The following is a 57671-nucleotide window of genomic DNA, read 5'->3' on the forward strand; positions in this document are numbered from 1 at the left end:
CATGTTGTGTTTAGCGCTTTTTGATATTTTCATAACTAACGGGCGGTGTAACCACCGCTTGTTCAAGCAATCTATAAAATAGTAAACCACGTGAATTAGATGCTCGACGATTAAAACGAAAGGCATATTCGTCGAGATAACTATCTAAATGTTCATGCCCTACTGAGCCTTGATGAGTTCCTAATATCCATCTTTTCAATAGTGAAGCGACTCTATGCACACCGACTAGCGTCTCATGAGCAGGCTCTTTAGACCCAAGTTGAACCAACTTATTACGCTCATAACCAAGCTCATAAATTCTATGATAGGCACTTGAACCATCTGTTTGGACGACTGAACCGGGCTCTATCGTTTCTTGTATAAACGAATGCAATTGAACTTGCGTTGCCGCTTCAATACGTTTTAACCTTATTCTGCCAAATCCCTTGGGCTTTTTAATTTCAACCGCTATCGCCACAATTGATTTCTTACTTTGGGCACAAGGAGCACGGGTTTTGGCTTTATCAGCGCCACCCACGTAGGTTTCATCTACTTCGACAATACCTGATAATTTTCCGCGACTGGGGTTGACCATCGCCCGCCGGTAACGATGTAACATTGTCCATGCAGTTTGATAACTACCTAACCCAAGTAACCTTTGCAGACCTAACGCACTCACTCCGTGCTTTTCATTAGTGATATACCAAGCTGCGGCAAACCAATTAGTTAAGGGAGTTCGGCTTTTTTCAAATAGTGTTCCTGCTGTCACCGTGCCTTGATATCGACATATAGAACACATCATTCGACCGCGAGTTAAGTGATAAGGTTTGGATAATTTGAGACAACGTGGGCATACAAAACCAGAGGGCCAACGTAAGTGCTCCAGAAACTGAAGGCATGCATTATCATCCGGAAACCATTGTAAAAACTGAGTCCAATTTCCGGGATAATCTCTACCTGATTTTAGTGAATTTGATGAAATAGCCACCACTACATATTGACATAGGTGGAGCTAAGTGGATACCCCTTATATAAAGTCAGTATTCTGCCGGAATATAATACCAATTACCATAAGTAATTGCCCACTCAGAAAGCACCAGCCGGTTTTGGAAAAGTCGTCGCTCCTAAGGAAAGGTGTTGTTTTTTCAAGTAGCGAGAACGCAGCACAAAATCGGCTGGTGCTTTCCCAAAAGGTCCGTAACGGATGTTAGAGGTTAAAACTGCTTATACCATTTAGTAATGATTTGTGATCTAATGCATTGATGAATTAGTCACTATTATTATTCACTTGAAACTTGATACATCATAGCCCCATTTTAGCACACCTCGTCCTCGACTCAGAGCAATGGTTGACCCTCACCACAGAGTTCGAACAGCACTTTCATACAGCAGTAGGCAGTGAACATATGCTGCAACAATTCAAACATCACAAAGATCATCAACGTATACGAGAGATGGCAAAGACTAGAGTCTTACTTCAACACGTCTGAACAGTTCAGCCTTACACACATTCAAAGCTACCTTCACAATCTGTGCTCAATGGCGTTGCCTGAAATTTGAGCCGGAGGAATGATTTAGTTGCTTTCAACACGCCACATCCTCCAAAAGCTCAGATTTCGAAATTTAAAACCAAGGAATCAGAACATACCCATCACTTTATGCTTGTTGATTAGGCTGCGATTGGGTACTTTATTACTTTGGGTGTCTAGTTTAGGTCCTTTGACTATATTGAAAATCTAAAAAAATTTTGAAGAGAGCTTTGCAGGTTATCTTAAGCGTTATGTTGCAAAAAAAAAAAAAAAGGAAATGAAATATTGAGTGCTAAAGAAGTTTTTACGCGCGTTGTATTAATGGCTCGCTCTAGGATTGTTTATTGATGCGATAGGTCTTGAAATGTTTGTAATGCTTCTTCAAGCACAAGTCATCACAATTGTGAGCTACTACTTTCACGTATGGTTTAAACCAGTATTCAAACCTTTTTATAGGTTTATAGATCAGCATGATCCTTATTTTTTCGTCCCAAGTAAGGCAGCAGTAAAAGAATATCCAGCATTGTTGTGTCATGCAATGCCTTTCTTAGTTGTAATAGTTGTCGGTACGTCTTTAGCTAAATACCCTGTAGAGATAACATAAGTAATAATATCCGAGTCAGAATAATATCCGAGTCAGAGTTAAATTAAAATCGTAACATATTGATTTTAATTGATAAGATATAATTTCTTACATTTATATCTGCGGGACAGGTTCGTTGAAAAATGAATGTTAGACCTGCAAGGTCAAAGTAGATGCTTTTATTTGGTGGCTTCGCCACTGCTTTTGATTTCATTCCTATGTACTGCGGCCTATAAAAAGGTAAAAAATGCGGTTACTTTTCAGGGAAAGAAAATTAAATTTTGTTTCGCCGAGAGCGAATGAAGGTGATCTGGCTTTTTTACCTTTTTATAGGATCTTTTGAATTTAACAAGCAACCCATGATAAGTGAAATTTAAATTAAACATAATAAAATCAATGCATTATAAAATTTACTGTTTGTATTCATGTCGGGTAACAGTCAAAAACAACTCAGATATTAGTACATAAGCAAACGCCAATACAGCCTACTAAAATCAAAAATTCCCAATAAATTTTCTGTTTAGTCGAGATTAATGTCGCTGGTAGATGACTTGGCTTACTCGCTCAATATGCTCAAGTAAGCTTATATTCTCAGCTTGTTTGTTTAAGGCCTTTTTCAACTGGATAAACTGAGGATAATAATGCTGGCATACATCATTGAATACTGCTTCTGCGATCTCAAGATTGTAGGCTTGGGTACTTAGTTGTCGACTTTTTATCATTTGCATCCAGATATCGCCGTTTTCGATCAAGCCGCGTCCAAAGGCTGTATGAAAAGCATCACGACTACCTTGAAGCGTATCTTCCCCTTGATATTGATAAAAATCCTTAATCACATTCCATGCTAATTCATAAGTAAATTCAAAGGCTTGGATTAACCCTTGTTTTTCTAAGTCAGATAAGGGACAAGTAGCAGCCAGTTCGACTGCAAAGGTTAATCTGGATAATGCCAAACCGTAATTTTGCAATCGTTGTAACCAGCGAATATCTTGCTCAGCCATTACAATATTCTTATATATAAGTGTGTCTACAGTGTATGTTGGATAAGATAACGAATCAAACCACTTGCCCAGCGACCCAACCACTGCTCCAAGCCCACTGAAAGTTATACCCTCCTAACCAACCCGTTACATCGACAACCTCACCAATAAAATATAATCCCTCAACATCCTTCGCCATCATAGTTTTAGATGAGAGTTGATCGGTGTCTACGCCGCCTAATGTGACTTCTGCTGTGCGATAACCTTCGGTGCCATTGGGTTTAAGTCGCCATTGGTGAAAGGCCTGGACAGCTTGTTCTAGTTGTTTGCCTTGGTATTGTTTAAGCGGTTTATTTTCAATACCTAAATAGGGTAACGCGGCTTGTACATAACGTTTCGGGTAATGATTAGCCAGTGCTGTACTGAGTTGTACATCTGGCTGGTTTTGTAGCGTTTGTTGTAAATCAGCTAATAGGTCACCATTAGGGAATAAGTCGAATTCAACTGCTTGGCCCGGCTCCCAGAATGAAGATATTTGTAATACTGCTGGGCCACTTAAACCGCGATGTGTAAATAGAATACTTTCGTTAAAGCTAGTGTTGTTGCAACTGGCGTTCGCATCTAAGGAAATACCACTTAACTCCGCTAACACTTTTTTATCTTGTTCGTGCAAAGTGAAGGGCACCAATCCTGCCCGTGTAGGTTTAACATGTAAGCCAAACTGTTCTGCCACTTTGTATCCAAAAGGGCTGGCTCCGAGTTTTGGCATAGACAAGCCGCCTGTGGCTATGACGAGGGATTCACATTGATACTCACCTTTTGCTGTATCCAGTAAATATCCTGAGTCTGTTTTTTTGATTGACAGTATTTCGCACTGATTGGTCACAGTGACACCTGACTTATCGCACTCGGATAACAACATCTTTAAGATATCTTTGGCGCTGTCGTCACAGAATAATTGGCCTAGGGTTTTTTCGTGGTAAGCAATGCCGTATTCGGCCACTAAACCAATAAAGTCCCACTGGGTATAACGGCTTAATGCTGACTTACAGAAATGTGGATTGTCGCATAGAAAATTTTCATGACTGGCGTACATGTTAGTGAAGTTACAGCGACCTCCACCAGACATCAGGATCTTACCCCCTAAACGTTTTGCGTGGTCGAGTACCACCACATTACGGCCACGTTTTCCTGCTTGGGCTGCGCAAAACAAGCCAGCGGCGCCGGCGCCTAATACAATGACATCTACTTTTTTCAATTTATCGCCCGTTAGCTACCACACCCTATTTTGAGCGCTGAATTATAGGGCATAAACGCATGCTTAATAAGTGCCAGAGTCTAATGCCCTTAAAATATTGTCGTGTTTTACTCAAAATATATGAGATTTAGACAAAATTAGGCAGCATAAACTTAAACAGTGAAAGGCGTTGAGGGAGTATTCTTTAGTTTGTATATCCACCAGGCCACATTCACCGCATTCACCGCATTCACCGCATTCACCGCATTCACCTCAGTGGCATTCGATACAGAGAGTAGGAATAACATGCGGCTGAATTGTTTAGCTTGTCTTGAGCGTGATTGAATTTGTCCATAACGAATGAATATTCCTATTGCTGTTAAAGCGTTTAGGCCATAGGGCTGCAGGACAGTTTCATCCGTTAAAGACAATTTTTGAAGTATTATTTGTTACAAGGATGCAAACCGTGTTGTATGCATATCAGTACTGCCAAACAAAAATTGAATAGTGGTCAAACGTTTGAATATATGACCCACATCAAGTTCATCAGTCATACCTATACCACCGTGAATTTGTATGGCTTCGCGACCTACTAAACTCGCCGCTTTACCAATACGACTTTTCGCTGCTGATAATGCTTTGCCATCACGTCCATTATTACTATCCATTTTTAATGCTGCCATTAACAGGATAGATTTAGCTTGTTGATGTTCTATAAACATATTCACCATTCGGTGTTGAAGTGCTTGAAAAGAACCAATAGTACGACCAAATTGTTTACGTGTTTTAGCATATTCTAAGGTACGCTCATGGGCAATTTGCATCGCACCCACGGCTTCGGCGCAGACTGCTAACGTGGCTTTGTCGATAATATTGTCAATGGCAGGTAAGGCCTTATCTTGCTCGCCTAACAATCCAAGGGTTGGGGTGTTATCAAACCATATGTCTGCAGCTTGGTGACCATCTACATTCGCATAACCTTCACGTTTAACGCTTGGGTGATGAGCATCAACCAGAAATAAGCTGATGCCATTGTTGTCATTGGTTTCACCAGAAGTGCGCGCCGCAACGATTAATGTCTCTGCATGATTGCCATTTAATACTACTGATTTTTCACCTGTAATAAAAAATTCATCATTGGTTTTAACCGCACTACATTTTACGTTGTTTAAACGATAACGACTTTGTGGCTCTGCATAGGCAAACGCCATTTGTAATTCACCTGCCATGATTTTGGGTAAGTAATCGTCTTTTTGTGCTTGATTGCCTGCTAAGGCAATTAACCCACCGGCCATAACGGCAGTGGCAATAAAAGGTTCCACTACCATGCCTTTGCCAAACTCTTCCATAACCAGTGCCAAGTCGACCATAGACCCTCCTAAGCCGCCGTCTTCTTCGGTAAAGGGCAGCATTAACCAGCCCAGCTCAGCAAATACACTCCAATTTTCTTGACTATAACCTGCTGTTGATCCAAGTATTTTGCGACGGGTATCAAAATCGTAATCGTTGAGGATAAACCTCGATACACTATCTTGAATCATTTGTTGTTCGCTGCTTAACGAAAAGTCCATAATAAACTCCTAATGCTAATCTAAAGGCCTAAAACGGCTTTGCTGATGATGTTAGTTTGAATTTCGTTACTGCCACCATAAATGGATGTTTTTCGATTATTAAAGTAGCGTAATGAACTGTTAGTCGCCATATCAGGGCCAATGTGTTGTCCGTCATAGTCATCATGGAATTGCTCAGGAACAAATGGCATGGAGTAATAACCGGCAGCTTCGACATATAACTCATCGATTGCTTGGATAATTTGGGTGCCGACAATTTTTAAGATTGAAGATTCTGGCCCTGGCGCTTGACCTGTACTTAAAGCAGAGAGGGTGCGTAATTCGGTATATTCTAGTGCTAATAAATCAATTTCTACATTCGCTATTTTTTGCGCAAAAATAGCGTCGTCAATTAATTTGTTATCTCCGTCTGGGGATGTCTCAACCAATTCTTTTAATTGTACTAGACGATCTTTAGATATTGCCACGCGTGCGATACCAGTTCGCTCATGGGTTAACAATACTTTGGCATAGGTCCAGCCTTTGCCTTCTGCTCCGATAAGATTCTCTGCTGGTACCCGCACACCATCAAAATGTACTTCATTCACCTCATGTCGCCCATCGATGGTAATAATCGGTGATACAGATATTTTAGGGTTGTGCATGTTAATTAATAAGAAACTGATCGCCTCTTGGTTTTTAGCGCTGGGCTCACCTGTTCGCACTAGGCAGAATATCCAGTCGGCATATTGTCCTAACGTGGTCCATGTTTTTGTGCCGTTAACCACATATTCATCGCCATCCTTCACCGCAGTTGTTCTAACGGCTGCAAGGTCAGAACCTGCTCCTGTTTCTGAATATCCCTGACACCACCATACGTTACTGGCCAATATATCCGGTAAAAAACGTTGTTTTTGCTCTTGTGTACCAAAAGTATAAATAATAGGGGCCACCATTTTTAAGCCAAATGGGATCACATCGGGGCCACCCGCTTTGGCACATTCATTGGCAAAAATATATTTTTGGGTGGGTGTCCAACCGGTTCCTCCATGTTCGATTGGCCAATTGGTTGCAGCCCAGCCTTGTTTATGGAGAATTTTTTGCCACTGAATATATTCATCTTTGGATAGATGTAAGGCTTTTTTGGTTTTTGTAGCGATGTCTTTTGGCAATTTTTGTTGTAAAAACTGCTGCACTTCTTGTTGAAAGTTTTTTTCTTCAGCGGTGAAATTTAAATTCATTGTGCAAACCCTTTGTTTATACTTACTTTATTAAATGTACTTAATCTATTGAATGTCTTTAATCATATTTCTGGCGATTATCATTTGTTGAATTTGGGTTGTACCTTCGTACAATCTAAATAATCTGACGTCACGATAAAGTCTTTCTACTGCGTAGTCTGAAATGTAGCCAGCACCACCGTGTATTTGTACGGCTTTGTCAGCAACTCGGCCTACCATTTCTGTGGCAAATAATTTACAGCAAGATGCCTCTGTGGTTATTTTATTGCCTAAGTCTTTTTGTCTTGCCGCATCAATAACCATACATTTTGCTGCGTAAGCTTCGGCTTTACTATCGGCTAACATGACTTGGATCATTTGGTGTTCTGCAATGGGTTTACCAAATTGGGTTCTGTCTATTGCGTACCTTAATGCATCGTTAATGAGGCGTTCGGCAATACCTACACTCAAGGCTGAAATATGTAGGCGACCTCTATCTAATACTTTCATTGACGTGATAAAGCCTTTACCTGGAACACCCCCAATAATACTGTGGGCAGGAACATGACAATTCTCAAAAATCACATCACAGGTATGCGAGCCCTGTTGACCCATTTTTTTATCTTTAGGTCCAAGTGAAATGCCAGGAGTAGAAGCGTCGACTATAAAAGCAGATATACCCTTGGCTCCTTTGATGGATGGGTCTGTTCTAGCCATCACTGTAAAGGTGCCTGCTCTTGGCGCATTAGTAATATAACGTTTAGTGCCATTGATAATGTATTCGTCGCCTTTCTTTACTGCGGTCGTTTTTACTGCAGCGGCGTCAGAGCCAACATCTGGCTCGGTTAAACAAAAAGAGCCGATAAGCTCACCTGAAGCATATTTAGGTAAGTAGGTTTGTTTTTGTGTTTCTGTACCGTCAAATACAATAGCGGCAGATCCGATACCATTGTTAGTGCCAATCAGTGAACGAAAAGCAGGGGATGTTCTGCCTAACTCCATGGCCACCAGTACTTCTTCTTCCATGGTCAGACCTAGGCCTCCATATTCTTCTGGGATTGTCATACCAAACAAGCCCATATCTTTCATTTCTTGAACGATATCATCTGGAATGGCATCGTTTTCAGCCACTTCATTTTCGGCAGGGACTAAACGCTCTCTAACGAATTTTGAAATACTGTCTAGAAATTGATTCAACATTTCTGTGTCTCGAATCATTTTAATCCTCATTCAATATGGATTCTATTCCGCACAGTGGAACAGAAAACTCGCAAGGTATCAAGGCGTAATTTTAATTAATCCCACTAGACTCGCCGCTTGGCTGATCTGGCTCGGTCTCATTGTTTTACCTTGGATTATGTTAACTAACCTAAGTCCTGAAAATTCAATGGAACTAATGCATCAAAAATAGCTTGAATATTCCGCTAGGCAGAACTAGTATCCTTCCAATTGTTGTAATGATGTGTTTATTTGTTAACTGTGTTTGAAATTTGTAATTTATATGTAAATGCAGGTTTTTTGCGGAATATGAAGTCAAGATAATAAATCACAATGGGTTGTGGCTTATATGGATGAGTAACCTGTGGATTAGGTCATTTCATGCTTTTTTTTGACCAAATATCTGGCTCTAGATACAACCAAAACGTTGCAGCAGATTTAGCACAGCCACCTAATCATTAGTTGTGCGAATGGGTTTTCAAACATCCGTTAATCGAAAGTATTTTAAACATAATAAAAAAATGCCAAAAAAGAGGAAACACATGAGACATACAGATTTAAAACGAAATTCCATCAACATTGCGATTAGCGCGGTGCTTGGATTAATGGGCAGCAGTGCAGTCTATGCTCAAGAAAGTCAGGATGCTGGAGAAAAACAAATTGAGAAAATTCGGGTAATTGGTTCTCATTTAAAAGGCACTGCAATGGAAACCTCAGCGCCAGTACAAACTATTGGCAGAGTAGACCTAGAAAAGATTGGTTCCCCCTCTATTGTTGAAATGACACAGAAATTATCAATCAGCTCTGGTATCCAAGGTAATTCAAATCAGTATGGCTCTAATGGCACTGAAGGGACGTCTAATATCAACTTAAGAGGGCTAGGAGCGGGTCGTACCTTAGTGTTAATTAATGGTAAAAGACACACATTCAATCCTTACCCTATAGTCGACCAACAGATGCTTTACGTTAACACCCAAGATATTCCTTCTATGGCGGTGAAACGGATCGACATGTTAAAAGAAGGCGCTGCGGCCATATATGGTTCTGACGCAGTGGCTGGTGTGGTTAACTTTGCAACACGAGGCGACTTTGAAGGTTTAGAAGTTAAAGCGGATTATAAAAGTTTACAAGATAGTGATGGCGATTACGGTTTAGGTTTTATTTGGGGTCTAGGGAATGATGATACTCACTGGGTAACCTCTGTTAGCTATGACAAAACGAATACCATACTCACAAAAGATAAAGATTGGGCGGTATTAGATTATGCCACTAACCCTCAGGGTGGTTGGTCATCAATCGGTAATCCCCCGTCAATATTTAACGCGGCTTGGCTGAGCGATAGCTCACAGCCGAAATACTATATGGATCCTGGATGTGAATTATTAGGCGGTACGGTAGCGGGTTTATGTAAATTCCAATATACGCCATTCTCAGCATTAAATGATGGTGATACTCATCTAAAAGCATTTAGTGAATTAAGCCACGAATTTGAAAATGACGTATATCTACATGTTGAAGTGTTGTATTCAGAGACTGAGGTACCCACTACTTATGGGTCACCTTCTTATCCTCCACAAAAACTAGTCGATTTTTCAGATCGTTATGTACCGACTTATCATCCCGCATGGCAAGATTTATTAGTGAGCAATCCTGAATTTGCTAGTGCTCCCCATCCAACCTTAGATCGTGTCGCATATATTGGTCGAACTGTGGGTGTGGAAGGTCCCTCTAGTGAAGGTGGCTTAAAGTATAAAACGTATCGCATTGCAGCAGACTTAGAAGGGTCATTTGATAATGGCTATAACTGGGAATCAGGCTTTGCTTATTCAAACTCAAAACTCGATTATGCAAGTAACCCCGATACACAAATAGTGACATTGAAGAATGCCTTATTAGGTTTTGGTGGTGATAATTGTGATAGGGATGCAGGTTTACCGGGTGAAAATGGCTGTTTGTTCTTTAACCCGTTTTCTAATGGTATTGAAACCTCTGCTACTAACGGTGTGACAAACCCAAACTTCAAACCTGAACTTGCTAACAGTCAAGAGGTATTAGATTACGTTTCGGGAGTACGAACCTCACAAAAAGCAACGGAGCTATTTGTGCTTGATGGTTTAGTATCAGGTGACTTAGGTTTTGAATTAGACGGGGGTCTTGCCGCGTTTGCAGTAGGTGCACAGTATCGCCATGAAACGTTCACCAATGAAGTGAATGATCTTGGAAATTTAGCCATAAACCCATGTCCAGTAATGGGCGCAACAGACTGTGCCAACCCTACCGGTGTGTTTCACTTTCGTAGTGGTGAGCTGAACCAAGATTCTTCTCAAGGGATCTATGCCGTATTTGGAGAAGTGGCCTTACCCGTATCAGATGATCTAAATATGCAAGTGGCATTACGTTATGAAAATTATGGCGGTGATGTAGGCTCTACCGTAGACCCAAAAATATCAGCGCAATATACCCTTAATGATAACTTTTCATTACGAGGCTCTGCGAGTACCACATTTAGAGGACCCACACTCAATCAACTAGAAGGCAGTAATACCACCCTTTCTTATGTGGGGGCGCCTGCCGCGTTTAAAGCAGTGGATACGCAAGGCAATGGTGCCTTGGCGCCTGAATCTGCCGTAGCACTCAATTTTGGCATTATCGGTGAATTTTTTGATGACCGTTTATTTACCACCATAGATTTTTGGTCATTTGATTTAAGTGATCCCATTATTGTAGAAAACTATAATGCGGTATTAGCAGCTGCAGTGGCAGGTAATGCAGATTATATTGCTCAGGTGCAATGGACAACACCTGGTGACGCAAAAACAGTCGAACGTATTGAAACTAACATCATCAACGGATCGGATGTAAAAACCAGTGGTGTTGACGTGCAATTACGCTTAAATGTGACTGACTACTGGACCCTAAACGTCAATGGAACTTACACATCTGAATACGAAGTCACAGGGGATGCTTTGTCTGATACTTTTGATGCGGCGGGTTACCTGAATACGACTAACTCTAATCGTCCCATACCAAAGTTAAAAGCCACTATGGTCAATAGCTTCGATTTCGGCAATCACAATGTTAGCTTAGCCACTTATTACGTCAGTGATTATAAAGATGAGAGAGAAGTGACGTGGTCAACCTAATACGACCACCTTAGTTAAGCTACTTTTTGTAATTCATTGTTTTCTCTTTCAAAGTCATTAGGACTTTGGTAATCCAAGTACGAATGAAGTCTATGGCTGTTGTACCACATGGTCATGTAATTCAATATATCTTGTTGGGCGCTAAATCGTGTTGAGTAATTGCGCCAATGCACCCGCTCTTGTTTTAGGCTTCCAAAGAAACTTTCTGCTACAGCATTGTCCCAGCAACATCCTTTTTTACTCATGCTCCCTACAAAACCATATGTCTTTATAAGGCGTCGATAAGCTTTGCTGGCGTACTGTACGCCTTGATCTGAATGCACAATCAATCCTGCTTTCGGTTGTCGTTGCCATATCGCCATGGTTAATGCGTCACAGACTAAACTGGCCTTCATTCTTGAACTCATACTCCAACCCACGACTTTGCGTGAATATAAATCAATCACCACAGCTAAATACAACCAGCCTTCTGATGTCCAAACGTAGGTGATATCTTGCACATAAGCTTGGTCAGGCTTTTGTGCTACAAAGTCTTGCTTAAGTACATTGTCATAAATAGGCTTTTTATGGTCACTGTTGGTGGTGGCTTTATATTTCTTTTTATACCGCACCCACACGCCTGCTTCTTTCATCAATTGGGCTGTTTTCCTGCGACTCACAGGAAAGCTCAGCGCATTCAATACTTTTTGAATGCGTCGTTCGCCATAGGTATTATCGCTGAACTTGGCGATATCCTTTACCCATTCCAGCATCTCTTGATGCGTTAGATCATCAGGTTTATTCGTTTGACGCTTCTGATAACTGTAATAATTGTTACTTTGTACACCGAGCAGCCTGCACATTAAGCGCACAGGCCAGGTCTTCTTATATCGGGTAATAAACGAATACTTCACTTCGTTTCTTTGGCAAAGAAGACCGTCGCTTTTTTTAATATTTCACGCTCCATTTCGAGACGCTTGACTTGCCCCTTCAAGCTGCGGATTTCGGCTTGTTCGGGTGTCAGGGTGCCGTTACCTCGAAAAGCATGACCATCATCGTCTTCGGCCTCTTTGAGCCAACGACCGAGTATCTGAGGACTGAGGCCTAAATTCCTAGCGGCCTCGACTCGACTGTATTTTTGCTCTACCACCAATGCGATGGCATCCAATTTAAATTCTTTTGAGTATTTCTTACGTGCTGTCATTATCTATCTCCAGTTAAGCTTATTATGTCTTAACTGAGGTAGTCGGATCTAGTTAACCACGTCAAAGCGTTGTTTACGGCTAACAGTAAAGGGAAAGTCATTGATAGCCAGATACAGTTAGATTTAAGCTATAACTATCGCTTTAATGAAGGTCTAACCAATGTCAATTTCACAATCAGTAATTTAACGGATGAAGAGCCACCCTTTGCCCGTTTAGATTTAAACTATGACCCTTTTACACATAATCCTTTAGGCCGTACCTTTAAGTTAGGTGTGGTGCATAAATTTGCTGAATAAAGTCTAAGATAAAATCCGATGACTTTAATCATCGGATTTTTTTGTTTTTTTAGTCAGTATTTCTCTATTTATATACCACTGAGCTGTGTAATCGAATTAATATTTGAAACTGAGTATGCAATTTCAGTCATCAGGGGTTAATTTAACTAAGCACATTTTAACGTCAAAATTTTCAAACTTCCTCCCATCAAAAATGGCAGCTATCGACCTAAAGCGGTCGTAAGAGAATTCGAACTATCAGACTATATTGAGCTAAAAACAATCATACGATTAATCAAATGTGACTGACGGCAATTAGCACTCACCGGACATACGTCTAGGCGTTGAAATATAACAAGGTCACACCGCGTTAGCGGACTATCACTCGACGCCTTTTCAAGTGCTGTGACCCCTTGATTTTGAGTTTGTATAAATTGAGCGACGCACTATCAGGTTTCTTTACATAATTTAACTCTGGAATATTCCCTTGAAATTGATAATTCATCGCCTATTTAACGCTGTAACCTGCGAAGCCAGCCACACTTATCATCAAAAACTATCGGGGTCAGAACAAAGTTAAATTATTCCTGATGCTTTTGGCTACATAATTGGTAATAGCTTGAGCCACTAATGTCTGCAATGTCGGAAAACTTGCCATTAGGATACCAACCGACAGCATGAACAAGTCTAACGAAATGCTAATTACCTGAACGGCCGTTTCAAGCCCTTAGTTATTCAAGTCTGATTAATCGTATGATTTTTTTTCACTCAATGTAGCCTGATAGTTCTGAATTCGCATAGGTCGGTTATGTCCAAAGCTGCCCTTTTTGATACGTATCAGTTTCAAACATTCAGAAATTGTATGCTTACAATTTCACAGGCTTAGAGTAGTGTTAAGTTTCAAACATTAATATGCTCGGACATTAACTGCAGTGACAAAGGGCGGGCTTTGGTGTCAGTTAACCACGATGATGCATAATGTAATTGATGTGCACCGGCGGCGCGCATGATGAGTTTGCCAATATGCGTTTGACTTAAATAAAGTTGCAGTGCTGTCACTTACCACCCCTCATCCTGAGGTGTCTGCCGGTGACTGACTTTTTGATTAGTAGTACTTACTTGTAGTGTCACTCCTAAAGCTTGCAGAACTTTGAATAAGGTCTTCAATTGACATCGGTCAGGATGGTTTTCGAAATTGTATACAGTACTTTGTTTGACGCCAACTATTTTGGGTCCTGATCAACTTAAGGTGATCAGCTAGTTGCTTCGGGCTAAATATCCTCTAATGGGCAATAAATATGTGTTGTTTCACCAAACGTATAGACGGCGCTTTAATACTTTAGGAGTATAAAGAAAAAGGCTGGCATAAGTTTTGGCGAAATATAACCATACAAAAATCGACAAATTTGAAGACTTCCGTATTAAGTTAGATGTCATACAGAGTTGATATTGACATAAATATGATTTAAACATTGGAAAGAACAGTAAGATTTTTGGCTACAATTCACCAGAAAATCTACGGTTATTTGTGACGTGACCGTGGCCAAAGTGGTTAAATGTCGCCAAATGACCTTTGCTGATAATGTTATAATATGTATATAAAACAATTATTTACGATTAACCCCTATTAACCACAATTGAAGTCTGTGCAAAAGTTCGTTCTCCGAAGCCGAGGGTCGCGCGTTCGACCAAAACGTCGGGAACGTTTTGGGACAGCTTCAGCTGTTCGCGAAGCGACAAAGTGCAGGACGCCCTTTGCAATCGCGCCGGGTGCACCATTTTTAAAAGACTTTAGTCCGTAGTGGTTACTAACTAAATTTAATTTGTGACCAAGGTAAAAATTATCCATTTTATTTAGACTGCTTTTTATCTCTTACCCATATTGCCAAATCATTAGTCTTTTTCATTTCAAATAGGTCGATTGCAGTAAACAGATCGCTAAGCTTGATGAATTCATAATTCCGTTGGTCAAAAGAGGTATGATTCGAGATATGTGTACCTATTGGGCCTAATCGAGCCCAGCCATTGTCGTCTTCAACGGCCTCAACAGTTTGTCGTAACAGATTCATCAAACGGGTATCGCTCTTGATATTTTTCTTTGGAGGCTCTGGCTTGACCACATCTTTGGGTTCATCATCTAAAAATAGAAATCGGGAATAGCTGTTTACAAACACAAAATGCGTTTTTTGCTGTCCAAAACCAATGACAAACTTTCCGTCTGCAAGTGCACGTGTCACTAATGGCGTAAAATTACAATCCGACGATACAAGGCGGGTCAACCGTAAATCGCATGTTTTCAAATGTTATCGGAGACGTGAATTAAGGTAAGCGTCTTATAAACATCACTTTGAGTTTTGTCATGTCCGTGACAGAAGGTGATTGATGTTGCCCCGGTTGCAGGGTGAGAATTTCACTCTGCAGATAGTTGAGGCAGTCGCAATGCACCAAGACATTAGCCTTGGCTGTTTATACCGAAAGAAAAACTATGTAGAATCGCCCTCTTTTGATCCTTCAATATAAAGATATTTGCATCTGTTGGCACAACAAGAGGTAATGGATAAATGGAATATAATATTGGAAAATGACAAAAGGCGTATCTCTTTTTCACCGCAGGTCGCTATCTTGTGGTATTCAGTTATAGCAGGTGTGTTTTCAGCATGCTTCATTGCATTTGTTGTGTTGTATATTGAGACACAAGAGCGAGCACATATTGATCGGGTAACACAAAGTACTGCAGATGGAATTAAAACATTACTTGAAGAAGATATTTACAGGCGGATGGAATCGCTGACCGAATTTGCTAAATTGTCTGAAATTTCTAATATTATGTCAGATAACGAATGGGTTCTGCTCAGCAAGGCTTTGTATTATTCTAAGCAGGGATACCATTCAATTGTTTGGGTGGATAGTTCATTTCACGTGCTCAGAATAATGCCGATTGAAGGGAGTGAAACAGCGATAGATTTTGATTTGGCCTCACAGCCCATAGCGCTATTAGCCAAATTAAAATATCAACATCGAAACAGTGAAGTGATAACGGTTCCACTGAATTCAATTAATGGGAACCGAGGATTAGGGATTTACGTTCCAGTCCTGAATAAAACACTAACCAGTAAAGAAGTAGAAGGTTTTATCGTCAATGTGCTTCTTTTTGATCCCTATATTAAATCTGTATTACCTACCTATTTACTAGCAGAGTATAAGCTCACTTTATTTATTGACGATCAAAAAGTCTATTCAGACCAAACTAAACACTCACCGATTTCAGGCACATGGAACAGGCAAGCCGCTTTTGAAATACTAGGTCAGAGATGGCAGGTTAATCTAGTGCCCAACAATGAATTTCGCCCCTTTATACTCTTCAGAATGTTCAGTCTTTTAATTGTGCTTGGCATTTTATTGAGCGTTTTTATTACCCTAGCAGTCTATACATTAATGTCTGCACGCAATAAAACAAAACTAATTAAAGATGACCGCAAAAAAACAGAGCAACTACTCAAGAATCTGCCAGGCATGGCCTATCAAGCTTTTAATAGAACTAACTGGCCCATGATATTCGTGAGTGAGGGATGTATGCTTTTGACGGGGCACTCAAAAAAGCAATTCGAGAAACACAACATATTATGGGGCAAACTCATTCACCCCAGTGACTATGAACGGGTATGCCAAACCATTAACCAAGCTCTAAAAACAAAGCACCTTTTTGAACTTGAATATCGCATTATAACCAAAAACAATGATGTCCGCTTAGTATGGGAAAGGGGAGAGCCAGTAAGTTCTATTGTAAATGACGAGTTCATAATTGAAGGTTTTATTACGGATATCACCTCTATTAAGCAGGCTGAAGTTGATCTGCTTCAAAGTTACGCATTTTCTCAAGCAATAGTTAACTCCGTGGTCGACGCCGTTATTACTATTAATAATAAGGGGCTGATCCTAAGTTTTAATGATGCGGCACAAAAGATGTTTGGCTATACCTTTAGTGAAGTAAAAGATAAAAACGTAAAAACTCTAATGCCACAACCCTATAACGATCATCACGACCAGTATTTAGCCCAATATAAAAGAACCAACAAAACCCATATTATTGGAACCGGTCGAGAACTTGTGGCCAAGCACAAAGATGGCACAACGTTCCCCATTCACCTATCTGTCAGTGAAATTCCCAACCATGAGGAAAAAATGTATGTTGAGCTGATACGAGATATTACCCAACAACGAGTATTAGAAGACGAAGCCAGTTCGCATATCGAACAAATGGCTCACGCAGACAGACTAAATGCGCTGGGTGAAATGGCCGCGGGTATTGCACATGAAATCAATCAGCCCTTAACTGCTATTTCACTATTTTCTCAAACCGCTAAAAACTTCTGCGAAATAGGTAAATTTGAAAGACTCCCAGAGTTATTTGATAAGATGAGTCAACAATCTCTTCGTGCAGGCTCTGTGCTTGAACGTGTGCAGATGATGACAAGACAGGGAGACCGGTCTAAAGAAGTACTTGATAGCACTATATTGATTGATGAAGTGAAAAAACTAGCAGAGTCAGAGGCTAGGTTGCGCGATATCAACATACAGCTTCTTCCTTGTCATCAGCAAACGAATGTATTTGTTGATCGCGTACAAATACAACAAGTTATCCTCAATTTACTGCGTAATGGCATGGAGGCAATGCAGTCGATAGCTTGCAAAAATGGCGCATTAATAAAACTTCAAATAGAAATCAATGCTGATAATTATATTAAAATATTAGTAGTAGATACGGGCTGTGGAATTCCTAAAACGATGATTGATACTTTGTTTACACCATTCTCGACCACTAAAAAGAATGGCACAGGTATTGGACTTTCAATTTCTAAAAGCATAGTAGAAGAGCATGGTGGCCACATTCACTTTTCTGAAAATAAACCGGTAGGAACTATTTTTTACTTTACCTTGCCAATACATGAAGAAGGGATCCCCAATGACAAATAAACAGACGGTTTTTATAATTGATGATGATAAAGGTATCCGTGATGGATTGGAAATGCTGCTTGAATCAATTGGCCTAGAGTCGCGGAGTTTCGCTTCAGGTAGCGCATTTTTAGACGTGTATGACGCCAAAATGACAGGGTGTTTAATTTTAGACATACGCATGCCCAAAATGAGTGGTTTAGAAGTTCAACGCAAACTTAAACAGCTTAGTTGCTTAATACCTATCATCTTTATCACTGGCCATGGGGATATACCCATGGCCGTTGAGGCTATGAGGCTAGGGGCAATCGACTTCATTCGTAAACCATTTAATGAACAGGATTTGATTGACCGCATCAATGAAGCGCTTGAAATTGATGAAAAAGTAATCAGCGAACACAATAGTAAAAGTAAAGTCGATTCGTTGTCAGCTCGTGAACACGAAGTGTTTGAACGAGTAGCGGATGGTTCTATGAACAAAGTAATTGCAGCGGATCTTAGTATCAGCGAGCGCACTGTTGAGGTACATCGTTCTCATGTTATGGAGAAGCTAGAAGTTAGAACACTTGCAGAATTAGTCAGAATTAAGATTATTTATGAGCAACTAGATTAGTTTTTTGCATTATGGCAATCGCATAAAACTTCTATTCAAAAATCGAGCTATAGCATATCGGATTTTCAGAATTATCAATATTCAGTGAATGGTGATTTTGGAATGAACATGCTGCTTCTCTTTACAAAACTCCTCGCCTTAAGTCAAAAAAAGAGCCCATCTAAGGTTGGGAGTGAAATAAACTCCAAGAAGTTAGAATTTTTTATTTTGAGAAATTCTATAAATTCAATTAACTCTATAAATTCAGCCACCTTCATATTGACTAGAAACGGAAGTCACACATATTAGGGGTTTCCTCATATTAATGCTCTCTGGCTAGTGGGTATCCACAATAGAAGAAATCTGACAAAAATGAGAATCTAACAGCAGAATCTAATGGCAATTAGATTTACGTTCGGTTGACTTAATAAATCTTAATCATCACTTTTTATACCACCTCGCAACAACTGAAAGTAGGAGTAGCTTGATGTTGACACTGAACTGGATAATTGTCAGTGGTGTATCGATGAGTTCAATAGCACTGGTAGGCAGTTTAACTCTACTGTTGAGACAGTCGACCCTTGAAAAAGTGCTAAAACCTTTAGTAGCGTTTGCTGCAGGTTCGCTTCTTGGTGGAGCGTTTTTTCATTTGATCCCAGGCGCCCTTAAAGCCAATCTCAGCATTACGACTATTGGCATATTAATCGGTTGTGGATTTACAGCTATTTTAGTCCTTGAGCAATTTTTGCATTGGCACCATAACCATCAACTGCCAATTAAGCGCAAGGAGCCTTTGACGTACCTGATTCTAATCGGTGATGGGCTTCACAATTTTTTGGGCGGTATGGTAATAGCCGGTGCGTTTATAATAGATATTCGTTTAGGCATCGTCTGTTGGCTTACAGCAGCCGCACATGAGGTACCACAAGAGTTGGGAGATTTTGCTGTGTTAATACATGGTGGCTGGTCAAAGGGCTCAGCACTGATTTTTAATTTTCTATCTGGTTTGACTTTTTTATTTGGGGGGTTAATTGCCTATATATTATCGTTTCAACTCGATGTTTCTTGGCTTATTCCCTTTGCCGCGGGCAATTTTATTTATATTGGTGTGTCAGATTTAATCCCGCAAATAAGCAAAGATACAGATATCAATCTAAAAAATAGGGCGGTGACTGTAGCAGCATTTATATCAGGTATTTACTTGTTGGTATTGGTAATGCCCTAATTATGATCATGTTTGAACCTGATAAAATAAGATTTTACAGTGATCACGTCAGAGCCTAGAAAAGTAGTATCATTTAATGTTTATCCGTTACAGAAATTCCGCTACTACATGTATTCCACATCACGCTAAGAAGAATCACCAATAAACATACTGAGTAGAATACCGGAAAACAGTGAGGTCTTGCATATTGCATCAGCGCACTGCCAAGGAATGGGCTCGCTGTGGCATCAATGCTATAGGTCAACAATAGCAGACTGCTTACTTCAGAAGTTTTTGCTTGAATAGCTGTAATTCAAGCTTACGCTGTTCATCACTAATCGGATAATTCATATTCAAGGCCTTCAATGTTTTATGCATGATTTTGGCAACAATTAAGCGTGCATTTTTTTTATCATCGGCCGGCACAACATACCAAGGGTTATTGCTGGTACTTGTTGCTCGTAAACACTCTTGGTAAGCCTTTTGATATTCTGGCCAAAACTTTCTTTCTTGAATATCCGCATCAGTAAACTTCCAGTTTTTGTCTGGATTATCAATGCGTGCAATAAAACGTGATTGCTGTTCATCCTGCGAAAGGTGTAAAAATATCTTTATAATGCGAGTACCGCCGTTATACAAGTGTCTTTCTAAATTATTGATTGAACGAAAACGCTCTTCCCATAAGTCGTTTTTATCCAGATTGTCCACTGGAATTTTCTGAGCTTCGAGTATTTCAGGGTGTACTCGCACTATCAATACTTCTTCATAGTACGACCGATTGAATACGCCAATACGCCCTCGTTCAGGCAATGCTTGGTTGGTTCGCCATAAAAAATCATGTTCTAATTCAACCGCGCTAGGGTGTTTAAAGCTGGTGACTTGACATCCCTGAGGGTTAATCCCAGACATAACATGACGAATAACACCATCTTTACCGGCCGCATCCATTGCTTGGAATATCAATAGAAGGGAATACCTGTTAGACCCATACAATAACTGTTGTAGCTTACTTAATTTCTTAACCTGCTTTTTAAGCTTTTTTTTATAATGTTTCTTTGAATGATAAAGGGGAGCGATGTTGGTAGGGCATTCGTTAAGTGCATATTTTTCGGTGTTTTTCGCATTTTTCACCTTAAAACCATTTGTTTTTATGCTCACGTTTATCTCCATAAAAAAGTATTGATACACAGCCTCTTTGTGCACTCAAACTCTAATAGTGAGTGCATGATATTTTTGGATTAAGCTAAGAAATGTTATTCCATCTGTAGTGTTAACTTTTCCAAAGCATTCACCACGATACTCCGTTACACAACAAAAGTTTTTGATTATTCAGAATCCGAAAGCTGAATCAATTTAATTGTTTATACCCGCTAGTTAAGAATAAACCCTAAGTGTTATCCCTTACATACCTATTCAATTAATTACTCTAGGCTTTATATGACAGTCTTTTACATTAACGTAATTGGCGAGAAATAAGAGGTCATGATGAAAATCCCAAATGATGATAAGAATACACTCATAAAACGATTTCTAGTTTCTAAAAAAAGAGAACTTCATGTCCCCACAAAATGAAAGTAAAAGTGGCCCACCCGATTTAGATAAAGTAGCGAAAGAAATGTTACATAAATATAAGTTGTTGTCGGGTGGTAAGTTTAAAGCTGGTGTAGCAGTTTTAATCTTGGTGCTGTTGAGTATAACTGCCTACACCTCTTTATACACAGTGCCTAGTGACTCTGTTGCTGTGGTCTTAAGATTGGGTAAGTTTCAAGAAGTTTTGCGACCAGGCTTACACTTAAAAGTGCCATTAGGAGTTGATCGCGTCAATATAGTGCCGACCAAACGCCAGTTAAAACAGGAGTTTGGCTTTTCTACCCCTGGGGCTACCGATCCTGATCAGAACATTAATCCTAATAATAATATTCGTTCAACTAGGTCAAGTATTTCACCAGCAAATGATCAAGTGGCGGAAACCCAAATGGTGACAGGTGATTTAAACACTGCGTTGGTTGAATGGGTGATTCAATATCGCATTGCCGATCCTAAAAATTATTTGTTTGAGGTCCGAGATCCTGCTGGCACTTTGCGCTATGTGTCTGAATCAGTTATGCGCGAAGTGGTGGGTGATAGAACGGTAGATGAAGTTATTACTATCGGCCGACAAGAGATTGAAGTTGAAGCCTTGAGCAAGATGCAAGCATTAGCAAGTCAATATGTGATGGGAATAAGTATTGATCAGGTACAGCTTAAAAATATTAACCCTCCTGTCCCAGTGCAGGCTTCATTCAATGAAGTCAATCAAGCTCAGCAAGAAAAAGAGAAGCTGATCAACGAAGCTCGCCGCGAATATAACCGCATTATTCCGCTGGCCGAGGGGGAACGTGACCAACGTATAAGGGAAGCCGACGGTTATCGGCTTAAGCGAATTAATGAGGCCGAGGGTGACGCTTTACGCTTTAATGCGCTGTTTGCTGAGTACCAGCAGGCACCAGAGGTAACCCGCAGGCGAATATATCTAGAGACAATGCAAGAAGTGATGCCAACGATTAAAGACAAAATCATTATTGATAACGAAGTGCTCGGTGTATTGCCCTTGCTCAACTTAACGCCTTCAAGCATTCAAAAAATAAAAGGACAACAGCCATGAAACCTTATTTGTTAGTCGGCAGTAGTATTTTAGCCGTGGTTGCAGCAGTGACATTGTACAACGCTTTGTATACCGTTAACGAAGTAGAGCAGGCGATTATTACCCAGTTTGGAAAGCCGGTGGGAGAGCCCATTACTGACGCTGGTATTCAACTTAAACTGCCATTTGTTCAGAAAGTTAATTCGATTGATAAGCGAGTCTTGGAATGGGAAGGTACACCGTCTGATATGCCGACCAAAGACAAACTTTATATCTCTGTCAGTCTTTATGCACGTTGGCAGGTGACCGACCCTCTGCAATACTTCTTGCGTTTGGGCAATGAGCGCAGCGCACAATCTAGACTGGATGATATTTTTGGTAGTGAAACCCGTAACGCGGTTGCCACACACGAGCTAATTGAAATTATTCGAACGACTAAAGGTCGCCAGCCTTTACGTGACGCATCACTCACCCAAGCTGAAAAAGAGCAGAATATTGGAAGTTTGGTGCCTATTACCAAGGGCCGCTTAGTCGTAGAGCAAGATATATTCAATGCAGCTGCAGAAAAAGTGCGAGTGTTCGGTATTGAGCTCATGGATATTCGCTTTAAACGTATTAATTATAACGAAAGCGTACGGCCTAAAATTTACGAGCGCATGATAAGCGAACGTCGTCAAATAGCGGAACGCTTTTTGTCAGAAGGTAAAGGTGAAGCTGCACGCATACGAGGCAATCGAGAGCGAGACCTAGATAAGATTCAATCGGAAGCCTATCGTGAGGTAGTGGAAATTCGAGGTAAAGCCGACGCAAAGGCCACCGCTATCTACGCTTCCGCTTATAATCAAAATGAACAAGCCGTCGAATTTTATGCGTTTACTCGTTCTTTGCAGGCTTTTGAGCCGACCCTTGGTCAAAATACGACATTGGTGCTGTCGACTGACAGCGAACTATTTCAGTATTTGCAACACACCCAAACTGGTAAGTTAAGCCCTAAAAACTAGTCTGCATCCAGTTGGTTGGGTGAGTTTTTGACGTCCAAATAAAAGTGACTTTAACTGATTGCAGAAACGTCTCTGAAAACACCATCAGAGACGCGTTTTACATGTTTAGCTTATACAGAAAGTTGAATGTAGCAGACGCGTTAATATTGCTTAAATTAAAAAACTTAATAACTGATAATTAACGGAGTGAAACTAATGAGAACTAACAAGACTGATCAAAATGAAGCGAATGTTGCTAACTTTGCGGCCTTGAACACCTCCATAGTGAATGAGGAAGAACAATTGGTAAAAAAATTATTAGTAAAATAATTATTGGCAAACCAAACAATGCAAGAGCTTGAAAAAAACTATCTCATTGATATAGCTAAACATAAAAATAATAGCACTATCATAAAGCTACTTGAAGATATTCCGTTAAAACAATAGGTTAATAGAACACGGTTACACAGCTAGTATTGGCTGCGGCTATTTTAGGTGCTTTTATCGGTTTGTTAATTGCTGGTGCTATCTCTATACGCCCAGATCATGAACAACCGATTAACAGCGCTCGGCACGCCACTCATCATCATCAATGGTCAGTTGTAGTACAAACTAAGGATCATCCATATAAAAAACTACTCGTCATCCTCTTTCTTAGGAAGGTATTCAGGATGCCATTGCAGGCCGATGATTTTGTCTTCTTTTGATTCTACAGCTTGTGTAATGTTGTCTAGATCCCAGCCTACTACCTTAAGCTTAGCCCCAGTAATTCTGATTGATTGATGATGAAGACTGTTAACCCGCAGATGTCGCTTGTTGAAAATACTAGCCAATAGGGAACCTTTTAAGACTTGAACATGTTTAGTTGGGAATAAACCAGGGCGATTGTAAGTATGCTGTCGTAACGATCTAATATCTTGAAAAAGAGAGCCTCCCAAAACCACGTTAATCAGCTGGGCTCCGCGGCAAATGCCTATCAGGGGGATGGTTTTGTTAAGTGCTTTTTTAATCCAATCGATTTCCAATTGGTCACGTTTAATGTCAATTTTGTCTTTATTATTAATCTCCCCCTCATAGTATTCAGGATTAATATCATCGCCTCCACCTACAATTAATGCATCAATGAACTCGATATTTTGAGAATGGCGCACACTGATACGTGCTGGTATAGCACCTGCTAATCTTAGAGCAAGCGCTGTGCACCACCAACTGGGCGACCAGCGTTTTGCGTTACCGCTTACACCAATTCGTGGTCTTTTAACCATTGGTCTAAATATTTCACCCATTTGTTGCGGATTACTCCGATTAGAGGTTGCCCAGCATCAAGAAATGCACCACTGAGTTCCTTAAGATCATCTGGGCGTTGCGCTAATTGCTCAACGACCCACCAGATATTCCATGATTGTGCCAGTGACCAATCGTTGTGTTCGATATTGCAATTAGGCAGTCGATAATGAAAGGCCGGTCGGGACTTTATTTTGGGATCATCAACTTTATTGAAAACTCGCGGTTTATCTATCTCGGCTAAAAGAGGGAGCAAGTCTAATGCGCGGTTACGGCTTGCATTGTATTCTAAATAATCTTCAAAAATTGTATCCATAGAGGGTGATGTCTGGGATGCCAGTAACTTAACGTAGTTCTCTGGGTATAGGTCTATATAAGGACTTATCTTGCGGGAGGTATTGACATGATGTGCCTCAACCAACCACCACTGAAGTAAGGAAAAAGACCGTAAGTAAGCAAACAATGTCTCAGCGTCAAGATTGGGAATTTCCGTGTTAATGTGCACACCGTATGCCGCAATGAGGGATTCTTCGGTTCCCACCGCCCCAGCTCTGCGCAGTCTCAATACCATAGGATCTAGAAGGTTAAGGTTAGTTATTGGAATAGGTGGGCAGACTACTTCCACTGGAACCAGAGCACTCGCGACTTTACTAAGCTGCTTGATCCACTCGTCATCTTCTTCATCTTCTTCATTGTGGTTATTTGCTTTGGCTGTTCGTTTAAGAAAGTCCCAGTCAATTTCAACATTGAAATCACCAATTGAAGCGACATGAATAAGCTGTTCAGCTGCGTTTTTGACGCCGATATTTCCACCAAGGGATGACTGAACGGTGTCAACAGTCTCATCTAAGGTCAGCCCAGAAAATTCCAACTCAAATCCGACTCTACGCAAACTCCCATCACCTTTAACAGTGACCGATGGCGTCTTAAAAGTAACCTTTTGATCCATTGTGAAAATCTCCTTTATGCAAATAGTAAAACGCCTTGTTAACACACTTAAGATAGTTGACTAACGGTAAGGTTTGAAGAGTAAAGACTTTTTGGTCCCGTTGCTGACACCTTGCAATACGATAGCTTACCGAAGGACCTATCATTTCAACACGCTCTCTTTATTATCCTGTAAAAAAGTATTACCCGCCGCGATACCGGCACGATAATCGTGTTGTAAATCCATATATGTACTGCTTAACAGCTTACTTTGAAGATTGTCTTTTGCAAAAATTTGAATGATCTCGACATCTTCAGGAGGGTTATCGATAAAGGTTAGCTCTTGCTGATAAGCATGCTCATGCTGAACCAAGTAACCAACGATTTTTGGGCAATACCCAGACTCGTAAACCCATGACTTTAGGTTACGTACCCAAGCAGACTGAGTATGTAGGTCTGCATTAACAGTGCGAATAACTACAATTTTTCGAGCACCGCGACGATACGCTTCACGAACGGGTAGTGGTGCAGCAAGTCCACCGTCAAGGTAGAAGTCCGCTTGAGGATAATCAACACTTGCTTCTGTCTGATTAACTTTACTTACAGTTAACCCCGGCGCTAGTTTAACCCCTTGCTTATATAAAAAAGGTAATGCACTCGAAGCTTTAAGTAATTGGCGCCAGTTATTGCTATTACCGTTTGGGCTTAAAAAATAACCTTGTCTATTGCGTGAATTGGTTGCGGTTATTAATAATTCTCGTTGTCCTAATGATTTCGTTGCCGCTGTAAAGTCTAAGGCAAAAACACCTTTAATTGTTTTATCAAAGTACCAATCCAAATCGACAATATTGCCCCCCACTAATCCACGGCCTGGTTGGTAAATGCGTAATAACATGAAACCGATCGGTCAATAACATTGAAGACGATCACTTTTTTGTCTTCCAGTAGAACTCAGTAAAATCTAACTTGTGTGATCGGCTTCAGTCAAGGAATTTAGTTTTTTTCGCATGGATTCGCCTTTTAATTCTAACTTAATTGCCCCGTGAACAAGCCGATCTAGGATCGCATCTGCATGCGTGGATTCCCCGATCATATCGTACCAATTTTCTATCGGTAATTGACTCGCAATCAGTGTCGATTTTGTGTCATACCTCGCATCTATTAACTCAAGTAAATCACTGCGTTGTTGCCCCGTTAATGGCTCTAATCCCCAATCGTCTAAGATCAGTAAGTTCGCTGATGTGAGTTTGTTAATAAACTTTCGATAACTGCCATCCGCTTGTGCCATAAACATCTTTTCAAGCAATTCTTTGAGCCTAAAGTAGTAAACGTTTTCTCCCTGCTGGCAGTGGTTATGGCCCAACGCACAAGCAAGGTAGGTTTTACCGCAACCTGTTGCTCCTGTGATCAGTATGTTTTGGTGAAGACGAAGCCATTCACCTTGCGCTAATGAGCGGATCTGCGTTTTGTTTAACTGCCTCGACGCACCATAATCCAACTGTGCTAATGTCCCGTTCACTCTAAATTTGGCTTGGCGGGTCAGTCGGTCAATTTTACGTTGATCTCGCTGGGTTATTTCATGGTCAAGCAATAAACATAACCGCTCTTCGAAGCTTTGTTCGACGTATAGATTGGGTTGTTCACTTTGTTGTGATAACGCATCACGTATGCCGCTTAGCTTTAGCATGACTAATTGAGTATTGATTTGTTGCGTCACTGATTGCATGTTGTTTCCTTAGGTTTTATTAGTGGTAATAATGATTGCCACGGATATTTTGATGGTCTATCTCACTTAAAAGATCCAGCTGTTTTTCCGGTAGAGGTTGGCTATCTAACCCTTTCTCTAAGATAGCTTTCACTTGGTTTACTCGCGTAACACCTGTTGCTAACGCTCGGTAGCAGGCGGCTTCAAGTCGTTTGTCTGTGAACTTTTTTCCTAAACTCAATATGCCCATACAGGCACGGTAACTTTGCTCGGGGTGTTTTTTGGTTTGCATGAGTTGAATGACAAATTGCTCGGTTGATTTTCCGAATTTTCTGGCCCAACTTTCAAATCGTTCGGGGGTCCATTGCTGCTGTTTTTGATGGGCGATGGGCATATGGATATCCAGGGTGCTGTGACCTCCCACGCGGTATGATCTTGGATGAACGGCCACTTGTACCCCTTGATGATAAAGTGTGACCAGTTGCCCCGTAGCATGTGCTTCTAGCTTTTTCTTGATCAAGGCGTGTGGCACCGAGTAGTAATGTTTTTCAATCTCGATGTGATAATCAATATGCACTTTGACCTGTTTCACTAAGGTGTAGCGATAAGGTTGTGACGGCAAAGGTTTCAGTGCGGGTTTATCTATCGCTTCAAATTGGGATAGCCTTGAGCCTGGATGCTTTTTCATTTGCCTTTGATTCAAATCGGTTAAAAGTGTCTGTATTTTTAGATTTAACTGTCGCAAGCTAAAAAAGCTTTCCTTGCGAAGTCGCGCCATTATCCAACGTTCAACGATTTGAACACCCACCTCAGCTTTCGATTTATCCTTGGGTTTATAAGGTCTGGCAGGCACGATAACGGTATCGTAATGGGCGGCGAGTTGTTGGTAGGTTGGGTTCAGATCCGGCTCGTAACGACACGCTTTTGTCACGGCACTTTTTAAGTTATCTGGGATGACCAATTCAGGTACGCCACCCAGAAATTCAAAGCATCGTGCATGACTCATCACCCAGTCTTCGAGTTTTTGGCTAAACGTAGCCTCTGCAAAGGTGTAGTTAGATGCGCCCATGACTGCCACAAAAACCTGTGCTGTGCGGCATTCACCCGTTGTTGAGTCCACAATATTCATAGTGGGTCCACAATAATCAACAAACAGTTTTTCACCTGCTTTATGGTTTTGACGCATGGACGGTTTTTGACATGTTAGCCATGTTTTATATAGACGACAGAAGTGGTTGTAGCTGTAAAAACCTTCTGGATACCGCTCACCATATTCTTCCCACAATAACTGCAATGTCATCGTTTTCGGCCTCAGCTCTTGCTGGACGACAGACCAATTAGGGATGATGTAGCCCTTGCTCTTAGGTTTGGTTTTGAAGAATGCTCGTTGAAGCGTCTCATCATTCCATTTTTCATCAAGCGGCCAACTAGTGATCCCAAGAGAGGTGGCACGAATGGCATAAATAGACACGATTGACGCTGAAACAGATAAGCTTTTGGCTATTTTTCGATGGCTGAGCAAACAGCCGTATTTGAGTCTTAAAATCTCTTTTAACTTACGCATTGAAATAGGTGCCATTGGCATAGTTATTCTCACCATCAAAAATGAAAAGAATAACGGTTAAAAACACCTACTGGACAGACAAAAAAGAGTAAAAGTTGGGCAATAACATTAAGCCGGTCACTGAATAACATTTTAACCAAAAAGTGATCGGCTTCGATGTTATTGAGTGATCGGGATGGATGTTATTAGGTGATCGGCATCAATGTTATTAGGTGATCGGGTTGGATGTTAATATGCAGGTAAAAACGTTTACGACGTGATAATTCACTTATGAAGCGCTTGGCGTAGCCTTTTTGACCAGATAAAAAGCTGGTGAGATTTTGTGAACCAGCAGATGTGCCTATAAATATATCGAAGGGATCAAATTCACGCTCTAACCAGGCATCTAATACACCTGCTGTGAATATCCCTCGTTGACCACCACCTTCAGCAATAAGCGCCATTTTACCGTGTGGTGCTTTACCGGGATTAATGGGTGGTTTTGATGATAGGAGATCCATGTTGGGCCTTTTGCAAATATGTACTTTTTAAGAGAAGTCTAAATAACCAGCGAGCAGGGGATCTTTAACAAGAAGTTGTTCGTCGATCAGATGCGAGTCGACAACCATCAGTATTACCTCCTAATCTCGTGTTTGATGCAGGATCAACTAAGTCCAAAGTGACCCGAGCAATAAATGTTTGAATAGCATGATAGGGCGGTAATTAATTTTATGAAATAAGAGATCCCCGCACTCAAGTAAGGGTTATCCCTAATTTCAAACCCTGAAGGTTCGCTGTAGTTTATAGTCTTCTACTGCTGCATCTGGTTCAAATAAGGAGAATTTAAAACACTACAATGAAAAAGTGTTTAGTTAGAGTATCGCCAGCGCAAGACAAAACATGGGAGATACAAAAAATGACAACAGCAATTCAATTTACGCTGATCACTTTGTCTTGCATCGTGAGTAACCAAGCCAACGCTATAGATTACATAAGTTAGCCGGAGCCGATGGGCAATTTTCGTTGAGTTAAGTGCGGCTAAGGTTTTTGGCAGTTCTAGATATGCTGAATTTGGGCTTGAATATTGCGAGCTATAAACCTTGGTGTTACCACATAATGAAACTAGTCCTGAGTAAATAAGCGGAGCTAGATACCACTAAAATTAGGAGTAATAATATGCAAGTTGAAACAATTAGAGATGTACTCAATTGGACGGTTTTATTTCACAAAAATTTAAAAATCAGTTTAAAACATAGCTCTAAACAAAATAAAGATGAACGAGCAAGAATGATTCTTAGTTACTTGTCAGAGCATGAAGAGAGTTTAGAGCATATTGTACAAGGGCTTGAAAATGTCGCTGACGAAAAAGCGTTGAACACTTGGTGTTTTGATTATATCGAAAAACACTCGATTATTGAGTATGTCCATTGCGACTCACTCTTTGAAGAATTAAATATGCCGCACATTATGGAGAAAATAGTAAACCATCACGAACAAGTTATTGAGCTGTACATTCATATTTATTCTCGTGTCGATATAGACAGCGCAAAAAAGTTGCTTGATGCGATAAAAGACATTGAGGAAAACGAGATAAAGCGAATAGTACAATCGAGTAATCGGTTTTCGGATATGTAATTGGCAGTGGGGGAGCTGACAATATTGCTGTATCGCTACAATATGTCCGTTCGCCAAATGTCCGAGTATATTAAAGTTTGAAACTAGGCATTAAAATTCTTTGGTATAGGTTAGCTCTATCAAGAGCGGAATCAAATGCACGTAAACGGCTTCGCCTGTTAGCGATATCCCATTTTCTTGAAGGTAAAACCGAATGGAGATTGCACTCAACCTAAAAGTCAGTAGACGCAGTGTTAACACATGGGTAAGTAATTATTTATCAGATGGTGTGGCAGGCTTAGAAGCCAAAAAAGCACTAGGACGCACTTGCCCTTTATCGATAAAACAGCGAGAGCGATTGTTTGATTATATTGACCAGCACAGTCGCAGTTCCAAAGGCGGGCGCTTAACAGGTGAAGCTATTCGGCTATATATTGCTAATGAATTTCAGGTGAATTACCATCCTAACGCAATTTATAAACTCCTTCATCTACTCTGTTTTAGCTGGATAACCAGTCGCTCAAAGCACCCGAAGCAATCCCAAGCAGTTCAAGATGAGTTTAAAAAAAATGCAAATTGAAACGATCAATTTGATCCCTTGGCATGTCGCGCTAGATAAGGTGGATTACTGGTTTCAGGATGAAGCGAGGATAGGCCAGCAAAACACCACCACACGCTTATGGGCACCAAAAGGCAGTCGTCCTCGTGCAGTTAAGCAACAACAATTTGAATCTGCGGGGCATCCCATGCTTATCTGTTTGGTGCAGTCTGTCCGAGTACTGGACGAACGGAGGCAATTTGGAGTTAATTTCAGCAGCGACCGAACCAGGCCGTCATGCGGTGGTGATAATGGATGGAGCATGAATTTGGAGGAGTCACCCCCCACTCAGTTGCACTATTCCTGCATACAGGCGTCTTGATTAAGCGGCTTTAAAACTTGCTGATAGGGTAATTACTTATGGCGATTGGTATATAAATATAAAAAACGCCAGACTAGCTGACGTTTTTTATATATTGATCAAATCACACTCAATTATAGGATTTGGTCTTTTTTCCATTGATTCAACTTGGCTTGTCTAGCTTGTTCTTTTTCCAAACGCATTTTTTTGCGATCACAAGGTTCTGGACAATCACAAGCTTTAGCAATACCCAAAGCGCCTAATCCGCCACAACTACCTGCGATGGTCTTCTGCTGGAATATGTAACCAACAGACATAGCTGCCACTACCACTAAAAAAAATACAAATGCGAGAATAAAGGTACTCAAAACCTGACTCCAATATAGCTTAATACGTTAATAAAAATGCCTCAATGAACAGTCACAAGCTGTTCAAACTTGACACTAGTATACTCGTTAAATCCGTCTTTTTCTTTAGTAATCAGTAACACTGCAATATTGAAAGTTTCTGCTAGTTCTAATGCTTTTTCTTTGCCCATTACATTGAGTGCTGTAGCCAAGCCGTCAGCTGTCATAGAGGAAGGATGGATCACAGTGACAGAGACTAAGTTGTGGCTAATGGGATAACCGGTATTTGGATTGATAAGATGGGAATAACGGACTCCATCCGTCTCGTAATAGTTTCGATAATCTCCAGAGGTTGCCACCGCATTGGTTCCAATGCTGATGATTTTTTGAACTGAGCGTTGATCTGTTTCAGGCTTTTCGATAGCAATCTTCCATGGCGTCCCTGAAGCTTTTAACCCTGATAATCTCATTTCGCCGCCTATTTCTACAAGGTAGTTTGTAATTTCATGAGTACCTAAAAGTTCTGCAAGCTGATCAACCGCGAAACCTTTTGCTATGGTTGATAAATCCACATAAAGCGTGGGCTCAGTTTTACTGGCCCAAGACGGTCCTAATGTCAATTTGTTTAACCCAACCTGTTGTCTGGTCATTTTGATAAGCTCATCTGAGGGCATTTTCACCGGTCGGCTTTGTGGTCCAAATCCCCAAAGATTGACCAAAGGGCCTACTGTTACATCTAATAAACCATCACTCATGTTACCTAAACGTTTTGCTTCGTTTAAAACCTGGAGGGTTCGAGCAGACATGGGAAAAGGTTCAACACTGCTCCATTGATTGAAACGACTTAGTTCCGAGTTTTCAATGTAGGTAGACATCAATAGGTTGATATCAATTAATGATTGCTCAATCTGTTGTTTTAATGTCTCTTTATCTACGCCAACGACAGGCACAAATTTCACATTATAAGTGGTACCCATAGTTGGGCCTGTTATATGTGTTTCTTGGTTTTTAGGCGGTGAGCAGGCGATTAACAATGCAGAAATAACTAACATCAATAGTCTGGATTTTAGAATCATTTGCATATTTTATTTTGAACCTATAAGAAAAGGGGCATATAGCCCCTTTAAAATTAATCACTTATTCAATGTATTAACGTTAACCGCCGAAGTCATCCAACATGATATTTTCGTCTTCTACACCTAATTCTTTGAGCATATTGATAACGGCTGCGTTCATCATTGGTGGGCCACACATATAGAATTCACAATCTTCAGGTGCTGGATGGTTTTTTAAATAATTTTCCAACAGCACATTATGTATAAATCCTGTATCACCTTTCCAATTATCTTCAGGTTGAGGATCTGATAAGGCAACATGCCACTTAAAGTTATCATTTTCTTTTTGCAGCATATCAAAATCTTCTACGTAAAACATTTCACGCAAAGAACGTGCGCCGTACCAGAATGTAATGGGACGCGTTGCATGTAATCTACGAAGCTGATCAAAGATATGTGAACGCATTGGAGCCATTCCTGCACCACCACCAACAAACACCATTTCTGAGTCATTCTGTTTGGCATAAAACTCCCCAAATGGGCCAGAAATCGTGGCTTTATCGCCTTCTTTCAAGCTCCATATGTAAGATGACATTTTACCTGCTGGTAAAGCCAAGTTATTAGGTGGCGGCGAAGCAACTCGCACGTTCAACATAATAATGCCTTCTTCTTCAGGGTAGTTAGCCATGGAATAAGCACGAATTGTTTCTTCATCTACTTTAGATTCGATATTGAAGAAACCAAAACGCTCCCAATCACCACGATATTCTGCTGGAATGTCAAAGTCTTTGTACTTAACATGGTGGGGCGGCGCTTCGATTTGGATATACCCTCCCGCCTTAAATGGCACACTTTCACCATTTGGTATTCTTAACACAAGTTCTTTGATAAAGGTGGCTTTGTTATCATTAGAGATAACTTCGCAGTCCCACTTTTTGATACCAAAAATTTCATCTTCTAGCTCAATTTCCATATTTTCTTTAATCGACACCTGACAGGACAGGCGACATCCCTGTTTAGCATCTTTCTTGCTAATGTGGTCCACTTCAGTGGGTAAAAGCTCTCCGCCACCGGCTTTAATATCAACACGACATTGACCACAAGTGCCACCGCCACCACATGCAGAAGAAACGAATATACCAGCATTAGCCAAGGCACCTAAAAGCTTGTCACCAGGCTGAGCTGTGATTGATGCTTCAGCACCACCATTAATTGTAATGGTGATTTCGCCTTCTGGGACTAACTTAGATTTTGCAAACATGATGATAAACACTAACGCTAAGACGATAGCGATAAACATGCCTACACCAAGATAAATTTCATTCAGATTCATTTAACTATTCCTCAAAGTGCCGTTTACAGTGCGATGCCGGTGAATGATTGGAAACCAAGCGCCATCAGTCCAGTAATCATAAATACTGAACCCAAACCTCGTATGCCTTCCGGCATGTCTGCATATTTAAGTTTTTCACGTATTGCGGCAAGTAAGGTGATAGCTATCGCCCAACCTAAACCACTGCCCACACCGTAAACAATGCTCTCACTGAAGTTATATTCACGTTGTATTGCGAATGCCACACCACCAAAAATCGCACAATTTACTGTGATAAGCGGTAAGAAAATCCCAAGTGCGTTATATAACGCAGGGAAAAACTTATCCAACGTCATTTCCAATATTTGTACTAACGCAGCTATTACGCCTATAAAAGTCAAAAAGCTCAAAAAGCTCAAATCGGCTTCTGGGAAACCAGCCCAGCCTAGTGCTCCCGGTGCTAAAATATTCACAAATATAACTTGGTTAACAGGAACTGAAATACCCAAAACAACGATTACTGCTACACCTAAACCCATGGCTGTTTTAACTTTTTTGGATACTGCCAAAAAAGTACACATACCTAAGAATAAGGACAAAGCCATGTTTTCAATGAAAACAGATTTAACAAAAATACTAATATAATGTTCCATGAATTATCCCTTTGGCTCGACTTGTGCTGGACGTATGGTTCGGATTACCCAGATTAGGCCACCAATCAAAAAGAACGAGCTGAACGGTAAAATCAATAAACCATTACCTTGGTACCAGCCTCCATTTTGAATTAAAGGTAATATTTCAAAACCTAATAACGTACCAAAACCAAATAACTCCTTGATAGTACCAATGATGATTAACACCACGGAGTAACCTATGCCGTTACCAAGGCCATCTAGGAAAGACATAAAAGGTGGACTCTTCATGGCGTAAGCTTCTGCTCGTCCCATAACGATGCAGTTAGTAATAATCAAACCAACAAACACCGAAAGCTGTTTCGATATCTCGTAGGAGTAAGCTTTGAGTATTTGGTCGACCACTATTACCAAAGAGGCAATAATCGTCATTTGAATAATGATCCTTACGCTCGAGGGTATATGATTACGGATGAGAGAGATAAACAAGTTAGAAAATGCCGTTACTGTGGTCAATGCTAACGACATAACCAATGCGGTTTCTAATTTGGTAGTGATTGCCAAAGCCGAGCATACGCCCAGTACTTGCAATGCTATTGGGTTATTGTTCAGAACGGGTCCGAACAATACCTGTTTCATTTCTTTAATTTCAGCCATTGTGTGGATCCCTTACGATTTCCAAGTTTGGTTTTTAAGATATGGCCCGAAGCCATTCTTGCCTGCCCAGTAAGTCAATGTGTTTTGTACACCGTTACTGGTTAGCGTAGCGCCTGAAAGTGCATCAACCGCATACTGGTCGTTTGAGTTGTCACCTTTATTGACTTCAATAGCTACTTTTCCATCATCAAACAGCTTTTTACCGTCCCACTTGGCTTTCCAGCTAGGGTTTTGTATTTCACCGCCCAAACCTGGCGTTTCCTTGTGTTGATAATAGATCAGTTCACGTACGGTGTTTCCATCGGCATCAATCGCTAAGAGTCCATACATTAAGTCCCAGAGGCCACTACCATGAACCGGAAGCACCAATCGAGTGACTTCACCTGCATCATTTTTTACTAAATAAATATTAGCGATGCTGGCTCGCTGTTTAAATCCTACGTTACTGTTAGTCACTTCAACTGAAAACTTAGGATTTTTGGCTTCTTTGTACATGTCGTAGCCATCTTTGGGCTCATCCACATACTCGCCTGTTTCAAGGTTAATAAAGCGTTCTTCAATATACTTATTAAACGTTCCAGAAATATCACCCGCAGCCAGATCAATTAACCCTGCGGCTTCTACAATATTAGATTGTTTGTCTATTGCTGCATTAGTTTCTTGTAAGTCACGCAAGCCAACGGCTGCACTCGATACAATAATTGAGCAAACTAAACATACAGCAACCACAACACCTACGGTTTTACCTAGCGTTTCTTTTTTAGCCGACACGTGCGATTCTCCGTTTTATATTCCTTTGGGCAACAAAATAATCGAATAAAGGTGCCCATAAGTTAGCGAACAATATTGCTAACATAATACCTTCTGGAAAAGCTGGATTCAGAACACGGATCATTACCGTCATACAACCAATCAAAATACCGTAAGCCCATTTACCTTGGTTAGTAAAGGCTGCTGACACAGGGTCAGTTGCCATAAAGAACATCCCAAAGGCCATGCCTCCAATTACCATATGCCAATACCAAGGCATCGCAAACATCGGATTGGTTGCACTTCCTACAAGGTTTAATAAGCTTGAAAATAAGAACACACCCAAAGCCACACCTAACACAATTCGCCATGAGGCTATTCGCATGTAGATGATAAACAGCCCGCCAATCAAAATTGCCAACGCAGACACTTCGCCCATAGAGCCTGGAATATTTCCAAAGAAAGCATTAAACCAATCAGCATTAAGACTCCAGTCTGTTACTGAACCATTAGCCGCTTGGCTTAACCAAGTTGCGCCTGTGTATCCATCTGCAGCTGTCCAAATAGCATCACCTGAAATTTGTGCAGGGTAAGCAAAATATAAGAATGCTCGACCAGATAAAGCCGGGTTTAAGAAGTTACGCCCAGTACCACCAAATATCTCTTTAGCTATAACGATACCAAAGGTAATACCTAAGGCCGCTTGCCATAAAGGAATTGTGGCAGGTAAAGTAAGTGAGAATAAAACTGAAGTAACAAAAAAGCCTTCGTTGATCTCATGTTTTCTCACAGAAGCAAATAACACTTCCCAGAACCCACCTACGGCAAATACAGTGGCGTAAACGGGCACAAAGAAACATGCCCCATATAGCATCAAGCCAATCCAACTGGTGCTGGCATCAAGTTGTCCGCCAAGCATTTCATATAAGCCTGCTTGCCAAAATGCTGTCGCTGTATCAGCCCACAATGCGCCTTCTGTCACTATGGCAATCTGTGCTTGTTGACCAATATTAAACATGCCATAAAACATGGCTGGGAATGTTGCCATCCACACAAAAATCATAATACGTTTTAAATCAATACTGTCTTTTACATGGGTCGTCGATTTGGTCACCGTACCCGGTGTGTAGAAAATGGTCGCCGCAGCTTCATATAGGGCATACCATTTTTCATATTTTCCACCCGCTTCAAAATCAGGTTCAATTTTCTCTAAAAATACTTTTAAGCCCATGATTAACCCTCTTTCTCAATCTGCTCTAAACATTCACGCAGAATCGGCCCATAGTTATATTTGCCAGGACAAACATAAGTACATAATGCCAAATCTTCTTCGTCTAGCTCCAAGCACCCCAAACTTTGTGCCCCATCTGTATCGCCAGAAATCATGTCTCTTAACAATAAAGTAGGCAGAATATCTAACGGCATAATACGTTCATAGTTACCGATTGGCACCATAGAACGATCAGATCCGTTTGTTGTCGTGGTCATACCGAATAATTTCTTAGGACTTAAATGCCCAAGGTAAGCGCGGGTCACTGAATGTTGATTAACCCCTGGTTTTATCCAACCAAATAATTCTTTTTCACGGCCTTCGCGCAAAATAGACACTTGATTATGGAATCTACCTAGATAACCGTGCACGCCATGAGCGTGATTACCTAGGAGCACAGAACCAGACAACATCCGCATATCACCTGCATTGGCTTCATTTGCTGTTAGTTCAGCCACATCAGCACCCAACAAGGTGCGCACTAAACGCGGATTCTTGGCTTCTGGACCAGCTAATGACACAACTTTGCGGTTATCTAATTCACCTGTTGTGAATAAACTACCAATCGCTAATACGTCTTGATAACCCACATGCCACACTTTTTTGCTTTGACCCACCGCATCTAAGTGATGAATGTGAGTACCAACTAAGCCCGCAGGGTGAACACCAGAAAATTCATTCACTTCAACGGCTGCATTGCCAGTATCTATGTCGGCGCCAGGTGCTTTGTTTACAAAGACTTTGCCATCGGTTAAGCGGCTAATTACCTGTAAACCGTTAGCAAAATCTTCGCTACGTTCAGCAATGATTATCTGAGGATCCCCAGCCAGAGGGTTGGTGTCCATCACACTAACGAAAATAGAGTTAGGTTTTGAGTCAAGAGCTGGAGACTTGCTAAAAGGACGGGTTCTAAAGGCTGTCCACATCCCAGAATTTACTAAGTTCTCTTGTACTTTAGCTGCATCTAATGATGCCAGTTCGGTACTGCTATATTTAGCAAATACTTCACTTTCATCACCTTCAAGCTGAATCACAACAGATTGCAAAACCCGTTTTGCTCCACGGTTGACTGCAACAACATGACCAGCAGCAGGAGCTGTGAATTTAACGCCAGGATTCTTTTTATCTTCAAAAAGAAGCTGACCCTTTTTTACTTTATCCCCTTCTTGGATATGCATTGTCGGACGCATGCCAATATATTCTTCACCCAAAATAGCCACTCTAGTGACAGAGTTTCCATCTTGAATAGTTTGTTGTGGCGCTCCCTGAATCGGAAGATCTAACCCTTTCGTGATTTTTATCATACGCAATAGCACTACTCTAAATTAATACACAGCACCATTAGACTCTCTATTACAGCCGTCAATTTACTTTATAACAGTAAACAAAAACCTAGTGGTGGTGAGTATCGTCAATCAATGACTAATTAATAAGCTACAAGTAATTTTTAGCCGTTAGATAGAAGTGTTTAAACTTCCTTCAAAATTACTCGTTTGGGAAAAATTTTATACGTTTTTAGAAGCTGACCCACGCTAAGCGCTGAATTTTAGCATTAACCTGTGTATTTCTTCCACGCAATTTGTGGTTTAAACACATTTAATTTGTGGTTTCTACTCGTTTTGGGGTGATTTGGCTCTTTCTAAGGTAGACTAAATAACGCAATTATAAAAACCGCTTCATAGCGGTTTTTATAATAAACAAATGTTGTTCACCTGTTTTTACCAATCGATTAAGGTCTCAACATCAGCATCATAATCGACACCAGTTAGGTCAAAACCAAACAATTTCAAAAACTCATGGTGATAACCTGCATAGTCACTTAATTCGTGAAAATTCTCTTGGGTGACTTGATCCCATAAAGCTTTGATTTTTGCCTGAGTCGCATCGTTGGTTTCTTTATTATTCATATATAAGCGACCCAACTCATCAACCTCGGGCTTAGCATGGGTCAATTTATCTGTAAACAAGTCGTAAATTTGCTCGATACAACCTTGGTGTGTACCTTCTTGTTTCATCACTTTGTAAATAAGTGAAATATATAAAGGCATAACCGGAATGGCTGAACTCGCTTGTGTTACCAAGGCTTTTAAAGACGAAACATAAGCCTGAACATTTTTACCTTTTTGGGTTTTTACAATGGTGGCTGCAGCACGATCTAAATCTTCTTTGGCTTTACCGATGGTGGCCTGTCCATAAATTGGCCAAGTCAGTTCTTTACCTACGTACGTATAAGCAGTGGTTTTGCAATTGTCTGCTAATAAGTCTGCTTTGCCTAAAGCATCTAACCACAACTCCCAATCTTCACCACCCATGACTTTGATGGTTTGTTGAATTTCATCTTCGTTGGCTGGCTCTAGCGCAATCTCATGAATGACGTTTTTATCGGTATCATAAGTTTTAGTTTTGTATGCTTGGCCTACAGGTTTTAAAGTCGATTTGTAAACTTCACCTGTTTCAGGATCTGTTCTTCGTGGCGACGCTAGGCTATAAATGATCAAGTCTACTTTGCCCATATCGGCTTTCAAAGTATCGATAACTTGCTGTTTTAGCTCATTGGAAAAAGCATCACCGTTTAACGTTTTTGCATACAGCCCAGCTGCAGATGCCTTAGCATGAAACCCCGCTGTGTTATACCAACCAGCCGTACCGGTTTTGCGTTCTGTAGGGGGTTTTTCAAAACACACACCTAAGGTATTCGCGCCTCCTGCAAATGCAGCAGTGATCCTTGAAGCCAGTCCATAACCAGTAGAACTACCAATAACCAACACGTTTTTATGCGCATTGTTCAATGTTCCCTGAGCTTGAACATAATCAATTTGTTGTTGAACACTGGCCGCACATCCAACTGGATGAGCGTTAGTACAGATAAAGCCACGAATTTTGGGCTTAACAATCATATAAAGTTCCTATTTATAAATTTTAGCGCATTGTAATGCTAGTTAACGCTTAAACACATCTGAACAGCTGATAAAGATGCAATGGTTTCACTTTGTTTATTAATTAACACTCACCAAAGGACATGTATGTTCCAGTCATTGGTTATTGGCAGCACGATTTTTGTAATATTCAAACTCTGATATTTGGTGGTATTTCATCACCCCGGTTTGAAAGTCTGAATAAGAGTCATATACTTTTTTGAACATTGGGTCGGCATCCGACTGTTCTTGCATCACCTCAACCGAAGCATTTTTTAATGCTAACATTACATCAGCAGGAAGAGGACGCATATCTACGCCATGCTTCTCGACTAAGGCCTGCACTGCTGCATTGTTTGCAGCAGTGTATTCATCCCACATATCTTGATTGACAGCACGTGTCGCCACTTCAATAATAGCTTGTAAGTCATCTGGTAGTGCCTCGAATGCTTGTTTATTGACCATAAACTCTAAAGTGGCACTGGGTTCATGCCAACCAGAGTAATAATAATATTTAGCAGCTTTGTATAAACCAAAAGCTAAGTCATTATAGGGGCCAACCCACTCGGTGGCGTCAATCGCGCCAGACTGCAGTGAAGTAAATAGTTCACCACCGGTCAAGGCGACAGGAATGCCGCCTAGCTTTTTAAGTACTTCGCCACCTAAACCTGGAATTCGCATTTTTAGACCTTTGAGGTCTTCCACACTGTTAATTTCTTTTTTAAACCAACCCGCCATTTGAACCCCAGTATTACCGCCAGCAAAAGGGATTAAGTTAAAGGGTTCATACACTTCGCGCCATAGTTCCAAACCGCCACCGTAATGTAACCAAGCATTCATTTCGGTCGCATTCATGCCAAAAGGGATCGCAGTGAATATCTGCGCAGCGGGAGCCTTACCTTTCCAGTAATAAGAGCCTGCATGACCCATTTCAGCGGCACCGCTGGAAACAGTATCAAATACTTCAAATCCTGGCACCATTTGACCCGCACCAAATACTTTTATTTTAAGCCTGCCGTTAGACATGCGTTCCACATACTTAGCAAAGGTTTCTGGCCCTTTACCTAACCCTGGAAAGTTTTTTGGCCAAGAGGTCACTAGTTTCCATTCATAAGTTTGCTGTTCGACTTGGGTGGCGACGACATTAGAGGACTTATCGCCACAAGATATTAGCAATATGCTAAATGTAGCTAAAACAAATAATTGAAACAATTTCATAGATAGATCCTCAAAAAATAAAATTAAAGCAAAGAAGGTAACCAAGTTACCAGATTTGGCCAAATTGCCAAACAAGCGAGTAACAATAGTTGAATTAGAATAAAGGGTGCGACCCCTCGATAAATATGCGAGGTTTTCACTTCTGGTGGCGCCACACCACGTAAATAGAATAAAGCAAATCCAAAGGGTGGGGTTAGAAATGAGGTCTGCAAGTTTACGGCTATCATGATCCCAAGCCAAATAGGATCAACCCCCATGGCCAATAATACCGGAGCAACTAGCGGTACAACTACAAAAGTGATTTCGATAAAATCTAAAATAAAGCCAAGTAAAAATATCACCACCATTACCACTAAAACGGCAGAAAATACGCCTCCTGGCAAATGGGTAAATAATTCTTGTATTAATTCTTCACCACCAAAACCACGAAATACCAATGAGAAAATCGATGCGCCAATGAGAATTAAAAACACCATGGACGTGACTTGGGTGGTCGACATCATCACATCTTTCAATTTTTGTAGATTAAGTTGTTTGTTGATGAGCGCTAGCACCAATGCGCCTGCTGCACCAACACCAGCCGCTTCAGTGGGAGTCGCAAAACCTCCCAAAATTGAGCCGAGCACCATAAAAATTAGCAGCAGTGGTGGAAACAGCGCGGCAAACAATGCACCAACAGAAATAGGTGCTTGGTCACTTTGTTCAAGCGAAGGGTCTATCTGCCTACTAGCAAACACTAAAACATATAAAAGATACATGGCTACTAGCAAAAAACCGGGGACTAATGCGCCTACAAACAAGTCACCCACTGACACGGAGCGTGGTGAAAATATACCCATGTTCAGTTGTGCTTGCTGAAACGCACTAGATAAGACATCACCTAATAAAACCAAAGCAATCGATGGAGGAATGATTTGTCCAAGTGTTCCGGTGGCGCATATTGCCCCACAAGCAAAAGACGGTGAGTAGCCTTTTTTTAGCATGGTTGGCAGTGAAAGTAAGCCCATAGTGACCACGGTGGCGCCAACTATGCCTGTACTGGCTGCTAACAACATGCCAACTAGCACGACAGAAACTGCCAGGCCTGACTTTAATCTACCTAGTACTTGTTCCATGGCGAGCAGCAAATCTTCAGCTACTCGGGATTTCTCTAACATTACCCCCATAAACACAAATAATGGCACGGCAATTAACGTTTGGTTCGACACTATGCCAAATAATCGGCTGGGTACCGCTTGTAAATAAGAGGTGTCGAATACACCGAAAAAAGCCCCTACACCAGCAAAAATGAGCGCGGTGCCTGCCAGTGAGTAGGCAACGGGATAACCTAATAACAACACCAAACACACCGCTAAAAACATCAATAGTGAGATATATTCCATTATTTACTCGCAGCTTTTGATAAGGGTTTATCTAGCGTCAATTTCGCCACATTGCGGATCACCTCGGCTATTCCTTGGAGCAGCATGGTAAAAGAAAATAACAAAATTAGGCTTTTTAACAGAAATACCCCAGGGATACCCCCAGCCTCTTGAGAGGCTTCCATGACCCGCCAAGCTCGCATCACGTAATCAAAACTCACTATGAAGATAAAAATATTCACTGGCATTAATAAGAATAGGCTGCCAAAAATGTCTACCTTTGCTTGTTTATTAGGGCTGAAGCGGCGATAAAAAATATCGACTCTTACATGGCCATTAACACGCAAAGTGTGGGCCGCTCCTAATAGAAACACCATACCGTGGAGGTACATCACCGACTCTTGCATCGCTATCCAGCCCAAATTAAATCCATATCTGAGCACTACAATTAGCAAGGTTAATAAAACCATAAACAGCGTAAACCAACTGACCAATCGGCATAAGAAAGCGTTTATTGAATCAATCCACCCCACACTAAAATTGTCTATAAACTGTCGCATATTTTATGTTTCTTATTCCTTGTCTTCCGTCATGCTGATTAAACTGCGGTAAGGGTGTCAGTATTTGTCGAGTGTTTTAAGTGTATCTAAAATTTGAAGCCAACATTTGGTTACAATCTCGAATTTTTTAATAGCAAATTACGATTTATTTAGTGCCTCCATTCACGTAAAATAAAAATGTTGTTACCAAAATAAATTTGGTGGCTTGACCTCAAGGGAGTTGAAGTTGTGGTGATAGTTTACTTCAATTCCTTATTAAAATAACAAATCTATCAGGAATAATAATGAAACATAGCACCATAAAACTCACATTATTAGCCGCAGCCATTTCGAGCAGTATGGCTGTGCACGCACAGTCAGGCGAAATCAGCAAGGTTGAACGTATACAAGTCACAGGCTCGCATATTAAAAGAACCGATATGGAAGGCCCTTCACCGGTTACCTCTTTATCTGCAGAAGACATTACTAAAACGGGTGTGACGGACTTAATAGGCTTATTTACTAAGCTGCCAATGGCGGGGCAAGGTACTTTTTCAACCCAAGGCAACAGTAGTGATGGCACCGGTAACGGTGGTTCAAGTGTATCATTACGAGGTTTGGGCGCAGATTCAACACTCATCCTTGTAAATGGTCGTCGCATTTCTGTTTCCCCTTTTGCAAACGAAATAGACACAGCCTTTGTTGATATCAATAACATCCCACTTGCTGCCATTAAACGAGTAGATATATTGAAGGATGGTGCATCGGCTACTTATGGTTCTGACGCAATTGCAGGCGTTATCAATATCATATTGAGAGATGATTATGATGGTTTGGAAGTTTCTACTAAGCTTGGTGATACGGCCGATGGTGGCGGGAAAGAGTCTAATACTAGCTTATTGTTCGGTAGCAGTTCAGAAAAATCCAGTCATACTTTTGTACTGGATTATTTTGATCGCGAAGAAATCATTAACGCTGACAGATATTATACCAGCTCCGCTAACCAAACGGCTTTGAGACCCAATGACCCCTACGTAACAGACGGCAGAAGCTCGTCAGGCTACCCTGGTACTATCGCACTTGCCTCAAACAACTCTATTCGCGTTCCAGATACCTTTGGCAATGATGTATGCCCTGCAGAAGACATTGTAGGCACTTTGTGTCGTTATGATTATGGACCTATGAGCTCCACTGTGCCTGCATCTGAGCGTGTTAGCTTCATGTACATGGGTAAATTTGAAATTAACGATACGCTGCGAGCGTTTATTGAGTTAAATGGGCAAAATTCAAAAACCACAATTAGAGGGGCGGCCAGCCCAAGCTTTAATGAGTTGTTTATGTCTGCAGATAACGTAAATCATCCATTTGCCGATGATCCTACAAGTCAATTCTACCAGCAAGATTTGACTATGCGTCGTCGTTTAGTTGAAATTGGAAACCGTGAAAAACGCGTCGATTCAGATTATTATCGCAGTGTATTCGGTCTACAAGGTGAAGTCGCTGGTTGGGATTGGGAAACGGGTTACAGTTATATTAAGAGTGACTCGATTGAACGTGGGGTAAATGGTTTTCCAAACTCTCGTCGTACTCAAGAAGCTATTGATAGTGGTTTATGGAACCCCTTTGAACCTTCTTCTAATAGCCAAGAAGCCCTTGATTATATAGAAACCCAAACCACCCGATATGGTAAGTCTACCAGCAGGTCTTTTGATGGCAAAGTATCTGGTCCTATCCTAGGTATGCCAGCAGGCGAACTTATGCTGGCTGTGGGTGCCGAGTATCGTGAAGAAACCATCAGTGATAACCCCGATGACCAGTTCCTTCGCGGTGATGTTTTCGGAACAGAAGCAACACAGGCAAACGGTGCCCGTGATAACACTTCTGTATTCGCTGAATTGGCGATCCCAGTGACTGAAACATTCAATATTCAGATAGCAGTGCGTCATGAAGATTATAGTGATTTTGGTACTACTACCGATCCTAAAGTCGCGTTTATTTGGACACCGACTGATGAATTATCGGTTCGAGGCTCATATGGAACCGCTTTTCGCGCGCCTTCTTTGAGTCAGATTGGTTTAGGTGTTACAGACGAATCACCTAGCTTAGTTGATACTGTGCGATGTGCTGCAGTAGGTAATGTCGATCAAGCCTGTGAACTTTTTGAATACACGGCGCAATTAGCGGGTAACCCTGATTTAGGACCAGAAGAGTCTAAGAGTTATAACTTAGGTGTTATTTATGAAGTTACCGACAACATTGATTTTTCTGTAGATTATTATAATTACGATATTGAAAATGTCATCGGTAAAGATACTCAGTTCGTATTTACGACTCAAGGGAATAACCCTGCGGTTGTTCAGCGTTTGGATACCGGTGTAGCTGGAGACCCGGGCCAAGTGGAAGTTATTTTTGACCGTTTTGAAAATTTATTTGACCTTAAAACATCTGGATTAGATCTTGATATAGGTTACAAAATGTCAAATGACATGGGTGACTTCAAATTCAATTACGTCTTAAACTACGTACTGAACTACGAAGATATTCGTACTGGTGGTCGTATCGATACCCAAGAAGGAGGTTTTGAGCAGCCACAAGTTCGTTGGACAACTGCTGGATCTTGGGTGAATGGCGACTGGAGTGCAAACTTTGCCATTAACTATATTGGTGAGTTTGAAGAAGATGCTGCTGTGCGTACTCGAACAGACGGGACTATTGCACCGGATATCGATGCTATGATAACGGTTGATACGACTGTTAACTATGCAGGCATAGAAAATACAACTCTGACAATAGGCGTAACCAACCTGTTTAACGAAGAGCCTCCATTTAGTTACAATTCATGGACAGGTTACGTGGCAGGAACGCATAACGCACAGGGAAGATTTGCTTACGCTCAAGCTACTTATAAGTTTTAAGTATCTAAAAGTACGATTTGTACGCTGACGAGTGTTATCGTGCTGTGAATAAAAGGCGTCATTATGACGCCTTTTTACTGCTCTTTTTTACCTCCTCCCAGACAATTGGGTGATGTGGGATACTCGCCAAACAAACTATGCCATTCTTCTTGGGTGTAAGTATGCAAGGCTAAAGCGTGAATATCGTTTGCTAACTCTTCTTTTAATACAGAATTAACCGCTCTATGGCGTTTTATAAGGCGCTCCCCAGTAAACATTGGGGTAACAATCACCACCTTAAAATGGCTCTCTGACCCCGGTGGTACATTATGCATAGCACTTTCATTGATGACTTCAAGGTGTTGTGGATTAAAGTGGCTGAGTAACTTTTTTTCAATATTATTTTGAATCTTCATATATTCTCCAAGGTCAAATTACCTTTTATTTTCATAGTATTAATTTTAGCTTTAAAAAGGCAAAGCAACATTTTGCTGTTCACAAAATTTGTGACTCTGAGCATAACTCATTGACTGTTGACGATATATTTATTGTTGGTTTTCATGTAATAATTTATATGATTTAGCACTAAGGTTGCGCGATTTCGTGAATATATCTGAATGTGAGATTGATCCTTGCTCCGAGCACTTTCTTGGTTTTTGCCATGCTGTGTTGCCAATATGTTTGAGTGTTGCCGCTCATTATCAACAGACTGCCATGGTGCAAGGGTAGTCTAACCTTGTCTTTAGTGCCGTTGCGGTAAAAGTCTAAATTGCGTGTTTCACCAAAGCTTAATGAGGCAATCACAGGTTGATGTCCGAGTTCAGGTTCATTATCTGCATGGCGGCCCATACCATCTTGGCCGTGTCGATATAAATTTGCCAAAACAGAATTAAATGAGCAATGGCTGGCATTTTCACACTTTTGTTTCAGTTCGAGTAACATTGGACTCCATGGCAAAGGACGCATGCTCAAATTGGAATATTGATAGCCCGCATTTTTATCGCCGTACCACGCTTGTAATCTTGGTACATCATGAGTTTTTCCATATAAGGTGATTTGTTCTTGCCGCCAGTCTAACGACTGCTGTAATGACCGCATCATGGCCGTTGCCTCTGTTGGCGGAACAAAATTAGGGTAGTATTTTAGGTTAGCATCTGGCATATCCAGCTGTATTGGCGTGGTATCATATGGTGATTCAAACAGTGACTGCTGCATAACCCATCAGATTTGGACAAAAATGAACACCAGTTTAACGCTTTTAGACAGAAACTTGCAGTTAGTTAGGTATCCACAAGACTTACAACATCCGAGTTGGCAAGCATGGGATGCTGCTGATGAATATATAATTGAATATGTTGAACAAAATATTCAAGACCTACAGAATCAATCGGTCAGTATTTATAACGATGATTTTGGTGTATTAGCCTGCTGGTTTGCTGCTTCAAAACCTATATGGGTGAGTGATTCTTTTGTGGCAAAACAATCTTGTTTGGTGAATTTGCAGCAAAATAATATCCTAATTGATGCAGTGACATTTTATGATTCAGTCACACCAGTAGACTCTCCAGCTGAACTCGTTTTACTCAAGATCCCCAAAACCACAGCTTTGCTAGAGCAACAATTAATAGACTTACAAGCAAGGGTTACCCCCTCAACTACGGTAATAGCTGCAGGCAAAGCCAACTTAATACAAAAATCTACCTTGGCTTTGTTCGAAAAATATTTAGGTCGCACCACCACCTCATTAGCAAAGAAAAAAGCGCGTTTAGTTTTTTGTCAGCCTACGGGAATAAAATCCCATTCCAGTCCTTATCCAACTATTTGGTATACCGATAAACCCCGATTTGAAATCAGCAATTTGGCTAACGTGTTCGCCCGTCAGCAATTGGATATTGGCGCAAGGTTTATGCTCGAACATTTATCCAAATTGGCAAATATGGATAACAAAACAGTGATTGATTTGGGTTGTGGTAACGGTGTGTTGGGGTTATATATCCTTAATCAACATAAACAAACTAAGGTAGTGTTTGTTGACGAGTCATATATGGCGGTTGCCTCTGCCAAACATAATGTATTGCTCAATTTGGCTGAAAAAGAGCCCCAAACTGATTTTATTGTGAACAACTGTCTGGACAACTTCACAAAAAAATCTAAATTTACGGACGTGGATATAGTGCTGTGTAACCCACCTTTTCACCAACAAAATGCTATTACTGATCATATTGCTTGGCAAATGTTTAAAGATGCCAAGTCAGTCCTTCAAAATGGCGGGCAGTTGGTTGTGGTGGGTAATCGCCATTTAGATTACCCAAATAAATTAAAAAGACTGTTTGGCAATGCAACAATAGTTGCAACCAATCAAAAATTTAGTATTTTGTCTGCTACGAAACGTTAGGCCCTAGGAATATCACCATGATAAAAACACTTTTTGCCGCATATATTGTCATCGCCTCATCTTTAAGCTTTGCAAAGACTAATGATGATGGTTCACATATTCAACCTAACAATTACTACCCTCGCGTGAAAATGGTCACCAGCATGGGTGATATCATCGTTGAATTAGACCGTTCCAGAGCACCCATTACCGTTAATAACTTTTTGCGTTATGTCGACAAACGCAGTTACGAAGACACCATCTTTCATCGCATCGTGCCTGATTTTGTTGTGCAAGGTGGCGGCTACGATACCGACTTTATAGAAAAACCAGCATTCGGAAAAATATTTAACGAGTCTGGCAATGGCTTAAAAAATGTAATGTATAACATCACCATGGCAAGACAGAAAGACCCACACTCTGCCACTCGGCAATTTTTCTTTAATATGAGTAATAACGACAGCTTGGACCCCGGTAGAGATTGGGGTTACACCGCATTTGGTTCGGTTGTTGAAGGTTATGAAGTGTTGGATAAAATGGCCGCAGTGAAAACAGATTTCAATCCCAAATATGGCTGGTCAGACGTACCGGTAGAGCAGGTTATTTTGATAAAAGTGATTGTTTTACCGCCTGTGTAGAAAACGTGTTTTTTGCGACAGTAAGACTAAACTCAGTCAGATTAATAATTACGCCAATAATGAAAGTAGCATAACCCCAACATAGATACATTTTTTATGCGGGGTACACAAAAAGAGAGAGACATTGAAACATAATAATAACTCAAGTATCAGACCGGTTTTCCGATTGGCATCATTAACTGCCGCCATTTCTGTTGCTATTTCTGGATCCCTTTACGCGCAGCAACAAACCACAGATGAAGACAGTAACGACCGGATCGAATCTATAACTGTGACCGCCACCAAACGTTCACAAGTGATCTACGAAGTGCCTCTTTCCATCAGTGCTTTCAGCGGCGAAGCGCTTGCAGCCCAAGGTATTAGTGATCTTACTGATGTAGGAAAATTTGTTCCTAACCTTAACGTGACAGGTTTTTCAGCCGGACATACCTCTTCAGCCAACCCTTTTATTCGTGGCATTGGTCTGCAAGACCATTTGATCACCACTGATCCCGGTGTCAGCGTCTATGTTGATGGCGTTTATTTGGGACGTCAGGTAGGTCAAAATTGGAACCTAAATAATATTGAACGTATTGAAGTATTGCGTGGCCCACAAGGCACACTTTATGGTAGAAATTCTATTGGTGGTGCCATCAATATCATCACCAAACAGCCCGATGCTGATGCGCTAACCAAAGTAGGTGTTCAGGTGGGAACGCGGGGTCGTATTAAGGCCGATGTGTTCGTTAATAGAGCCCTTAGCGATTCACTTTCGTTTAACTTTAATGCCGGATATAACGCTCGTGATGGCTTAGGCGAATTTATAAACGTCCCTGATGCAGAGTATGACGTAGGTGAAACCAAAGAATTGTACGGACGCCTATCGGTTAAATATACTCCCAACGATGATTTTAGTGTGGTGTTGACCGCTGATGCCAATGACGGTGAAGGCGGCCTGAGACCTTACACTACCCTGATTGATGAAGTCCCCACAGGTGCCTATTACACCGGTATGCGTTTTGGCTCACCCACACCAGTAGGACCGCTACGTAATACTGACGTAGCGGCTGACCCTTATGACAATGCAACGGGCACCAAAGAAGTCACTACCGTTAGCAATGAAGCGCGAGGATTATCTATTACGGCAGACTGGAGTCTATCGGATACCTTGTCGACTAAAGCCATAGTGAGTCATCGCACCTCCGAGTACAAAGCCGGTTTAGATGATGACGGCACCATATTTGCGTTAGATCACTATCCTGAAAAAGGAGATGCTGATCAGACTTCGATAGAGTTGCAATTAAACGGCTATTATGACGAATTTGACTTTGTCTCCGGCATATATTGGTTTAATGAAGAAGGCAGTAATCGTCAAGGAGCAGACTCTAGTTTTAATGGAGGTGGCAATTTATTAGAGCTTGATCAAGAAACAACCAGCCGTGCAGTCTTTGTTAACTTAGGTTATGGCGTGACAGACTCCCTGCGTATTTCTGGCGGTGTGCGTTATACCAAAGATGAAAAAGAAGCCACAGCAAACGTGGGTATTGGTCCCTTCACCTCAGAAGATGACTGGAATGAACTTAGCTTTGAACTATCGGCGAGTTATACCTTAGAAAATGGTCTTAATTTATACACAAGTGTACAAAGCGGTTATCAATCAGGTCAGTTTCCCGCTCGTCCTTTTTGCCTCTTTGGCGACCCCGAATGTTTTGTTGCATCAGATAATATCACTGCAGTTAACTACGAAGTGGGCTTAAAAGGCCAGGTTACCGATAATTTCAGTATGAGTGTTGCAGTGTTCAATACTGAATACAAAGATTTACCTTATCAAGTTAGCACCACTTCTGAAGGTGGGTTTGATACTAGTAATCTAGTGGTTGAACAAACATCACGAGGAATAGAGTGGGAAAGTACGCTCTATTTTAGTGATAATTTCAAAGTACATACCAGCCTTGGTTATATGGATGTAGACGTTACTGAACAAGATGGGGTTAAACCTGTAGCACCGTTGACTCCAGACCTAACCGCATCAATCAGCCCATCATACGAGTTTGAGTTGGCTGGTGGCGCGAGTATTAGTAGTAGAATAGATTATTCGTTTCGCAGTGACATGTACGGAGAGCCGAGTGCTGATCCGGGGCGCTTGACTGAAATTGACAGCCGAGAACTGGTTAATATTAATGTTGCTTACTCCCCAGCTCAAGGTGACTGGAAAGTGGCCTTATACGGTAAGAACATTTTTGACGAGCGTTATGACAATGCCCGTCTAAATACCGGTGACTATATACTGCGGGTTTTAAGCAATGATGCCAGTGAATTTGGTGTTAGGTTTAATACTCAGTTTTAGTTTAGTCATAGAGTAATCTAAATAAGCGACCTTAAGTGGTCGCTTATTTATTTGTTAGGGAAAAGTGGTTAATTTGTCTGAGGTATCCACTCAAATAACGTTGTTTCGTCTGCACTACTTTTAATAACCTTATCAACCCTTTATAACTAAAGAACCCTATCTGAACTCTATCTGGACAGTCACATTAATTCAGCCAGTTATATTTCATGAGTTAATAAGCGTGTTTAATTCCTGAATATGCATCGTTAATTTGAATTGGCGAGCTTTTAGTCGAGGGTAAGTCAAAAGCATCGGCCGCGCGGCGGGCGCTATCGCTTACTGGCTTCCTTGCCAGTTTTGACTCGAATCCCTTCGAGCCAGTTACTCTTTTTTCTATAGCAAAAAAAGAGTAACCAGAAAAACGCCGCTCGAGGGCAATGCTCTTCATCCGATTATTTTATGAATTAAGCAGGTCGCGATGATCCGCTCCCGGCGGTACATCACTTAATTGGCTATCCCTGCCAATTACCCCACTGAATTCACAAAATAATCGGCGAGCCTTGAGTCGAGGGTAAATCAAAAGCATCGGCCGCGCGGCGGGCGCATTACCGGCTCAGGGGTTTGAATGGCTTCGTCAAAATTAACGTGTGTGTCCTGTTAATTTTATTAGCTGGCCCAGAAGGGGGGAATGCCATGGACGGCATGAATACAAGACGACGAAACCATGTGTTCTAACCGATAATCACATAGGCACCCAACGTAAAAAGACAAGATAATCTATCTCGTCAACATTAGCTTTGGTGGCACCGCCACTGCTTTTCCGCCTTTAAAGTTTCAGCACAAAAAGACTTATTTTAGGGGCAAACGACAGGGAAGTCGTTTGAGTGGAAGTTGGAGGGACTCATTTGGAACGACCCTAAAATAAGTCTTTTTGTGCGGTTAAAAACTTTAGTAGCGAGCGGCCTTTTTTGCTTACTTTTTTTGGCTGTAGCAAAAAAGTAAGTTGAACGAAGGGATTCGTTTGAAAAAAGGCCAGAATAACGTACGCGTAACGTATAAGAATACCTGCGTGTTCAGCTTCGTTGAAAACAGTTGGCAACTACATGAGCACCCATTGTTGTTTGAGATTAACTTATTCATCACCAGTATCGGTTAATATAAAGCATTCATTTCCAGTGTTTTCTAAATTCACCGATAGCGGTGAATTAATTTGACACTGGAGGTTTCTTGTCTATAATCACTGATAACGGTGATTATGAGTAAGTGATATGGGCAAGCAAGTCACGCAATCGGATATGCCAGAAACGAACGTAATCCTTGATTCGGTAAACCTTGGCAAACTTATCAAGGCCAAACGTACTGCTATGAAAATGAAATTAGCGGATTGCGCATCCTTATGTAATGTGGGTATCAATACCCTATCGCGCATTGAAAATGGTAATCCCAACAGCACACTAGGTGCTACCTTTTCTATCCTCAAAGGATTAGGTATTAAGCTGTCATATTTGGGAACTTCAGTGGACTCGTCAGACGATGATTGGGTATAAGTATGGCGTATTCTCTGGGTATATTTTTGCGAGAAAGACAGGTGGGCATACTGACTCAAGATGAAACCAGTGGCCAACTGCAGATCACTTATCTTGATGAGTGGCAACGGGATGGTTACGCCATATCTACAGGGCTGCCACTTGATAATCAACATACCTTAACCGCCGCCTACAATTATTTAGATAACCTACTTCCAGAGGGAGATGCAAGGCATTTGCTTGCAATGGATTTAGGTGTATCTGAAAAACAGGTCTATCCGCAGATAAGAGCGCTAGGCGAAGATTTGTCTGGGGCTTTTTCGTTTACGGATATTGCGCCAGATCCTAATGCTCCTGCCAGTTTCAGATTATTAGGCGAAGCAGAGCTCGCAGAGAGGCTTAGCAACAAAGAAGATTTTGGCCTGCTACATTGGGATGATAAACCTAGGCTTAGTGTGGCGGGTGTGCAAGACAAACTTAATGTATTTGTCACCGCGCAAGGGGAAATTGGTTTTGGTGATGGGGCCTATTGCTCAACGCACATTCTAAAGTTCGAAAAACCTAAATGTGAACATCTAGTGCTGAATGAATACATTTGTATGCAATTATCATCAGCAGTAGGACTGCCAACAGCAAAGGTTGAATTCAAACGCTTCGGCTCTCACCCTGCTTTATTGGTTTCTCGCTTTGACAGAAGACTAGACGTTGCCTCAAACCGTGTATTCAGGCGGCATGTCATTGATGGCTGCCAAGCTCTGAACTTATCACGGGATTACAAGTACGAGAGAAACTTGGGAGACGGACGAGATGTTTTGCATATACGGGATGGGGTTAGTTTGCCGCGATTGTTTGCGCTTTGTGAACAGACTTCATCACCGGTCAAATCGATGCAATGGCTCATCAACTGGCAGTTATTCAATTTAATGATCAGCAACTACGACAGTCATGGTAAAAACGTATCATTTTATATGTCTAAAGATAACTTAGCGTTTACGCCCACTTATGACCTCGTTAATGTGTCTATGTTTGAGCAATTTAAACATGTGCTTGCTATGGGCATGGGGGATGAGTTTATGCCAAAAGACATTCATGCTTACCAAATGGCCGACTTTGCAGAAACATGTAATCTAGACAGAAAATTAGTATCTCGAATGCTGGTGGAGCTTGCCAATAAAGTATTGCTGGCATTGGATGAAAGATACTTTTTAAGCGAACTATTAGCGCAACACACTCTATCCGTTGCAGAGCATGCATATATTGATGTTTTACTCGACAACATCAAAACTAGGACGGTTTACCTTAAAAGCCAAGCTGAATATATCCAAACAATGGAGCTTTAAGGAAAAGTGCTCTGGTGAACTGCGGGTTCAGATTCATTGAAAGCCCTGTAATGACCTGCGTGGTCAGGTTCTTTGAAATATAATCGATTAGATTAGAACCGTTGATTTCTTAGTCGGCAAAGCCGATGCTTTTAACAGAAAAATTAACAAAACACGCATGTTAATTTTTATTCAAATTTAACAAATTACAATGAGCGTCAAGGTAAATCCCGGTATACCAATAATTGATGTTGTTCTAATAGCTGGTCAATTTGTTGATGTTGCTGTTGCGTAACTATTGCAGGCCTAGCATAAAGGCAATTATGGCGGTCATTTATCCAACCATGTTCCCAGAAATGCGTGTTTTGGATAAACTCTGAAGCAAAATTGGCGATACCCATGTCAAAACACCCGACTAAACAAGTATCTATATAGGTTTGATAGATGGGATATTGGCTATTGGATTGTATTTTATTCAGATTGGCACATATAAATATTTTACAGGTGCCTGGATTAGCTCGAATATTGGTAAGTTCAGCCTGCGCTAACTCAGACTCTTGGGCGGCCTCTATGCAGCTAGGGTCAACCTCAACAAATTGATAGTCTTGCTCCCGGTCGCGAAGTTCAGGTGATATTTGTTCAATGCGCAATAACACTGCGTTCAAGCTAGCCGTTTCAACTTGCGACACGCCTAAAGCTGTCTGCAAGTGTGCCATACCTCTTGCTAACCACTCTCGCTGCCAACCATTTACAGTAATTGGCATATTGGGGCAAAAAATATTTGAATGACGTGAGCGACTATCATGACTCAGCAAACTGCCATAGCCAACAAGGTAATGTTTATGGCTAGTTGACATACAGTTCTCCAATCACTAAAAAAACTAAAACCACATGGGGATAAGCTACCGTTGGTTTAAGTGATTGTTGGATATATTCCCTAACCAGTCCAATGGCGCGGGGCCTAGACTGGGTCCATGCAAGATTAAATTGCATACCCATTTGTAATAAATGTTCTGGAAGGTGGTGTGGGTTGTCTTGAATCGCTTGTTCGACGACCTCAAGGCGTTTGCCTATTCTATTCTGAAAGGTTTTCCAAATACCGTCTTGTAGCCACAAGATAGCAGCCACTAACAATGGCCATGCACCTGCATCTAAAGCAAAAACCAGCATACAGCAGAGTAAGATGCTAAAGAGCTTGATAGCCAAAGAACACTTTTCATAACTGTCGAATTGGTTTTGTAAGGTGATCCACTCACTTTGTAACATGGGTAGTTGTTTATCAGACATGGGTTATTGATTGGCCTTAAATTGATGATTTTTATTGATTCAGCATTAGGTTTTGCCAAGGTTATGGATCATAAACCATTCATATCCTTGCTTGACTCTTTACTTGTAACACATACAGTGTGTGGAGCAAAAATGTTCAACCTATGCTCGACTATTTTCAAACGCGATGACGTGGTTAATTTCAGAACAGCTTAATGCAAGCATTAAAAGCCTATCGACGCCTAGCGCCACACCTGAACATGCTGGCAGGCCAAAATGTAGCGCCGCGATAAAGTTTTTATCAATGGGGATCATATCCAGTCCCAAATTCTGACGTTTAGTATTATCTTGTTCAAAGCGTCTTAGTTGCTCTGGCCCGTCGGTTAGCTCATGAAAACCATTTGCCAATTCCATGCCTTTAAAATACAACTCGAACCGTTCAGCTACCAAGGGGTCAGTGGGACTTATTTTCGCTAAAGCCGCTTGGCTAGCGGGAAAGTCCATTACAAAACAGGGGCGGTCTTGCCCAATTTGAGGCTCTACATGCTGGCTAAACAACAACATAAGCAAAGTATCTTTATTGTTTTCACTGGCGGTAAGTTCATCATAGCCATAGTGGTTAGCCAGGGTTTTGATATCAGACAGACTCGCTGTTAATGGGCAGCAACCCAAGTGTAGTTTGAAGATATCTTGATAGGTAACACGTTCAGCGATATCACAGCCTAAAACCATTTGCATAAGTTCATCAATTTCGGTCATTAATTGCAGATGAGTAAAGCCCGGCCTATACCACTCAAGCAGGGTAAATTCAGGGTTATGAAAACGCCCAGCTTCTTCGTTTCTAAAAGACTTACAGATTTGATAAATCGCGCCACTACCCGCGCATAAGAGCCTTTTCATGGCAAATTCTGGTGAGGTTTGTAAATACAAGGTACTCGCCTGCGGCGAAAAGGGATGCTTAAATTGAGTCGAAAAAGAATGCAAATGTTCATCTGTAACGGTCGCGTGACTTAATACGGGGGTGTCTACTTCAAGCACATCACGCTCTGCAAAAAATTGTCTGATTTTTTGGAGAACTATGGCCCGTTGCTTTAATACTTCAATTGAAGCAGTGGGGCGCCAGTTTTCTGTTCCCATGGTTTTCCCATTTAAAATAATAAAAAGCCCACTAACGTGGGCTTTTGAATTTTGCTCGATAAATTATTTTTGTGCTCTAGACACATACTCACCGTTACGTGTATCCACTCGAACGACTTCGCCTGTTTGCACAAATAATGGCACTCTTACAACGGCACCAGAGGATAAAGTGGCTGGTTTGCCACCGGTACCTGCAGTATCGCCTTTAAGGCCGGGATCAGTTTCAGTAATTTCTAGTTCAACAAAATTAGCCGGTTGCACCACAATCGGGGCCCCGTTCCAAAGCGTAATTGTGCACGTATCGTTTTCTACTAACCACTTAACATTTTCACCGACTGCTTTTTCATCTGCGGCAATTTGTTCAAATGTATCATTATTCATAAAGTGCCAGAATTCACCATCTGTGTACAAATAGGCTAGCTCAGTGTCCAATACATCTGCACCTTCTACCGAATCACCTGATTTGAAGGTTTTCTCAATTACTTTACCTGAGATAAGCTTACGAATTTTAACCCGACTAAAGGCTTGACCCTTTCCCGGTTTAACAAATTCATTTTCAAGAATGTTGCAAGGTTCGCCGTCGAGCATTATCTTTAGGCCCGATTTAAACTCATTTGTGCTGAAATTCGCCATGTGTCCCCGTAATATAACTATGCTGAGTCTATAATTGTTGCAAATAATACCTAAAAAACTGATGACTGTGGAGAGTAACTGGCAAAAAGAAATGGCAATGTCTTTTACTGACCCTGTTTTGTTGCTCAAATATTTGGAATTACCCGAAGAAAACTTCGTAGCTGACATCAAAGCGCGGCAACTTTTCCCGATGCGCATACCACGCCCTTTTGCTGCTAAAATGAAAAAAGGCGATCCACTCGATCCACTGTTTATGCAGGTATTCACTAGTCGTAACGAATTTGATTCAGCGCCAGGTTAT

At 41.1% G+C, this 57671-nt stretch carries 49 protein-coding genes and 3 pseudogenes (1 of these 52 cut by a window edge); 17 read left to right on the plus strand and 35 right to left on the minus strand.

What is annotated here, in order from left to right; translation table 11 throughout:
- Positions 1-10: 10 nt before the first annotated feature.
- Positions 11-967 carry an IS1595 family transposase gene (locus tag CXF95_RS17785; RefSeq protein WP_198556578.1) on the minus strand — a complete coding sequence of 319 codons (957 nt, stop codon included), beginning with the start codon at positions 965-967 and terminating at the stop codon, positions 11-13.
- A gap of 878 nt (positions 968-1845) precedes the next feature.
- Here CXF95_RS17785 and CXF95_RS17795 point away from each other — a divergent pair.
- On the plus strand, positions 1846-2112 hold the full coding sequence (locus tag CXF95_RS17795; RefSeq protein ID WP_157828173.1) for a hypothetical protein: 267 nt from the start codon (positions 1846-1848) through the stop codon (positions 2110-2112).
- A gap of 509 nt (positions 2113-2621) precedes the next feature.
- Here the strand turns inward: CXF95_RS17795 and CXF95_RS17800 are convergent.
- From CXF95_RS17800 to CXF95_RS17820, 6 genes are all read right to left on the minus strand, one after another.
- Complete coding sequence (locus CXF95_RS17800; protein ID WP_101199918.1) at positions 2622-3092, minus strand: nucleotidyltransferase substrate binding protein; 471 nt, start codon at positions 3090-3092, stop codon at positions 2622-2624.
- A 55-nt stretch (positions 3093-3147) separates the two neighbouring features.
- Positions 3148-4329, minus strand: coding sequence for an NAD(P)/FAD-dependent oxidoreductase (locus CXF95_RS17805; RefSeq protein ID WP_101199919.1), 1182 nt, complete (start codon positions 4327-4329; stop codon positions 3148-3150).
- A gap of 152 nt (positions 4330-4481) precedes the next feature.
- On the minus strand, positions 4482-4739 hold the full coding sequence (locus CXF95_RS29640; protein WP_157828174.1) for a hypothetical protein: 258 nt from the start codon (positions 4737-4739) through the stop codon (positions 4482-4484).
- Positions 4740-4757: 18 nt separating this feature from the next.
- Entirely contained in the window at positions 4758-5879 is a 1122-nt protein-coding gene (locus CXF95_RS17810; protein WP_101199920.1) for an acyl-CoA dehydrogenase family protein, read from the minus strand.
- A 20-nt stretch (positions 5880-5899) separates the two neighbouring features.
- Positions 5900-7099, minus strand: a complete 1200-nt coding sequence (locus CXF95_RS17815; RefSeq protein WP_101199921.1) for an acyl-CoA dehydrogenase family protein — start codon at positions 7097-7099, stop codon at positions 5900-5902.
- A 45-nt stretch (positions 7100-7144) separates the two neighbouring features.
- On the minus strand, positions 7145-8296 hold the full coding sequence (locus CXF95_RS17820; RefSeq protein WP_101199922.1) for an acyl-CoA dehydrogenase family protein: 1152 nt from the start codon (positions 8294-8296) through the stop codon (positions 7145-7147).
- 542 nt (positions 8297-8838) lie between these two features.
- Between CXF95_RS17820 and CXF95_RS17825 the strand changes: the two genes are divergently transcribed.
- Entirely contained in the window at positions 8839-11439 is a 2601-nt protein-coding gene (locus CXF95_RS17825; protein WP_232787905.1) for a TonB-dependent siderophore receptor, read from the plus strand.
- A 14-nt stretch (positions 11440-11453) separates the two neighbouring features.
- On the opposite strand, the gene CXF95_RS17830 is transcribed toward CXF95_RS17825, so the two are convergent.
- Positions 11454-12622 (minus strand): IS3 family transposase gene (locus CXF95_RS17830; protein WP_101198285.1). Its coding sequence is split into 2 segments (ribosomal slippage): positions 11454-12376 and positions 12376-12622, totalling 1170 coding nucleotides; the frame shifts between segments, so codons are not numbered across the junction.
- A gap of 69 nt (positions 12623-12691) precedes the next feature.
- On the opposite strand from CXF95_RS17830, the gene CXF95_RS17835 reads away from it, so the two are divergent.
- The gene (locus CXF95_RS17835; RefSeq protein WP_101199923.1) at positions 12692-12919 is read left to right on the plus strand and encodes a TonB-dependent receptor; all 228 of its coding nucleotides are present in this window, start codon (positions 12692-12694) and stop codon (positions 12917-12919) included.
- A gap of 879 nt (positions 12920-13798) precedes the next feature.
- Here the strand turns inward: CXF95_RS17835 and CXF95_RS29645 are convergent.
- Positions 13799-13957: a HipA N-terminal domain-containing protein gene (locus CXF95_RS29645; RefSeq protein WP_157828175.1), complete on the minus strand. Its 159-nt coding sequence runs from the start codon at positions 13955-13957 to the stop codon at positions 13799-13801.
- A gap of 791 nt (positions 13958-14748) precedes the next feature.
- The gene (locus CXF95_RS17845) at positions 14749-15177 is read right to left on the minus strand and encodes an OST-HTH/LOTUS domain-containing protein (RefSeq protein ID WP_369809320.1); all 429 of its coding nucleotides are present in this window, start codon (positions 15175-15177) and stop codon (positions 14749-14751) included.
- Positions 15178-15472: 295 nt separating this feature from the next.
- Between CXF95_RS17845 and CXF95_RS17850 the strand changes: the two genes are divergently transcribed.
- The 3 genes from CXF95_RS17850 to CXF95_RS17860 all read left to right on the plus strand — a co-directional run bounded on the left by CXF95_RS17850 (position 15473) and on the right by CXF95_RS17860 (position 19668).
- Positions 15473-17872, plus strand: a complete 2400-nt coding sequence (locus tag CXF95_RS17850; protein ID WP_101200112.1) for a PAS domain S-box protein — start codon at positions 15473-15475, stop codon at positions 17870-17872.
- The gene (locus CXF95_RS17855) at positions 17862-18464 is read left to right on the plus strand and encodes a response regulator transcription factor (RefSeq protein ID WP_101199925.1); all 603 of its coding nucleotides are present in this window, start codon (positions 17862-17864) and stop codon (positions 18462-18464) included. The genes CXF95_RS17850 and CXF95_RS17855 overlap by 11 nt, the downstream gene beginning before the upstream one ends.
- A 466-nt stretch (positions 18465-18930) precedes the next feature.
- Positions 18931-19668, plus strand: coding sequence for a ZIP family metal transporter (locus CXF95_RS17860; RefSeq protein WP_101199926.1), 738 nt, complete (start codon positions 18931-18933; stop codon positions 19666-19668).
- 258 nt (positions 19669-19926) lie between these two features.
- Here CXF95_RS17860 and CXF95_RS17865 read toward each other — a convergent pair whose 3' ends face one another.
- Positions 19927-20805, minus strand: a complete 879-nt coding sequence (locus CXF95_RS17865; RefSeq protein ID WP_232787906.1) for an ADP-polyphosphate phosphotransferase — start codon at positions 20803-20805, stop codon at positions 19927-19929.
- Between the two features lie 397 nt (positions 20806-21202).
- Here CXF95_RS17865 and hflK point away from each other — a divergent pair, with 397 nt between their 5' ends.
- Together hflK and hflC are read left to right on the plus strand one after the other, a co-directional pair.
- Positions 21203-22291 carry an FtsH protease activity modulator HflK gene (hflK, locus tag CXF95_RS17870; RefSeq protein ID WP_101199927.1) on the plus strand — a complete coding sequence of 363 codons (1089 nt, stop codon included), beginning with the start codon at positions 21203-21205 and terminating at the stop codon, positions 22289-22291.
- Positions 22288-23271: a protease modulator HflC gene (gene hflC / locus CXF95_RS17875; protein WP_101199928.1), complete on the plus strand. Its 984-nt coding sequence runs from the start codon at positions 22288-22290 to the stop codon at positions 23269-23271. Before hflK ends, hflC begins: the two co-directional genes overlap by 4 nt.
- A gap of 614 nt (positions 23272-23885) precedes the next feature.
- On the opposite strand, the gene CXF95_RS17885 is transcribed toward hflC, so the two are convergent.
- The 6 genes and pseudogenes from CXF95_RS17885 to CXF95_RS17910 all read right to left on the minus strand — a co-directional run.
- Complete coding sequence (locus CXF95_RS17885) at positions 23886-24515, minus strand: gamma-glutamyl-gamma-aminobutyrate hydrolase family protein (protein ID WP_101199929.1); 630 nt, start codon at positions 24513-24515, stop codon at positions 23886-23888.
- Positions 24488-25483, minus strand: coding sequence for an amidoligase family protein (locus tag CXF95_RS17890; RefSeq protein ID WP_101199930.1), 996 nt, complete (start codon positions 25481-25483; stop codon positions 24488-24490). The genes CXF95_RS17885 and CXF95_RS17890 overlap by 28 nt, the downstream gene beginning before the upstream one ends.
- Positions 25484-25624: 141 nt before the next feature.
- Positions 25625-26347, minus strand: a pseudogene (locus CXF95_RS17895) (DUF6363 domain-containing protein); the annotation flags it as partial.
- Positions 26348-26422: 75 nt separating this feature from the next.
- Positions 26423-27187 carry an IS21-like element helper ATPase IstB gene (istB, locus tag CXF95_RS17900; protein WP_101198245.1) on the minus strand — a complete coding sequence of 255 codons (765 nt, stop codon included), beginning with the start codon at positions 27185-27187 and terminating at the stop codon, positions 26423-26425.
- Between the two features lie 19 nt (positions 27188-27206).
- Entirely contained in the window at positions 27207-28751 is a 1545-nt protein-coding gene (gene istA, locus CXF95_RS17905; RefSeq protein ID WP_101198246.1) for an IS21 family transposase, read from the minus strand.
- A gap of 218 nt (positions 28752-28969) precedes the next feature.
- A pseudogene (locus CXF95_RS17910) lies at positions 28970-29230 on the minus strand (patatin-like phospholipase family protein); the annotation flags it as partial.
- Between the two features lie 655 nt (positions 29231-29885).
- On the opposite strand from CXF95_RS17910, the gene CXF95_RS17915 reads away from it, so the two are divergent.
- Both CXF95_RS17915 and CXF95_RS30800 read left to right on the plus strand, forming a co-directional pair.
- On the plus strand, positions 29886-30344 hold the full coding sequence (locus CXF95_RS17915; RefSeq protein ID WP_101199931.1) for an ATPase: 459 nt from the start codon (positions 29886-29888) through the stop codon (positions 30342-30344).
- A 95-nt stretch (positions 30345-30439) separates the two neighbouring features.
- A pseudogene (locus tag CXF95_RS30800) lies at positions 30440-31184 on the plus strand (IS630 family transposase); the annotation flags it as partial.
- A 172-nt stretch (positions 31185-31356) separates the two neighbouring features.
- On the opposite strand, the gene nqrM reads toward CXF95_RS30800, so the two are convergent.
- The 12 genes from nqrM to CXF95_RS17985 all read right to left on the minus strand — a co-directional run bounded on the left by nqrM (position 31357) and on the right by CXF95_RS17985 (position 43299).
- Complete coding sequence (nqrM, locus tag CXF95_RS17930; protein WP_101199934.1) at positions 31357-31590, minus strand: (Na+)-NQR maturation NqrM; 234 nt, start codon at positions 31588-31590, stop codon at positions 31357-31359.
- A gap of 41 nt (positions 31591-31631) precedes the next feature.
- Complete coding sequence (locus tag CXF95_RS17935) at positions 31632-32651, minus strand: FAD:protein FMN transferase (RefSeq protein WP_101199935.1); 1020 nt, start codon at positions 32649-32651, stop codon at positions 31632-31634.
- A 73-nt stretch (positions 32652-32724) separates the two neighbouring features.
- A complete protein-coding gene (gene nqrF / locus CXF95_RS17940) occupies positions 32725-33951 on the minus strand; it encodes an NADH:ubiquinone reductase (Na(+)-transporting) subunit F (RefSeq protein ID WP_198556637.1) in 1227 nt (408 codons plus the stop codon).
- Positions 33952-33980: 29 nt separating this feature from the next.
- On the minus strand, positions 33981-34589 hold the full coding sequence (nqrE, locus tag CXF95_RS17945; RefSeq protein ID WP_101199937.1) for an NADH:ubiquinone reductase (Na(+)-transporting) subunit E: 609 nt from the start codon (positions 34587-34589) through the stop codon (positions 33981-33983).
- A 3-nt stretch (positions 34590-34592) separates the two neighbouring features.
- Positions 34593-35225, minus strand: coding sequence for an NADH:ubiquinone reductase (Na(+)-transporting) subunit D (locus tag CXF95_RS17950; protein WP_101199938.1), 633 nt, complete (start codon positions 35223-35225; stop codon positions 34593-34595).
- A 12-nt stretch (positions 35226-35237) separates the two neighbouring features.
- The gene (locus CXF95_RS17955; protein ID WP_101199939.1) at positions 35238-35996 is read right to left on the minus strand and encodes a Na(+)-translocating NADH-quinone reductase subunit C; all 759 of its coding nucleotides are present in this window, start codon (positions 35994-35996) and stop codon (positions 35238-35240) included.
- Positions 35986-37206: an NADH:ubiquinone reductase (Na(+)-transporting) subunit B gene (locus tag CXF95_RS17960; RefSeq protein ID WP_101199940.1), complete on the minus strand. Its 1221-nt coding sequence runs from the start codon at positions 37204-37206 to the stop codon at positions 35986-35988. The genes CXF95_RS17955 and CXF95_RS17960 overlap by 11 nt, the downstream gene beginning before the upstream one ends.
- Positions 37207-37208: 2 nt before the next feature.
- Positions 37209-38549, minus strand: a complete 1341-nt coding sequence (locus CXF95_RS17965; protein WP_101199941.1) for a Na(+)-translocating NADH-quinone reductase subunit A — start codon at positions 38547-38549, stop codon at positions 37209-37211.
- A gap of 414 nt (positions 38550-38963) precedes the next feature.
- A complete protein-coding gene (fabV, locus tag CXF95_RS17970) occupies positions 38964-40142 on the minus strand; it encodes an enoyl-ACP reductase FabV (protein ID WP_101199942.1) in 1179 nt (392 codons plus the stop codon).
- 135 nt (positions 40143-40277) lie between these two features.
- Positions 40278-41378, minus strand: a complete 1101-nt coding sequence (locus tag CXF95_RS17975) for a TRAP transporter substrate-binding protein (RefSeq protein ID WP_101199943.1) — start codon at positions 41376-41378, stop codon at positions 40278-40280.
- 23 nt (positions 41379-41401) lie between these two features.
- Positions 41402-42760, minus strand: coding sequence for a TRAP transporter large permease subunit (locus CXF95_RS17980; RefSeq protein WP_101199944.1), 1359 nt, complete (start codon positions 42758-42760; stop codon positions 41402-41404).
- Positions 42760-43299 (minus strand): TRAP transporter small permease subunit, encoded by a 540-nt coding sequence (locus tag CXF95_RS17985; protein WP_101199945.1) that lies wholly within the window; start codon positions 43297-43299, stop codon positions 42760-42762. The genes CXF95_RS17980 and CXF95_RS17985 overlap by 1 nt, the downstream gene beginning before the upstream one ends.
- A gap of 284 nt (positions 43300-43583) precedes the next feature.
- On the opposite strand from CXF95_RS17985, the gene CXF95_RS17990 reads away from it, so the two are divergent.
- Positions 43584-46193 (plus strand): TonB-dependent siderophore receptor, encoded by a 2610-nt coding sequence (locus tag CXF95_RS17990; RefSeq protein WP_101199946.1) that lies wholly within the window; start codon positions 43584-43586, stop codon positions 46191-46193.
- Between the two features lie 74 nt (positions 46194-46267).
- Here CXF95_RS17990 and bolA read toward each other — a convergent pair whose 3' ends face one another.
- The gene (gene bolA, locus CXF95_RS17995) at positions 46268-46588 is read right to left on the minus strand and encodes a transcriptional regulator BolA (protein ID WP_101199947.1); all 321 of its coding nucleotides are present in this window, start codon (positions 46586-46588) and stop codon (positions 46268-46270) included.
- A 169-nt stretch (positions 46589-46757) separates the two neighbouring features.
- Positions 46758-47387: an alpha-ketoglutarate-dependent dioxygenase AlkB gene (locus tag CXF95_RS18000; RefSeq protein ID WP_101199948.1), complete on the minus strand. Its 630-nt coding sequence runs from the start codon at positions 47385-47387 to the stop codon at positions 46758-46760.
- A gap of 22 nt (positions 47388-47409) precedes the next feature.
- Between CXF95_RS18000 and CXF95_RS18005 the strand changes: the two genes are divergently transcribed.
- From CXF95_RS18005 to CXF95_RS18030, 5 genes are all read left to right on the plus strand, one after another.
- On the plus strand, positions 47410-48567 hold the full coding sequence (locus tag CXF95_RS18005; RefSeq protein WP_101199949.1) for a methyltransferase: 1158 nt from the start codon (positions 47410-47412) through the stop codon (positions 48565-48567).
- 17 nt (positions 48568-48584) lie between these two features.
- The gene (locus tag CXF95_RS18010; RefSeq protein WP_101199950.1) at positions 48585-49184 is read left to right on the plus strand and encodes a peptidylprolyl isomerase; all 600 of its coding nucleotides are present in this window, start codon (positions 48585-48587) and stop codon (positions 49182-49184) included.
- Positions 49185-49308: 124 nt separating this feature from the next.
- Positions 49309-51510, plus strand: coding sequence for a TonB-dependent receptor (locus CXF95_RS18015; RefSeq protein WP_101199951.1), 2202 nt, complete (start codon positions 49309-49311; stop codon positions 51508-51510).
- A gap of 1247 nt (positions 51511-52757) precedes the next feature.
- Positions 52758-53036, plus strand: a complete 279-nt coding sequence (locus CXF95_RS18025) for a helix-turn-helix domain-containing protein (RefSeq protein ID WP_101199953.1) — start codon at positions 52758-52760, stop codon at positions 53034-53036.
- Between the two features lie 2 nt (positions 53037-53038).
- Complete coding sequence (locus tag CXF95_RS18030) at positions 53039-54355, plus strand: HipA domain-containing protein (protein ID WP_101199954.1); 1317 nt, start codon at positions 53039-53041, stop codon at positions 54353-54355.
- Positions 54356-54552: 197 nt separating this feature from the next.
- Here CXF95_RS18030 and CXF95_RS18035 read toward each other — a convergent pair whose 3' ends face one another.
- The 4 genes from CXF95_RS18035 to efp form a co-directional block, all read right to left on the minus strand.
- The gene (locus tag CXF95_RS18035) at positions 54553-55191 is read right to left on the minus strand and encodes a hypothetical protein (protein ID WP_101199955.1); all 639 of its coding nucleotides are present in this window, start codon (positions 55189-55191) and stop codon (positions 54553-54555) included.
- Positions 55181-55621, minus strand: a complete 441-nt coding sequence (locus CXF95_RS18040; protein ID WP_101199956.1) for a hypothetical protein — start codon at positions 55619-55621, stop codon at positions 55181-55183. The genes CXF95_RS18035 and CXF95_RS18040 overlap by 11 nt, the downstream gene beginning before the upstream one ends.
- A 141-nt stretch (positions 55622-55762) precedes the next feature.
- Positions 55763-56737, minus strand: a complete 975-nt coding sequence (gene epmA / locus CXF95_RS18045; protein WP_101199957.1) for an elongation factor P--(R)-beta-lysine ligase — start codon at positions 56735-56737, stop codon at positions 55763-55765.
- 63 nt (positions 56738-56800) lie between these two features.
- The gene (efp, locus tag CXF95_RS18050) at positions 56801-57370 is read right to left on the minus strand and encodes an elongation factor P (protein ID WP_101199958.1); all 570 of its coding nucleotides are present in this window, start codon (positions 57368-57370) and stop codon (positions 56801-56803) included.
- Positions 57371-57404: 34 nt separating this feature from the next.
- Between efp and epmB the strand changes: the two genes are divergently transcribed.
- Positions 57405-57671, plus strand: partial view of an EF-P beta-lysylation protein EpmB gene (gene epmB, locus CXF95_RS18055; RefSeq protein WP_101199959.1) — the beginning only. 759 nt of this gene lie beyond the right edge of the window; the window shows 267 of its 1026 coding nt (coding positions 1-267); its start codon is at positions 57405-57407; the stop codon falls past the right edge of the window.

The sequence above is a fragment of the Paraglaciecola sp. MB-3u-78 genome, assembly GCF_002835935.1.
In the GTDB taxonomy this organism is placed as follows: Bacteria; Pseudomonadota; Gammaproteobacteria; order Enterobacterales; family Alteromonadaceae; genus Paraglaciecola.

Bases quoted from the DNA above. Each gene is read 5' to 3' on its own strand.
- CXF95_RS17815 (WP_101199921.1), bottom strand. From the start codon at position 7,099: ATGAATTTAAATTTCACCGCTGAAGAAAAAAACTTTCAACAAGAAGTG.
- hflC (WP_101199928.1), top strand. From the start codon at position 22,288: ATGAAACCTTATTTGTTAGTCGGCAGTAGTATTTTAGCCGTGGTTGCA.
- CXF95_RS17935 (WP_101199935.1), bottom strand. From the start codon at position 32,651: ATGCAAATGATTCTAAAATCCAGACTATTGATGTTAGTTATTTCTGCA.
- CXF95_RS17915 (WP_101199931.1), top strand. From the start codon at position 29,886: ATGCAAGTTGAAACAATTAGAGATGTACTCAATTGGACGGTTTTATTT.
- CXF95_RS17890 (WP_101199930.1), bottom strand. From the start codon at position 25,483: ATGGATCAAAAGGTTACTTTTAAGACGCCATCGGTCACTGTTAAAGGT.
- istB (WP_101198245.1), bottom strand. From the start codon at position 27,187: ATGCAATCAGTGACGCAACAAATCAATACTCAATTAGTCATGCTAAAG.
- epmA (WP_101199957.1), bottom strand. From the start codon at position 56,737: ATGGGAACAGAAAACTGGCGCCCCACTGCTTCAATTGAAGTATTAAAG.
- CXF95_RS17820 (WP_101199922.1), bottom strand. From the start codon at position 8,296: ATGATTCGAGACACAGAAATGTTGAATCAATTTCTAGACAGTATTTCA.
- CXF95_RS17950 (WP_101199938.1), bottom strand. From the start codon at position 35,225: ATGGCTGAAATTAAAGAAATGAAACAGGTATTGTTCGGACCCGTTCTG.
- CXF95_RS17990 (WP_101199946.1), top strand. From the start codon at position 43,584: ATGAAACATAGCACCATAAAACTCACATTATTAGCCGCAGCCATTTCG.
- CXF95_RS17960 (WP_101199940.1), bottom strand. From the start codon at position 37,206: ATGGGCTTAAAAGTATTTTTAGAGAAAATTGAACCTGATTTTGAAGCG.
- CXF95_RS17980 (WP_101199944.1), bottom strand. From the start codon at position 42,760: ATGGAATATATCTCACTATTGATGTTTTTAGCGGTGTGTTTGGTGTTG.
- istA (WP_101198246.1), bottom strand. From the start codon at position 28,751: ATGCCAATGGCACCTATTTCAATGCGTAAGTTAAAAGAGATTTTAAGA.
- CXF95_RS17855 (WP_101199925.1), top strand. From the start codon at position 17,862: ATGACAAATAAACAGACGGTTTTTATAATTGATGATGATAAAGGTATC.
- CXF95_RS17965 (WP_101199941.1), bottom strand. From the start codon at position 38,549: ATGATAAAAATCACGAAAGGGTTAGATCTTCCGATTCAGGGAGCGCCA.
- CXF95_RS18005 (WP_101199949.1), top strand. From the start codon at position 47,410: ATGAACACCAGTTTAACGCTTTTAGACAGAAACTTGCAGTTAGTTAGG.
- CXF95_RS18025 (WP_101199953.1), top strand. From the start codon at position 52,758: ATGGGCAAGCAAGTCACGCAATCGGATATGCCAGAAACGAACGTAATC.
- CXF95_RS17985 (WP_101199945.1), bottom strand. From the start codon at position 43,299: ATGCGACAGTTTATAGACAATTTTAGTGTGGGGTGGATTGATTCAATA.
- CXF95_RS18035 (WP_101199955.1), bottom strand. From the start codon at position 55,191: ATGTCAACTAGCCATAAACATTACCTTGTTGGCTATGGCAGTTTGCTG.
- CXF95_RS17810 (WP_101199920.1), bottom strand. From the start codon at position 5,879: ATGGACTTTTCGTTAAGCAGCGAACAACAAATGATTCAAGATAGTGTA.
- fabV (WP_101199942.1), bottom strand. From the start codon at position 40,142: ATGATTGTTAAGCCCAAAATTCGTGGCTTTATCTGTACTAACGCTCAT.
- CXF95_RS17800 (WP_101199918.1), bottom strand. From the start codon at position 3,092: ATGGCTGAGCAAGATATTCGCTGGTTACAACGATTGCAAAATTACGGT.
- CXF95_RS17825 (WP_232787905.1), top strand. From the start codon at position 8,839: ATGAGACATACAGATTTAAAACGAAATTCCATCAACATTGCGATTAGC.
- CXF95_RS17860 (WP_101199926.1), top strand. From the start codon at position 18,931: ATGTTGACACTGAACTGGATAATTGTCAGTGGTGTATCGATGAGTTCA.
- efp (WP_101199958.1), bottom strand. From the start codon at position 57,370: ATGGCGAATTTCAGCACAAATGAGTTTAAATCGGGCCTAAAGATAATG.
- bolA (WP_101199947.1), bottom strand. From the start codon at position 46,588: ATGAAGATTCAAAATAATATTGAAAAAAAGTTACTCAGCCACTTTAAT.
- CXF95_RS18000 (WP_101199948.1), bottom strand. From the start codon at position 47,387: ATGCAGCAGTCACTGTTTGAATCACCATATGATACCACGCCAATACAG.
- CXF95_RS18010 (WP_101199950.1), top strand. From the start codon at position 48,585: ATGATAAAAACACTTTTTGCCGCATATATTGTCATCGCCTCATCTTTA.
- CXF95_RS18030 (WP_101199954.1), top strand. From the start codon at position 53,039: ATGGCGTATTCTCTGGGTATATTTTTGCGAGAAAGACAGGTGGGCATA.
- nqrE (WP_101199937.1), bottom strand. From the start codon at position 34,589: ATGGAACATTATATTAGTATTTTTGTTAAATCTGTTTTCATTGAAAAC.
- CXF95_RS18040 (WP_101199956.1), bottom strand. From the start codon at position 55,621: ATGTCTGATAAACAACTACCCATGTTACAAAGTGAGTGGATCACCTTA.
- CXF95_RS17885 (WP_101199929.1), bottom strand. From the start codon at position 24,515: ATGGTTAAAAGACCACGAATTGGTGTAAGCGGTAACGCAAAACGCTGG.
- hflK (WP_101199927.1), top strand. From the start codon at position 21,203: ATGTCCCCACAAAATGAAAGTAAAAGTGGCCCACCCGATTTAGATAAA.
- CXF95_RS17975 (WP_101199943.1), bottom strand. From the start codon at position 41,378: ATGAAATTGTTTCAATTATTTGTTTTAGCTACATTTAGCATATTGCTA.